General features: G+C 71.7%; 52 protein-coding genes (1 of these 52 cut by a window edge). 16 read left to right on the forward strand and 36 right to left on the reverse strand.

Annotated elements, in window-relative coordinates:
- The first annotated feature begins 821 nt into the window (after positions 1-821).
- Both AB5G72_RS15090 and AB5G72_RS15095 read left to right on the forward strand, forming a co-directional pair.
- Positions 822-1,250: a hypothetical protein gene (locus tag AB5G72_RS15090; RefSeq protein ID WP_440220276.1), complete on the forward strand. Its 429-nt coding sequence runs from the start codon at positions 822-824 to the stop codon at positions 1,248-1,250.
- Between the two features lie 204 nt (positions 1,251-1,454).
- Positions 1,455-2,084: a hypothetical protein gene (locus tag AB5G72_RS15095; protein ID WP_440220277.1), complete on the forward strand. Its 630-nt coding sequence runs from the start codon at positions 1,455-1,457 to the stop codon at positions 2,082-2,084.
- Positions 2,085-2,162: 78 nt separating this feature from the next.
- Here the strand turns inward: AB5G72_RS15095 and AB5G72_RS15100 are convergent, their stop codons facing one another.
- Genes AB5G72_RS15100 through AB5G72_RS15110 form a run of 3 tightly spaced genes read right to left on the reverse strand, consistent with a single transcriptional unit; the run spans position 2,163 to position 5,040 of the window.
- On the reverse strand, positions 2,163-3,314 hold the full coding sequence (locus tag AB5G72_RS15100) for a hypothetical protein (protein ID WP_440220278.1): 1,152 nt from the start codon (positions 3,312-3,314) through the stop codon (positions 2,163-2,165).
- 17 nt (positions 3,315-3,331) lie between these two features.
- A complete protein-coding gene (locus AB5G72_RS15105; protein WP_440220279.1) occupies positions 3,332-4,660 on the reverse strand; it encodes an O-succinylhomoserine sulfhydrylase in 1,329 nt (442 codons plus the stop codon).
- Positions 4,624-5,040: a rhodanese-like domain-containing protein gene (locus AB5G72_RS15110; RefSeq protein WP_067719351.1), complete on the reverse strand. Its 417-nt coding sequence runs from the start codon at positions 5,038-5,040 to the stop codon at positions 4,624-4,626. Before AB5G72_RS15110 ends, AB5G72_RS15105 begins: the two co-directional genes overlap by 37 nt.
- Before the next feature lie 80 nt (positions 5,041-5,120).
- On the opposite strand from AB5G72_RS15110, the gene AB5G72_RS15115 reads away from it, so the two are divergent.
- Positions 5,121-6,647: an FAD-dependent oxidoreductase gene (locus AB5G72_RS15115; protein ID WP_440220280.1), complete on the forward strand. Its 1,527-nt coding sequence runs from the start codon at positions 5,121-5,123 to the stop codon at positions 6,645-6,647.
- Positions 6,648-6,761: 114 nt separating this feature from the next.
- Here the strand turns inward: AB5G72_RS15115 and AB5G72_RS15120 are convergent, their stop codons facing one another.
- The 5 genes from AB5G72_RS15120 to AB5G72_RS15140 all read right to left on the reverse strand — a co-directional run bounded on the left by AB5G72_RS15120 (position 6,762) and on the right by AB5G72_RS15140 (position 11,673).
- Positions 6,762-8,285, reverse strand: coding sequence for an alpha/beta hydrolase (locus tag AB5G72_RS15120; protein ID WP_440220281.1), 1,524 nt, complete (start codon positions 8,283-8,285; stop codon positions 6,762-6,764).
- A complete protein-coding gene (locus tag AB5G72_RS15125) occupies positions 8,263-8,664 on the reverse strand; it encodes a hypothetical protein (RefSeq protein ID WP_132062461.1) in 402 nt (133 codons plus the stop codon). Before AB5G72_RS15125 ends, AB5G72_RS15120 begins: the two co-directional genes overlap by 23 nt.
- A gap of 143 nt (positions 8,665-8,807) precedes the next feature.
- A complete protein-coding gene (locus AB5G72_RS15130; protein WP_440220282.1) occupies positions 8,808-9,374 on the reverse strand; it encodes a DUF1648 domain-containing protein in 567 nt (188 codons plus the stop codon).
- A 38-nt stretch (positions 9,375-9,412) separates the two neighbouring features.
- Positions 9,413-10,681, reverse strand: a complete 1,269-nt coding sequence (purT, locus tag AB5G72_RS15135) for a formate-dependent phosphoribosylglycinamide formyltransferase (RefSeq protein ID WP_440220283.1) — start codon at positions 10,679-10,681, stop codon at positions 9,413-9,415.
- A gap of 113 nt (positions 10,682-10,794) precedes the next feature.
- Complete coding sequence (locus AB5G72_RS15140; RefSeq protein ID WP_440220284.1) at positions 10,795-11,673, reverse strand: hypothetical protein; 879 nt, start codon at positions 11,671-11,673, stop codon at positions 10,795-10,797.
- 265 nt (positions 11,674-11,938) lie between these two features.
- Between AB5G72_RS15140 and AB5G72_RS15145 the strand changes: the two genes are divergently transcribed.
- Positions 11,939-13,036, forward strand: a complete 1,098-nt coding sequence (locus AB5G72_RS15145; protein WP_440220285.1) for a CaiB/BaiF CoA transferase family protein — start codon at positions 11,939-11,941, stop codon at positions 13,034-13,036.
- Between the two features lie 65 nt (positions 13,037-13,101).
- The gene (locus AB5G72_RS15150) at positions 13,102-13,470 is read left to right on the forward strand and encodes a GntR family transcriptional regulator (protein WP_440220286.1); all 369 of its coding nucleotides are present in this window, start codon (positions 13,102-13,104) and stop codon (positions 13,468-13,470) included.
- Between the two features lie 80 nt (positions 13,471-13,550).
- On the opposite strand, the gene AB5G72_RS15155 is transcribed toward AB5G72_RS15150, so the two are convergent.
- The 6 genes from AB5G72_RS15155 to AB5G72_RS15180 form a co-directional block, all read right to left on the reverse strand.
- Positions 13,551-14,066, reverse strand: coding sequence for a hypothetical protein (locus tag AB5G72_RS15155; protein WP_120286410.1), 516 nt, complete (start codon positions 14,064-14,066; stop codon positions 13,551-13,553).
- Positions 14,067-14,456: 390 nt separating this feature from the next.
- Positions 14,457-15,140: a hypothetical protein gene (locus AB5G72_RS15160; RefSeq protein WP_440220287.1), complete on the reverse strand. Its 684-nt coding sequence runs from the start codon at positions 15,138-15,140 to the stop codon at positions 14,457-14,459.
- A gap of 205 nt (positions 15,141-15,345) precedes the next feature.
- On the reverse strand, positions 15,346-16,632 hold the full coding sequence (locus AB5G72_RS15165; RefSeq protein WP_440220288.1) for an adenylosuccinate synthase: 1,287 nt from the start codon (positions 16,630-16,632) through the stop codon (positions 15,346-15,348).
- A gap of 107 nt (positions 16,633-16,739) precedes the next feature.
- Positions 16,740-17,657 carry a biotin-dependent carboxyltransferase family protein gene (locus tag AB5G72_RS15170; protein WP_440220289.1) on the reverse strand — a complete coding sequence of 306 codons (918 nt, stop codon included), beginning with the start codon at positions 17,655-17,657 and terminating at the stop codon, positions 16,740-16,742.
- Positions 17,654-18,595 (reverse strand): 5-oxoprolinase subunit B family protein, encoded by a 942-nt coding sequence (locus AB5G72_RS15175; RefSeq protein ID WP_440221513.1) that lies wholly within the window; start codon positions 18,593-18,595, stop codon positions 17,654-17,656. Before AB5G72_RS15175 ends, AB5G72_RS15170 begins: the two co-directional genes overlap by 4 nt.
- 38 nt (positions 18,596-18,633) lie before the next feature.
- A complete protein-coding gene (locus tag AB5G72_RS15180; protein ID WP_440220290.1) occupies positions 18,634-19,545 on the reverse strand; it encodes a LamB/YcsF family protein in 912 nt (303 codons plus the stop codon).
- A gap of 56 nt (positions 19,546-19,601) precedes the next feature.
- Between AB5G72_RS15180 and AB5G72_RS15185 the strand changes: the two genes are divergently transcribed.
- Positions 19,602-20,258, forward strand: a complete 657-nt coding sequence (locus AB5G72_RS15185) for a hypothetical protein (protein WP_440220291.1) — start codon at positions 19,602-19,604, stop codon at positions 20,256-20,258.
- Here AB5G72_RS15185 and AB5G72_RS15190 read toward each other — a convergent pair.
- Both AB5G72_RS15190 and AB5G72_RS15195 read right to left on the reverse strand, forming a co-directional pair.
- A complete protein-coding gene (locus AB5G72_RS15190) occupies positions 20,203-21,492 on the reverse strand; it encodes an FUSC family protein (protein WP_067719391.1) in 1,290 nt (429 codons plus the stop codon). The two genes, AB5G72_RS15185 and AB5G72_RS15190, sit on opposite strands and share 56 nt — an antisense overlap.
- Complete coding sequence (locus AB5G72_RS15195; RefSeq protein WP_067719394.1) at positions 21,449-21,865, reverse strand: DUF3151 domain-containing protein; 417 nt, start codon at positions 21,863-21,865, stop codon at positions 21,449-21,451. Before AB5G72_RS15195 ends, AB5G72_RS15190 begins: the two co-directional genes overlap by 44 nt.
- A 249-nt stretch (positions 21,866-22,114) precedes the next feature.
- On the opposite strand from AB5G72_RS15195, the gene AB5G72_RS15200 reads away from it, so the two are divergent.
- The 3 genes from AB5G72_RS15200 to AB5G72_RS15210 all read left to right on the forward strand — a co-directional run bounded on the left by AB5G72_RS15200 (position 22,115) and on the right by AB5G72_RS15210 (position 26,101).
- Positions 22,115-23,536 carry an NAD(P)-binding domain-containing protein gene (locus tag AB5G72_RS15200; protein ID WP_440220292.1) on the forward strand — a complete coding sequence of 474 codons (1,422 nt, stop codon included), beginning with the start codon at positions 22,115-22,117 and terminating at the stop codon, positions 23,534-23,536.
- A gap of 112 nt (positions 23,537-23,648) precedes the next feature.
- Positions 23,649-25,367 carry an alkaline phosphatase D family protein gene (locus tag AB5G72_RS15205; protein WP_440221514.1) on the forward strand — a complete coding sequence of 573 codons (1,719 nt, stop codon included), beginning with the start codon at positions 23,649-23,651 and terminating at the stop codon, positions 25,365-25,367.
- 140 nt (positions 25,368-25,507) lie between these two features.
- Positions 25,508-26,101: an Rv0361 family membrane protein gene (locus AB5G72_RS15210; protein ID WP_440220293.1), complete on the forward strand. Its 594-nt coding sequence runs from the start codon at positions 25,508-25,510 to the stop codon at positions 26,099-26,101.
- A 63-nt stretch (positions 26,102-26,164) separates the two neighbouring features.
- Here the strand turns inward: AB5G72_RS15210 and AB5G72_RS15215 are convergent, their stop codons facing one another.
- The 15 genes from AB5G72_RS15215 to clpB all read right to left on the reverse strand — a co-directional run bounded on the left by AB5G72_RS15215 (position 26,165) and on the right by clpB (position 42,197).
- Positions 26,165-27,724, reverse strand: coding sequence for a DUF222 domain-containing protein (locus AB5G72_RS15215; RefSeq protein WP_440220294.1), 1,560 nt, complete (start codon positions 27,722-27,724; stop codon positions 26,165-26,167).
- A 277-nt stretch (positions 27,725-28,001) separates the two neighbouring features.
- A complete protein-coding gene (gene fbaA / locus AB5G72_RS15220) occupies positions 28,002-29,045 on the reverse strand; it encodes a class II fructose-bisphosphate aldolase (RefSeq protein ID WP_440220295.1) in 1,044 nt (347 codons plus the stop codon).
- Between the two features lie 130 nt (positions 29,046-29,175).
- Positions 29,176-30,171, reverse strand: a complete 996-nt coding sequence (locus tag AB5G72_RS15225; protein ID WP_206472904.1) for an MsnO8 family LLM class oxidoreductase — start codon at positions 30,169-30,171, stop codon at positions 29,176-29,178.
- A 58-nt stretch (positions 30,172-30,229) separates the two neighbouring features.
- Positions 30,230-30,406 (reverse strand): hypothetical protein, encoded by a 177-nt coding sequence (locus AB5G72_RS15230; protein WP_440220296.1) that lies wholly within the window; start codon positions 30,404-30,406, stop codon positions 30,230-30,232.
- Positions 30,403-30,609 (reverse strand): helix-turn-helix domain-containing protein, encoded by a 207-nt coding sequence (locus AB5G72_RS15235; protein ID WP_440220297.1) that lies wholly within the window; start codon positions 30,607-30,609, stop codon positions 30,403-30,405. Before AB5G72_RS15235 ends, AB5G72_RS15230 begins: the two co-directional genes overlap by 4 nt.
- Positions 30,609-31,088 carry a DUF2975 domain-containing protein gene (locus AB5G72_RS15240; RefSeq protein WP_440220298.1) on the reverse strand — a complete coding sequence of 160 codons (480 nt, stop codon included), beginning with the start codon at positions 31,086-31,088 and terminating at the stop codon, positions 30,609-30,611. The genes AB5G72_RS15235 and AB5G72_RS15240 overlap by 1 nt, the downstream gene beginning before the upstream one ends.
- A gap of 84 nt (positions 31,089-31,172) precedes the next feature.
- The gene (locus AB5G72_RS15245) at positions 31,173-31,823 is read right to left on the reverse strand and encodes a TrmH family RNA methyltransferase (protein ID WP_440220299.1); all 651 of its coding nucleotides are present in this window, start codon (positions 31,821-31,823) and stop codon (positions 31,173-31,175) included.
- The gene (locus AB5G72_RS15250; RefSeq protein WP_440220300.1) at positions 31,820-32,662 is read right to left on the reverse strand and encodes an SDR family oxidoreductase; all 843 of its coding nucleotides are present in this window, start codon (positions 32,660-32,662) and stop codon (positions 31,820-31,822) included. Before AB5G72_RS15250 ends, AB5G72_RS15245 begins: the two co-directional genes overlap by 4 nt.
- Entirely contained in the window at positions 32,659-33,432 is a 774-nt protein-coding gene (locus AB5G72_RS15255) for a lysoplasmalogenase family protein (protein ID WP_440220301.1), read from the reverse strand. Before AB5G72_RS15255 ends, AB5G72_RS15250 begins: the two co-directional genes overlap by 4 nt.
- Positions 33,433-33,437: 5 nt before the next feature.
- A complete protein-coding gene (gene pyrE / locus AB5G72_RS15260) occupies positions 33,438-33,995 on the reverse strand; it encodes an orotate phosphoribosyltransferase (RefSeq protein ID WP_440220302.1) in 558 nt (185 codons plus the stop codon).
- A 134-nt stretch (positions 33,996-34,129) separates the two neighbouring features.
- Positions 34,130-36,382, reverse strand: coding sequence for a hypothetical protein (locus AB5G72_RS15265; protein WP_440220303.1), 2,253 nt, complete (start codon positions 36,380-36,382; stop codon positions 34,130-34,132).
- A gap of 103 nt (positions 36,383-36,485) precedes the next feature.
- Positions 36,486-37,364, reverse strand: coding sequence for a sulfurtransferase (locus tag AB5G72_RS15270; protein WP_268098735.1), 879 nt, complete (start codon positions 37,362-37,364; stop codon positions 36,486-36,488).
- A gap of 129 nt (positions 37,365-37,493) precedes the next feature.
- Positions 37,494-38,435 (reverse strand): hypothetical protein, encoded by a 942-nt coding sequence (locus AB5G72_RS15275; protein ID WP_120286423.1) that lies wholly within the window; start codon positions 38,433-38,435, stop codon positions 37,494-37,496.
- Between the two features lies 1 nt (position 38,436).
- Complete coding sequence (locus AB5G72_RS15280) at positions 38,437-39,117, reverse strand: hypothetical protein (RefSeq protein ID WP_163376299.1); 681 nt, start codon at positions 39,115-39,117, stop codon at positions 38,437-38,439.
- A gap of 527 nt (positions 39,118-39,644) precedes the next feature.
- On the reverse strand, positions 39,645-42,197 hold the full coding sequence (gene clpB, locus AB5G72_RS15285) for an ATP-dependent chaperone ClpB (protein ID WP_440220304.1): 2,553 nt from the start codon (positions 42,195-42,197) through the stop codon (positions 39,645-39,647).
- A gap of 273 nt (positions 42,198-42,470) precedes the next feature.
- Between clpB and AB5G72_RS15290 the strand changes: the two genes are divergently transcribed.
- The 3 genes from AB5G72_RS15290 to AB5G72_RS15300 all read left to right on the forward strand — a co-directional run bounded on the left by AB5G72_RS15290 (position 42,471) and on the right by AB5G72_RS15300 (position 44,586).
- Positions 42,471-43,304 (forward strand): hypothetical protein, encoded by an 834-nt coding sequence (locus tag AB5G72_RS15290; protein ID WP_440220305.1) that lies wholly within the window; start codon positions 42,471-42,473, stop codon positions 43,302-43,304.
- Between the two features lie 86 nt (positions 43,305-43,390).
- Positions 43,391-43,681: a hypothetical protein gene (locus tag AB5G72_RS15295; RefSeq protein WP_154829744.1), complete on the forward strand. Its 291-nt coding sequence runs from the start codon at positions 43,391-43,393 to the stop codon at positions 43,679-43,681.
- Between the two features lie 113 nt (positions 43,682-43,794).
- Positions 43,795-44,586 carry an ROK family protein gene (locus AB5G72_RS15300; RefSeq protein WP_067719438.1) on the forward strand — a complete coding sequence of 264 codons (792 nt, stop codon included), beginning with the start codon at positions 43,795-43,797 and terminating at the stop codon, positions 44,584-44,586.
- 42 nt (positions 44,587-44,628) lie between these two features.
- Here the strand turns inward: AB5G72_RS15300 and AB5G72_RS15305 are convergent, their stop codons facing one another.
- Complete coding sequence (locus tag AB5G72_RS15305; RefSeq protein ID WP_440220306.1) at positions 44,629-48,048, reverse strand: SNF2-related protein; 3,420 nt, start codon at positions 48,046-48,048, stop codon at positions 44,629-44,631.
- Between the two features lie 94 nt (positions 48,049-48,142).
- On the opposite strand from AB5G72_RS15305, the gene AB5G72_RS15310 reads away from it, so the two are divergent.
- Both AB5G72_RS15310 and AB5G72_RS15315 read left to right on the forward strand, forming a co-directional pair.
- Positions 48,143-48,451: an ArsR/SmtB family transcription factor gene (locus AB5G72_RS15310; RefSeq protein WP_185950953.1), complete on the forward strand. Its 309-nt coding sequence runs from the start codon at positions 48,143-48,145 to the stop codon at positions 48,449-48,451.
- Positions 48,452-48,490: 39 nt separating this feature from the next.
- Positions 48,491-49,354 carry an SRPBCC family protein gene (locus tag AB5G72_RS15315; protein ID WP_440220307.1) on the forward strand — a complete coding sequence of 288 codons (864 nt, stop codon included), beginning with the start codon at positions 48,491-48,493 and terminating at the stop codon, positions 49,352-49,354.
- Positions 49,355-49,406: 52 nt separating this feature from the next.
- Here AB5G72_RS15315 and AB5G72_RS15320 read toward each other — a convergent pair whose 3' ends face one another.
- Positions 49,407-50,480, reverse strand: coding sequence for a DUF368 domain-containing protein (locus AB5G72_RS15320; protein WP_253002508.1), 1,074 nt, complete (start codon positions 50,478-50,480; stop codon positions 49,407-49,409).
- Between the two features lie 132 nt (positions 50,481-50,612).
- Here AB5G72_RS15320 and AB5G72_RS15325 point away from each other — a divergent pair, with 132 nt between their 5' ends.
- Together AB5G72_RS15325 and AB5G72_RS15330 are read left to right on the forward strand one after the other, a co-directional pair.
- Positions 50,613-51,308, forward strand: coding sequence for a hypothetical protein (locus tag AB5G72_RS15325; RefSeq protein ID WP_096906707.1), 696 nt, complete (start codon positions 50,613-50,615; stop codon positions 51,306-51,308).
- A gap of 177 nt (positions 51,309-51,485) precedes the next feature.
- Positions 51,486-52,790: an FAD-binding oxidoreductase gene (locus AB5G72_RS15330; protein WP_440220308.1), complete on the forward strand. Its 1,305-nt coding sequence runs from the start codon at positions 51,486-51,488 to the stop codon at positions 52,788-52,790.
- A gap of 174 nt (positions 52,791-52,964) precedes the next feature.
- On the opposite strand, the gene AB5G72_RS15335 is transcribed toward AB5G72_RS15330, so the two are convergent.
- The 3 genes from AB5G72_RS15335 to AB5G72_RS15345 form a co-directional block, all read right to left on the reverse strand.
- Complete coding sequence (locus AB5G72_RS15335) at positions 52,965-54,086, reverse strand: hypothetical protein (protein ID WP_440220309.1); 1,122 nt, start codon at positions 54,084-54,086, stop codon at positions 52,965-52,967.
- Positions 54,083-54,937, reverse strand: a complete 855-nt coding sequence (locus tag AB5G72_RS15340; RefSeq protein ID WP_440220310.1) for a nitrilase-related carbon-nitrogen hydrolase — start codon at positions 54,935-54,937, stop codon at positions 54,083-54,085. Before AB5G72_RS15340 ends, AB5G72_RS15335 begins: the two co-directional genes overlap by 4 nt.
- 63 nt (positions 54,938-55,000) lie before the next feature.
- Positions 55,001-57,292: the 3' portion of an AMP-binding protein gene (locus AB5G72_RS15345; RefSeq protein ID WP_440220311.1), read on the reverse strand. The gene runs 348 nt beyond the window's last position; 2,292 of the gene's 2,640 nt are visible here — the last part of the coding sequence; the start codon falls outside the window, past its right edge — the gene reads right to left on this strand; it ends in the stop codon at positions 55,001-55,003.

The following is a 57,292-nucleotide window of genomic DNA, read 5'->3' on the forward strand; positions in this document are numbered from 1 at the left end:
ATTGCATAGATGACCCAAATTCATACAGCCCACTCGCTACGAACTGCGTCGGTGGCACATCGAACGCATTCATTGAATCGGCCCAGAAGCTGGCCAATTTCTCACTCTCCATCTCCACTGCGGGCGCTAAGAACGGTCGACTTAACGCAAACGGGGTCAGCACCAGTGTGCGCTGCTACCCCGGTTCTCAGAAGCCTGAAGCTGAGTCTTTTGTTCCCGCACCTACCACGCTTCCCGGCAAGAGCGGCGAACGAGTATCGGTTGCAGAGGAACTTGGGATCTTGCCAGACTCTTACGGTAGCGAACGCCTTCTTCCTCTACCGATGGCCGATGACCCAGGAATTTTGAACGACGGACAGGGGCCGTGGTTCCGAGCGAATATCCAAAATATGGACGGCACAAGCGATTCGTCCAGCCGTCTGGTCTGGATTATGCGAATTACCGCAGACCGTTACGTGACCAGCTCGCCCGCTGCCTATGCAAAAAGCGAGGTTTCAGTTGAAATACAAACCTACTCCGACTCAGCAGCGGGGTTTTCGCGCGGCAAGTTCGTCGGCAGTGTTCACGTAGTACTGTCGCGCTCCGAATGTGGAATTGGAAGAGTCCCCACCCGAGATTTTTACTACAACGGGATTGATCAGGTCGGCAGAGTTCAAGACCAACCGAGATTCACAAAACCATTCTTCTATCCCGGGCAGATCGATAGAGGGGAGACCGGAAGATTCACACCCGTAGCGACAGTCAACGGCAACAAAGTCGCCGCACTCAATGAATCAGAAACAAGTGCGCAAGCGGGACGCTACCTTCCCCCCACCACCACCGTGACCTCACCGCTCGAGAATTCGACCGCGTCCGAGACCACCACCTCGGCGCCGCCCCTCCCGTCCGGGGAGGACGAGTCGACAACCGCGCGCACGAGCATCACCACCCCGCCGGCGACGAAGACGGTCACCTCGACGTCGGCCGCCCCCGCGACCGTTATCCCCGACGAGCCCGCGCCACTCTCGTCTGCGGCCCGACTCGAAGACGTGGGCACCGCGACCGTGGACGGGGAAGACTTCGTCGTCGTCACCCCCGGTGACACCGTTCCCTCCGACGCGCGGGAGGGCGTGGCGGCACTGGAGATCTGGCTGAACGGCGGCGACCCCGGCGACACCTGGTCGACGTTCACGTCCACCGACCCCGACGCGGACGGCTGGCGCTGGGCCGCCATCAACCAGGAGACCGGGACCGTGGTCTACATCCGCTGACATGCGCCCGGGCCGCCCGGCGGGTCCACAAGGCGCCCGACACGCCGATGGCCGCCGTGAGATTCGCCACGCGCCGGGGCCGAATGTAACGACTCGACGTCATCAACCAATAACCTTGGTGAACACGGCGATCACTGCGGCCCCGCCCGCACCAGAGCCCCCTCCTCTGGACCGATCTCCACCAGACGGCCCCTCGGAGGAGTCATGCGCATCCGGCACGCGGCGACCACACTGGTCGCACTCGCTGCCGCCTCCGTCTGCGCACTCGGCGCGACGGTGATCGTCCAGGACCGCGAAGAGCAGACCCGCGAGTCCGAACTGCGCAGCTCGGCGTGGTCCGTCCAGGCGTCCACCGACTTCGGTACGACCTGGACCGCGCCCATCTCCTCCTACGGCGGCCACTTCCCCGTCCGCGTGGACACGGCCGGCCTGCGCAACCGCTCCGCCTACCAGCCCCTGACACTACGCACCACCGTCGACTCCCGGTCCGACGCCCACGTCGACATCGGCGAGGGCGCCCTCGTCGATGGAGACCCCGAGACCGCGTCCCATGTACGGGTCCGGGCCGTCTCGGCCCGCGGCGGAGCATGCGCCGCGCCGGCGTTCGACCTCGACTCACCGAGCATCCTCGCCGGCGACAGTGACCGGCCGGTGCCACTCGACGCGCCCACCGTCGACGAACCGCTGGTCCTGCCCGGCGCCACCCGCACCACGCCCGGATCCCCGGTCACCGTGTGTCTCGAGCTCAGTATGGACGCGGCCGCCCCGGCCACCGACTCGATGCTCACGCTGGCCTGGCCCGTCGACATCGCCCGCGGCGACGCCGACTCCTAGCCGGACCGGCGCAGCCCCCAGCCCGGCCCGGCCGAGCGCAGCCACCACCCCACCGCGCCCCGGCCCGACCCCGGACGCTCAGCGGCGCCCCGCGGCCTCGTCGTAGATCCGCGCATGAGCCGCGATGACGCTCGTCGGATCAGCGCCCTCGACCCGCGGCGGGACGGCCCGGGGATTCTCCAACGCCGCCCGCACCGCCACCGCCACCGCGGACGGATCGCGGGGATCGTAGACCTCCCCGGAGTGATCGCCCGGATCGCAACGGTCGAACCACTGCTCCCGCAGGCACCCCACCGCCGGGAACACCGGCGACACGCCCAGGTCGCGGCACAACTCCAACCAGGTGGAATGGGTGGCGAAGCGGTACGGCAACACACACACGTCGAGCGCGGCGAACTCGGGCAGCAACGGCGCCAGGTCCAGCGACTCGTACCGCACCAACCGCACCGACTCCCAGCCGCCCTCGGCCGCCAGCTCCGCCACCAGATGGTGCCCGCCGGCCTCGCGGTCCTCGCCGCACGCGTCGCGCCACGCCTGCGCCTCCACGACGATCCGCAGGTGCGCGCCCCGCCGCCCGTGGGCGACGGGCGCCAGCTGGTCCAGCAGCTCCGGGCCGTCGATGTTCTCGCCCAGCCGCTCCAGCAACACCCCCACCACCACCGGATCGCCGGGACCGCGCAGGTGCTTGCCGGCGCGGATGGCGGAGGAGACCTCGTCCTCGTCCAGCAGCCGCGGGTGCGGCACGACCACCGGTTCGACGCCCCACCGCACCCACAGTTCGTGCGCCGCCACCTCGGTCAGCGTGACCACGGCAGCGGCGGCCTCGACCAGTGTGCCGGTGTGGTCGCGGTGCGGGAGTTCGTCTTCGTGGGACGGGTAGACGATGTCGTGGACGGTGAGAACCATCGGCACCTCGGCCCGCGACAGGTGCTCCACCACCCCGTCCACGCTCTCGGGCTCCAGGTAGTCGTAACCGAAGTGCACGTGCGCCAGGTCGACAGTGCGCAGCGGGTCGCCGTCGCGATGAATCTCGCCCGACGCCTCGTGGCCGGGATCGAACTCCGCGGGAGTCACCGCCTCGGGCGGGGTCTGCCCGTTCACCACCCCGGGCCGGACGGGCACCAGCTCTACGTGCTCAGCGCCATCCAGGCCGGTGATACGGCGAACCGCGGGATGGGCGGCCGGCAGCACCGCCACCCGGACCCGGGAATGTTCACCCCGATCAGACATACGATCAATCTAGACCGTCACCCCAGACCGCGACGCAGGTCCTCTATGAGGTCGCCCGCGTGTTCCAGCCCCACGGACAGGCGGACCACGTTGTCGCCGATGCCCACCGCGGCGCGGGCCTCGGGCTCCATGGACGCATGCGTCGTCGTCGCGGGATGGGTCACCAGCGTCTTGGCGTCGCCGAGGTTGTTGGAGATGTCGATGACCTCCAACGAGTTCAGCAGAGAGAAGCACTCCTTCTTCCCGCGGCCGCCCTCGTCGTCGTCGTACTTCAACCCGAACGTCACCACCGACCCGCCGCCCGACATCTGCGCCCGCGCCAACTCGTACTGGGGGTGCGACTCGAGCATCGGGTATGTCACCCGCTCCACGGCCGGGTGCGACTCCAGGAACCGCGCCACCTCCAGCGCGTTGGCACTCATCCGCTCGACGCGCAGGCTCATGGTCTCCAGGCCCTTGAGCAGGACCCACGCGTTGAACGCGCTCATCCCGAACCCGGCGTGGCGCATGAGGTTCTGCACAGGGCCGGAGATGTACTCCTCGGTGCCCAGCACGGCGCCGCCCAGGACGCGGCCCTGGCCGTCGATGTGCTTGGTGGTGGAATACACGACGATGTCCGCGCCCAGCTTGAGCGGCTTCTGGTGCAGGACGGTGGCGAAGACGTTGTCCACCACCACCTGCGCGCCGGCGGCGTGCGCGAGGTCGCACACCGCGCGCACGTCGACCAGCTCCTGCATGGGGTTGGAGGGAGTCTCGAAGAAGACGGCGTCGGTGGGCTCGCTGAGCGCCTCGCGCCACTGGTCGAGGTCGGCGCCGTCGACGAACACCGTCTCCACACCCCAGCGTGGCAGGATCTCCGCGCAGATCACGTAACAGGAGCCGAACAGCGCGCGCGAGGCCACCAGGCGCGACCCGTTCCCGCACAGCGCGGCCAGGGCCACGAACACCGCGGACATGCCGGAGCTGGTCGCGAAGCACGCCTCGGCGCCCTCGATCTGCCGCAGACGCTCCTGGAACATCGCGACCGTCGGGTTGCCGTAGCGGGAGTAGACGAACCGCTGCTTCTCGCCGTTGAACGACGCCTCGGCCGCCTCCGCGGACTCGTAGACGTAGCCGGAGTTGAGGAACATCGGCTCTGTGGTCTCCTCGAAGCCGGTGCGCATCTGCCCGGCCCGCACGCCCAGGGTGTCGGGGTGGAGACCGTCGGGGAGCTCGTTGTTTCTCATCGCTGCTTTCTTGTGTGTGGTGCGTGGGTGATGCGGCGGGGCGAGGGGCGTACGGGCGTGGCGGGCTGGCCGTGGTGGCCCGGTCAGGACTGGCGCCAGGCCAGGCCCGCGACCTTCCACCCGTTGACGGTGCCGCGGTGTCCGGCGGCGTCCGGGTCGCCCTCGAACCCCTCGGCCACGTTGTAGGCGGTGCGGTATCCGGCGGCGGTGGCCAGGCTCGCGGCGGCGGCGGACCGGCCACCACTGCGGCACAGGAACAACACCGGTGTCTCCGCGGCGACACCGGCCTCGCCGAGGTGCTCGACGAACCGCTCGTTGGGCTGGCCCGCCGAGGTCATCCACTCGATGCCCAGGGTGCGCTTGCCCAGCTCGGACAGATCGGCGCCGCCGACCCACTGCCACTCGGCGCTGGTACGGACGTCCACCAGGACCGCGTCGGGATCGGAGGCGAGCAGATCCCAGGCCTGGCGGGGCGATAGGTCCCCGGCGTAGTCGCTCATGGGTGTCGATTATGCTCCCCCGACGGCAGATCGACTGGGTCGAGGTACCCCGCTCGCCTTTCTGTGCGACGATCGCGGACATGACGCCTGTCACAGATTCCCCGTTCCGGGTGGCCGTAGTGGGGTCCGGCCCGGCGGGGGTGTACGCCAGCGAGGCCCTGCTGGACTGGAGTGACAACCGGGATCCCTCCGGACGCGGGATCGTGGTGGACCTCATCGACCGGCTCCCGGTCCCCTACGGTCTGCTGCGGCACGGCGTGGCCCCCGACCACCCCCGCATCAAGGGCATCGCCCGCACGCTGGAGGGGATCGCCGCCGACCCGCGCATCCGGTTCCTCGGCAACGTCGAGTTCGGCCGCGACCTCACCCTGGACGACGTGCACCGCTTCTATCACGCGGTCGTCTTCTCCACCGGCGCGCTCGCGGACCGTCGGCTCGGCATCCCGGGCGAGGACCTCGAGGGGTCGTACGGGGCCGCCGAGTTCGTGACCTGGTACGACGGCCACCCGGATGCGCACCCCGAGTGGGCGCTGACCGCCGAGCGCGCGGCCGTGGTGGGCGTCGGCAACGTCGCCCTGGACGTGGCACGCATGCTGGTGCGCAGCCCCGAGCAGTTGGAGCCCACCGACATCCCCGAGCACGTCCGCGCCGGGTTCGGCACCAACACGACCCGGGTGGTGTCGGTGATCGGCCGCCGCGGCCCCGTCCACGCCAAGTTCACGCCCCTGGAGTTGCGGGAGATGGCCAAGGTGGAGGGCGTCACGATCGTGGTGGACCCGGCCGACCTGGAGTACGACGACGACGAGGCGCGCACCCTCCGCGACAGCGATCGCCGGGTCGGGCAGGTGTGCACGCAACTCGAGAAATGGGCCGGGGCACAGCGTGAGGCCGGTCTGGGGACGGCGGATGAGGCCGAGGCCGCCGCCCTCGCGGCCGGCGAACGGGTGGTGCGGTTCCGCTTTCACCGGTCCCCGGTCGAGATCCTGGGTTCCGACGGCCGGGTGTCCGGGCTGCGCCTGGCGGTGACCGAGCCGGCCGGTGCCGGCGGGCGGGTCCGCAGCAGCGGCCGGACGGAGGACCTGCAGGTCGAGGCGGTCTATCGCGCGGTCGGCTACCGCTCGTCCGCCCTGGAGGGAGTGCCCTTCGACCACGACTCGGCGACCATCCCCAACGACTCCGGCCGGATTCTCGACTCGCCGGGCGGGGAGCACCTGCCGGGTCTGTTCACCGCGGGCTGGGTCAAGCGCGGGCCCTCCGGGGTGATCGGCACCAACCGTTCCTGCGCGGTGGAGACCGTGGGGCAGCTGGCCACCGAGCTCGAGTCCGGCGTCCTACCCGAGCCCGCCGAGCCGGACCCGCAGGCCGTGCGCGACCTGCTCACCGACCGCGGCGTGGACCTCGTCGACGGCGACGCCTGGCTGGAGATCGACGCCCACGAGCGTGGGCTCGGCGAGGCGGCGGGCCGCGAACGCACCAAGCTGCCGGGCCGCGCGGAGATGCTGGAGGTCGCTCGCGCCTCCCGTTCCACCGCCAGCCTCGGAGAAATCCGCTACTCGGATTCCCGATCCGCTACCCGAATCCGGGTAGCGGATCCGGAAACGGGGTAGCGGATTGTGCCGGGTTGGTTTTTCCGGCCGGGGCGGTCGATGCGGGGCGCTGTCGGTGTCGGGGATGCGGGGCGCTGTCGGTGTTGGGGATGCGGGGCGCTATCGCTACCGGGATCAGTCCGTCTCCGCGACGAGCCGGCCGATCTCGTCCAGTGACACCGTGCCCGGGTCGAAGTAGCGGGAGTGCGCGCTGCGCACAGAGTCGGCGCCCGAGCCAGGCTCGGTGACGTCCACCGCGAGCCCGCCGAACTCCCCGGTGCCCGGCCGTCCGCCGAGCACGCCGGTGACCGACCACCACGGCACCGGATCCCAGCGCGAGGCGACTCCCACCACCTCGTCCTGTCCCGCCCCACGCGCGACGCCGGCCTCGTCGACCCGTTGCACGGCGATCGAGTCGACACCCGCGCCGGGACTGCCGATGTGGATCATCCGGTCGGCTGCCAGCCCCAGCGGGTCCGCGGCGGTCACCCCCAGGACCACGGACCCGTAGCTGTACCCCACCGCGGCGTGGGGGGCATCGTCGCCGTCCACGCGCTCCACCGCGTCCAGGCCCGCCGCGAACGTCCGCAGGTCCGCGACATGCGCTCGCGCGGGTGCCGTCGAGGAGCCGGCGGCCGTGACGTCGGCGGGCGCGTCGTAGCCCTGCCACGACACCGCAACGCAGGACTCGACAGCCGCACCGGGTGCGGAGTCGGCGGCACCGGGATTCGAGCCGGCCCCGTCGAGGCCCGAGGCGGCCGCCTCGCACACCGCCTCCGCCCGGCCGGCGGTACGAGCGAGCGTCTCCAGCGACGACCCCGTTCCCGGGATGAGCGTGACCACCCGGTCGGCGGTGTCGGGATCGGCGCTCGCGACCACCGCGCGACCGTCCGGGTGCAGGTCGAGCAGATGCCGTCGCGGGTCGGCCTCGAGATGCGCGGCCAACGCCGACAGGGCCGGCGCGACACCGTCGAGCCCGTCTCCGCCGGCGCCGGTATCGGCCGCGTCGAGCAGTCGGCGCAATCGGGTCCGGTTGATCGCATCCCGCGTGACCGACGACAGGCCGTCCACCGAGCCCAGCTCAGGGTGGTCTCGGGCCAGCCTGGCCCGGTCGGCAGGCCCCAGCCCGTGCCACACTTCGGCGACCGCCCGGGGATCGTCGTCGGTCGATCCCGACAGGTCGATGCACGGGCGCGTCGCCGGATCCGTGTGCCCGGTGAGATGGTCGGCAGCTTCGCGCAGCCGCTTCGCCAGGCCGCGATCCGCCTCCCCCACCGCCATGGTGTCCCCGGTGCCGGGCGCGGCGAGTTCGTCGTCGCTCCAGCTGATCACCGCCCGCGCCAGCCGCGCCCCCTCGGCCCGCAGGACGTCGGCCACATAGAGGCAGTTGCCGGAGACCATCCTGGCCTCGGCGGCAGCGTCAGCAGCGCGGCTGCGCGCCCGGGCCCCCGCGTGGCCGGACCACCCGCCCTCGTCGGCCATTCCACCGACCGCCGCGCCGCTGCCTATCCCGTCACCGGCCACCGCGCCGCCCAGTCGGCGGGCGACCATGTCGAGGTCCTCGGCCGACTCGGCGATCCGCCGACCCACCGCCGCCGCCCGCGATTCGGCGTGGTCGATCGCCACCACCAGCGCCTCAGCCCGCTGTCCCGGTGACACCGCGGGCCACCTCCTCATCCGCCTCCGCCAGCAGTCCGGCGGCCCGGGCCATCGCCTCCGCGATCCGCCGGCTCTGCGACTCGTGCTCCCGGGCCCGCCGGGCGAGCAGGTCCGCGCACTCGGCGAGCGCGGGACCGGTGAGCAGCGCCCCCGCACCTCCGGCCGCCATGCCGGCAGCCGCCGCTGACGCCTCCTCCAGCGCCGCGACCAGATCCGCCGCACTGGCGGCCGTGTCCACGCCCGCGTCGCGGACCCGGGCCGCCTCGGCCGTCACCGCCGTCTGCTCGAACGCCAGGAGCACGGCCCCCAGCGGGCCCGCCTCGGCCGTGGCGCCCGGCGCGGCGACCCCGCCACCGGCTCGCTCCCCCTGCTCCGCCATCGTCCCCACTCCCCTCCGGCCCGGGCATCCGGGCCGTTCGAGAGGTCACGCTATGGGCGGAGTACGACGCACAGGGCCCGCCAGCGGGGGCCTGTGGATGAGGTCGACGACCATTCACAGGCCCGGGCGAGCCGGTCCGTCTCTCAGCGCAGGTCGGGCTGTTCGGCGTACCGCCCGCCGACAAACATGCGAGCGAGCACCGCTCCCAGCCCGACGATGAAGACCACCAGGGCACCCGGAAGCGCCCACCCCGGCATCTGATCGGTCCCGGACCGGGCAGCCATCACGATGCCCACCTGTCCCGCCACCAGCAGCGCGAGCGTCAACGCGGTGATGAGCCACAGGTCCTCACGCAGCAACCTCTCGAACCTGCGCAGTCGGGCTCCGGAGGCAGTCCACCACTGCTTGTTGGGGGCGTTGATGAACTCGGGAGCCGACACCACCAGCCTCGACATGAGCGGCATCGGCAGGACGACCAACAGCGGCAGTAGCGCGGAGAACGCCAACGCGCCGTTCCTGGTCGACCAACCGTCGGCCTCGCCGCCCGCGCCGAAGTGCGTCGGCACCCGATCCGGCAGGACGGCCACCTGCCAGGCCAGCACGCCGAGCCACACCAGGATCACTGCCACGGACAGCGTCAGGATCCACGGCGCCGTCGGCTCCTTCGGCAGATCGCGTGCGTCGTCTGCCGCGGACCTCGTCGTCGTCATCTCGCGGCGCCCTCCCAACCCACGATCACCGGCCGCACCTACCTCACCACCGTCACACGCGAGGCGGCCTCACGCGCGCGCTCACGGGCGATCTCGACATCCTCGCCGGTCGCGACGGCCACGCCCATCCGGCGGAACTCGCTGGCCGACGGCTTGCCGAACAGGCGGACATCGGACTCCGGCACGGCGAGCGCGCGGGCGACACCGGCGAAGCCGACGCCCTCGACGGTCCCGTCGCCCTCGGTGCCGTCCTCCGCGATCCCCGTGCCGCCGTAGATCACCGCGGACGCGCCCGGACTGGCCATGGTGGTGACCACCGGCAGACCGAGGACGGCGCGCGCGTGCATCTCGAACTCACTGAGCACCTGGCTGCGCAACGTCACGAGTCCGGTGTCGTGGGGACGGGGGCTGACCTCGGAGAAGTAGACGTCGACGCCCTTGACGAACAGCTCCACGCCGAACACGCCGACCCCGCCGAGCGCGCCCGTCACCCGCGCCGCGACCGACCGCGCCGAGTCGTAGGCGTCCTGGGTCATGGCCTGCGGTTGCCACGACTCCACGTAGTCGCCGCGCTCCTGGCGGTGGCCGATCGGCTCGCAGAAGTCGGTGCGGATCTGCCCCGTCTCCGGGTCGACGCTCCGCACGGTGAGCAGGGTGATCTCGTACTCGAAGTCGACGAACGACTCCACGATTACGCGCGCCCCCGCGACGCGGGCGCCGGACTGCGCGTAGTCCCACGCCGTTTCCACGTCCTCGGGACCGTGGAGGGACGACTGTCCCTTGCCCGACGACGACATGGTGGGCTTGACCAGGCACGGGAACCCGATCCGGGAGCACGCCTCCTGCAGTTCCTCCAGTGAGGACGCGAACGCGAAGCGGCTCGTGGGCAGGCCCAGCTCCTCGGCGGCGAGGCGGCGGATGCCCTCGCGGTCCATCGTCAGGTGCACGGCGCGGGCGGTGGGCGCGACGCGGGCGAGGCCGTCCTGTTCGATCTGCGCGAGCGAGGCGGTGGCGATGGCCTCGATCTCCGGCAGGATCACCTCGGGCTTCTCCAGCTCGACGACCCGGCGCACCTCGTCGGCGTCGGTCATGTCGATGGTGTGCGAGCGGTGCGCGACCTGGTGCGCCGGGGCACCGTCGTAGCGGTCGACCGCGATGACCTCGACGCCCAGACGCTGCAGCGCGATGGTCACCTCCTTGCCCAGCTCCCCCGAGCCGAGCAGCATCACGCGGGTCGCGGTCGGCGTGCCCGGCGTGCCGAAGCGGTCCACGGTGGGCGGGGCGAGGGGATCGTGGGGGTCGGTCATGTCGACCACGCTAGTAGACCTGCGACGACGGCCGAAGTGCGGCTGAACAGACTATCGGGCCCGGCACCGTGAGGTGCCGGGCCCGACCGGTCGAACATTGTGGTGCGTTGCGATCACTCCGCCGGTTCAAGCGGGGGGAGGTCGTCGGTGTCGTCTCCACCGCTGCCGGCCTCGCTGAACCCGGAACTCATGAACGAGCTGCCCTCGCCCTCTCCGTCCTCCGAGCTGGCCGCAGCGAGCGAACCGAGGACGTTAGCGCCCATCTCGACGCTGCCGCCGGAGATGGATCCCGCGGAGACGGGCTCCACGGAACCGCCGGGGACACGACCGTTAATCTGGTCCGCGACCACTTGCGGATCGATACCGAAGTTGGTTATCAAACCGCCCAGCGTGCCGTCCTCGTTCACGGGGACACAGAGGACGATGCCGACGGCCGGCGTCTCCGGGGACAGCGCGGTCCACGTGACATCCGTCCCGGCCTCGACCAGGACAGAGCGGCCCGGCTGACCGAACACGAACGGGAAAACGTTCTGAACGACGTTGTTCTCGACCACGGGATCATCGAGCTCCACGGTCGGAGCTCCCTCCGCGTCTGCGAGAAGGTGGGTCAGTCCGCCGCCCGCCTCGATGGCAGTGATGAGCGCGATCCCGGCCGCGAGGTCGCCCTCCGGGTAGTCGGTCTCGAGGTTGTTGTCTTCGATCGTCGAGTACGGGGCGGTGGCCCCCAGGCAGCGCTGGTCGGCATCCGACTCGTTGGTATAGGTGACAGTCGGGCCACCCTCCTCATTCGGCGCGACCGTGACGGGGCCGCTGAGAGCCTCGCCGGCGGTCTCGAGATCCCCGGCGATCTCGCCGAGGTTGATCGAGCTACTGCCGAGCGAACCCGTCGACTCGTCATCCTGGGCGGAGGCGATGCCGGCACCCGCGAAGGTGGTTCCGGCAGCGAGGGCGACGGCCGATGCTCCGGCCAGGAATCGGTTACGAACGAACATGAATGCTCCTTGCAGTGAGGGAAAGTCACCACATCGAGGACCGCGGTGACACTCGCAGACGCTCCGGTGAACGCCTACGTTGAGCGTGGCATAGATCACACCGACAGGGGTCGTAAGCGGCGCAAACTTTAGGGTTCTATAACTAAATGTTAATTTTCTTATCATCGCTGGCCACAGGCGCAACAGCAGTACCGGCCACCTGCCTCTAACCCGCTCGACGGTTAGGCGATAATGTGTGTTCAAAGCCACACGAAAGGGCACACCTGTGACCAGTTCCTCTTCCGGCCCCCTTGCCAGCATCCGCGTCGTCGAACTCAATGGCATCGGCCCCGGCCCCCACGCTTGCATGATGCTGGCGGACCTGGGCGCCGACGTCGTCACGGTCATGCGCCCCGGAGAGCTCGCCACCCAGGTCGGCGGCTGGGCGCACATCACCCGCCGCGGCCGGACCGTGGTGGAGGCCAATCTCAAGAGCGACGAGGGGCTGGCGCAGGTTCGCGACCTCATCGGCAGAGCCGACGTGCTGGTCGAGGGATTCCGCCCCGGGGTCACCGAGCGCATGGGGCTGGGCCCCGACGAGTGCCTCGAGTTTAATCCGCGCCTGGTCTACGCCCGTATGACCGGCTGGGGCCAGCACGGCCCGCTCGCCCACACCGCCGGCCACGACCTCAACTACATCTCGCTCACCGGCCACCTCAATGCGATCGCCCGTAAGGGCGAGCGCCCCGTGCCGCCGCTCAACCTCGTCGGCGACTTCGGCGGCGGCTCGATGTTCCTCATCCAGGGCATCCTCGCCGCGATCATCGAGCGCGCCACCTCCGGCCAGGGGCAGGTCATCGACGCCGCCATGACTGACGGCGCATCGGTGTTGGGCCAGTTCCAGTGGGCGATGCGTGCCCGCGGCCAGTGGTCGGACGTCGCCGGGACCAACATGCTCGACACCGGGTACCCGTTCTACGACGTCTACACCTGCTCGGACGGCAAGTACATGGCGGTTGGTTGCCTTGAGCCGCAGTTCTACGCCGAGTTCGCCCGGCTGTTGGGCATCAACGGCGAGGGGATGCCCGGCCAGTTCGACATGGACCGTTGGGAGGAACTGCGCGAGATCATCGCCGGGAAGTTCGCCGAGAAGCCCCGTGACGAGTGGGCCGAGTTGTTCTACGGCACCGACGCCTGCACCACGCCGGTGCTGACCTACACCGAGGCGCTCGACCATCCGCACAACGTGGCGCGCGAGACCTTCGTCGAGGTCGCCGGCGATGCCGGGCCCGCGCCCGCGCCGCGCTTCTCTCGCACTCCGGCCCCCGCGGTGCCGGTCGCGCCCCCGACCGAGGCCGCCGCGATCGACCAGGTGTGGGCCTGAGCATGACCGATCCGGGGGCCGCGCCTCGATCGGCGAACGATAGCCCTCCGGCTGGTGGTTCCCGCGTGGCCGGGGTCGTCCTGATCGTCGATCCCGCATCGTCCGACCCGCCGTTCCGTCAGCTCAAGGGCCAAATCGTCGAGGCGGTCTCACGCGGGAAACTCACGGCGGGAACCCGCATGCCCGCTGTGAGGAAGCTGGCCGAAGAGGTGGGTGTCTCCACCGCCACCGCTGCCAAGGTGTACCGCGAACTCGAGGAGGCCGGCGTGCTCGAGGGGCGCGGTCGCTCGGGCACGTTCGTGGCGGCCGCCGACATGGCCAACGCAGCGCTGACGCGGGCGGCAGAGGAGTTCGTCGAGCGCTCGTCGGGCGCCGGCTTCGGCCTCGAGGATGCCTTGGAGGCCGTCCGCAACGCGTTCAAGAACCTGGACTGACGGCCCACTCCAGCAAGTGAACGCAAAACGCCCCGCCACCTCGTGTGGTGGCGGGGCGTCGCGCTCAGGTGCTCCGCTTATCAGCTACCGAGCGAACCCATGTCGAGCGAGCCGAAGAGCCCGCCGGGCTCGTAGGCGAAGGCGACCTCGTCACCGCAGGTCGCGACCGCGCCCGAGCGGTAGTCCGCCTCGGGATCGTAGCTGCCGACGCCGGTCCAGTCGACGCTTGCGCCGGCCGCAACGGTCGCCGAGGCGAGGGCGTTCTTGCCCTCGGCATTGGCGGCCTGGATCTCGTCGTCGTACTGGGCCCATGCCTCGGTGAAGGTCGTGTCCTCATCGATGGCGTTCTCGACGTCCGACACAACGTCCGCGTCAGTGACGCGGATAACGCAGGTGAGATCCGCCTCCGTGTTGTTGGTGATCTCACCGCCCACGACCTCGGTGTCGCCCGCGACTGTCAGCGTGACAGCGTCGGGCGCCGACGACCCCAGCGAACCGAGCGACTGGGCCTGGGCGACCCCGGCACCGCCCAGAACTGCAGCGGCACCGAGAGCCGCAGTGGAGATGGAAGCACCAAGCTTGGTGGTAAGACGCATGGATTAGGCCCCCTTGCGTTGCGAAACAGCGGCCGAATCTCGGCCACGCTGACCGATGCTAACCGCATTAACACATGGCGTGAATCACCTTGACACCTTAAAAATCTGAATCCTTCCTTATCGAGGGGCGCTGGCAACGACTGTGTTGCGTGACGTCTCAGGTCGCCGTCCCGATCTCCGGCACCGATAAGTGGCCGACCGCAGTGCGCCGAAGCCCAGCGACGCGCCGGGCTCCGGGAGCGCTGACGGCGGTTCGCTGGAGTTGCCAGCACCGCTTTCGAACTGCCTCAGATTCCCGGCCCGCCGCCCTGATCCACGACCAGATCCCGGAATACAGACCTCACCCCCCGGCGAAGCTCGGGCGCCGGGGGTGAGGTGGATCCGGGCTCGTCAGCTCCCGAGCGAACCGGTCAGGCTACCGAGCGAGCCCCCGACGTCGAGCGATCCGAGAATACCCCGCCCCTGGGTCGTGGAGACGTACTCAGCATAAGAGAACGGCATCGCATCCTGCCCCTCGACGGCCTCGTAGTCGAACTCTTCGTTGGGTTCGACACACAGGACCAACGCCTCGGCCTGGTAGCCGGTCGGGGCGGGCACGTCCCACGTCATGGACTCATCGCGGTCGATGAACACGTCGGGGAGCTCAGGGTCGAAGCCGACTCCGCCGCCGGTGGCACCGACGACCGTACCGTCGAAGAGTAGCCCAAAGATCCGCGCGGCCATCTCTTCAGTCTCGTACTTCTCGAGCGTGTCGCTCATCGCCTCGCTGGCGTCCGCGGTCAGGCTGTTAACCCCGTACCGATCGACGTGCGCGTCGAACGCCTTGATGACCTCTGCCGGCGCGGAGTACCCCATGCATGCGACGGACCGGTCGGTCTTGTTCGTGTACGTCACCTCGACCCCGTCATCGGTTCGGTCGGAGACCAGGATGGAAGGCGACTTCGTGGTGAAGTCGCCCGCAGCGACACTGCCCGTGTCTCCGCCGATCTGGGCACTGGCCGCGCCCGACAAGGCGGTGACCGAGGCAATGGCGGCAGCCGCGGCGACGACTCCGAGGCGGGTGGAGGAACGCATGTGATGCTCCGTTCTCGAGGGGGTCGGCCGGTTCCGGCCGCTCGCCTCCCATCTCACCCCGGCGATCCGGGGCGCGTTGTCACCCGTTCTGACGACATGTGTCGTACGTTCACACCAAGTCCGCCCCCACTAGCCACATGAGCCTCACCTGCCCCAGCGCGGGCGATCGGGGGACGCGGTCGGCCTGAGCGGACCGGTGCCCGCCCTACCCCAGGATGTCGCGCCGCACCACGTTCTGGTCGCGCCCCGGGCCCACGCCGATGTACGACATGTGGCAACCGGCGAGCTCCTCGAGCCGCAGCACGTAGTCGCGGGCGGCGGGCGGCAGGTCGCTGAACTCGCGCGCCCCGGTGATGTCCTCGTCCCAGCCGGGCATGGTCTCGTAGATCGGCGTGGCGTGGTGGAAGTCGGTCTGCGTCATGGGCATCTCGTCGTGCCGCACGCCGTCCACGTCGTAGGCCACGCAGATGGGGATCTCGCCGATGCCGGTGAGGACGTCGAGCTTGGTGAGGAAGTAGTCGGTGAAACCGTTGACGCGGGCTGCGTAGCGGGCGATCACGGCGTCGTACCAGCCACAGCGGCGGGTGCGGCCGGTGTTGACGCCCACCTCACCGCCGGTGACCTGCAGGTACTCGCCCCACTTGTCGAACAGTTCCGTGGGGAACGGCCCGGCGCCCACGCGGGTGGTGTACGCCTTGACGATGCCCAGCGAGTGCGTGATCCGGGTGGGGCCGACGCCCGCGCCCACGCAGGCGCCGCCGGCAGTGGGGTTGGACGAGGTGACGAACGGATAGGTGCCGTGGTCCACATCGAGCATGGTGGCCTGCCCGCCCTCCATGAGGACGGACTCGCCGCGGTCCAGCGCCTGGTTGAGCATCAGGGCGGAGTCGCAGACCATGGGCCGCAGCCGGTCGGCGTAGCCGAGGAAGTACTCGACCATCTCCTCGACCTCGACCGCTCGACGGTTGTAGATCTTCACCAGGATCTGGTTCTTGAGGTGCAGTGAGCCCTCGATCTTCTGGCGCAGGATCGACTCGTCGAAGATGTCCTGCACGCGGATGCCCACCCGCGAGACCTTGTCCGCGTAGGTGGGGCCGATGCCGCGGCCCGTGGTGCCGATGGCCTTCTTGCCCAGGAATCGCTCGGTGACCTTGTCCAGCGCCTGGTGGTACGGGGCCACGAGGTGGGCGTCGGCGGAGATGCGCAGCCGGGAGGTGTCGGCGCCGCGGGCCTCGAGGCCGTCGATCTCCTCGAACAGGGCCTCGAGGTTGACCACCACGCCGTTGCCGATCACCGGGGTGGCCGTGGGCGACAGGATGCCGGCGGGCAGGAGCTTGAGCTCGTACTTCTCGCCTCTCACCACCACGGTGTGGCCCGCGTTGTTCCCGCCGTTGGGCTTGACCACGTACTCGACGCGGCCGCCCAGGATGTCGGTGGCCTTACCCTTGCCCTCGTCGCCCCACTGGGCGCCGATCAGAACGATCGCTGGCATGGTTCGCTTTCACCTCGAAAAGAGTCGTCTACACGGTGAGGGACGGGCACATTGTCGTGATTCCGCGCACACCAGCGCTCCAGAGTAGTCGCATCCGCGCTCTCACCCTAGTCGCCGACCCCCCGCAGCCTGCGCAGTCGCACGGGCGTTCCGGGCAGGAGCTGCGAGATCCTGTCCGCCGAGCGGGCGGTGAGCACCCCGATCACCGGGTAGCCGCCGGTGACGGGGTGGTCGGGGCCGAACACGACGGGTGAGCCGTCAGCGGGGATCTGCACCGCGCCGCGCACCATGCCCTCGCTGGGGATCTCGCGCGTGTCGAGGCGCGGGACGGGCCGGGCGGGGTCGATGCGGACGCCCACCCTGTCGGCGTGCCCGCTGACGTGCCCGGTCGCGGCGAGCACGTCCCACGCGGCGGGCGGGAACAGGTCGTCGCGCGGCCCGGGGATGACGTCCAGCTCCACGGATTCCCTGGCGCCGGTGACCGCGCCCCCGCCGACCACACCCCGGCCGGCGGCGACCTGCCAGCCGTCTGCCCACGGCCCCACCACGGCGTCGCCGACGTCCAGCACGTCGCCGGCCACGACGGGCGGTGGACCCAGCCCTGCCAGGGTGTCGCGCGATCGACTGCCCAGCACCGCCGGGACGTCGATTCCCCCGCGCACGCCAACGTAGCTGCGCACCCCGGCGACGGGCCGCCCGATCTCCAGCGTCGACCCGGCGTCCAGTCGGAGGACCTCGCCGGTGGCGACGGTGCGTCGGGAACCGTCGGGGGTGACGACGACGACGACGAGGGCCTCCGCTCCCGTGACCGCCACGACCACGGGCTCATCCGTCCTGACCGCCAGCCCGCCGAGCAACACCTCGAGCACGGCGGCCGCCGGGTCGGTGCCGACGGCCCGCAGGGCGGTGGCCGCGGCGGCGCGGTCGGCGGCCCCGGAGGCGGTCACCCCGACCGAGGCGTGGCCGGGGCGGCCGAGGTCCTGCACGAGCGCGGACGGTCCGGCCCGCAGCACGAGCAGGCTCATCGGGTTGCGTCCGGGCTCGAGGCGCCGCCTGCCGTCCGTCCGCCCATCTCGCGGAACCCGCGCCCGCCCACCTCGCGGAACCGGACGGCCATCCCGGGGGAGAGCAGGGCCGGGTCGGGCCGGTCGAGGTCCCACAGTCGGGCGTCGGTGGTACCGAGCAGTTGCCACCCGCCGGGTGAGGCCCCGGGGTAGACGGCGCAGAAGCGGTCCGCCAGGCCGACAGACCCGGCCCGGACCCGCGCCCTCGGCGAGTCCAGCCGTGGCACCGCAGGCAAAGCGGGTTTCGCCGACGGCCCTGGGGCCGCCTCGGTCACACCCGCCCCGCCCGCATCCGCCCCGCCCGCATCCGCCCCGCCCGCGTCCAGCTCCCGCGCGTCGACGAGGTAGAAGAAGCCCGGCGCAAACCCGCCGAACGCGGCCCGCCACGTGATCGAGGAGTGCGTGCGGACCAGCGCTTCGGTGGACATCCCGGCGAGGTCGGCGACCGCGGCAAGGTCGGGCCCGTCGTAGCGGACGTCGATCGTCACGACGCCCCCTCCCGCGCCCGAGCTGCCCATCGACGCCGCACCCGCCTCCGCGCCCGCGTCCCCGCCCGCATTCGCGCCCGCATCCCCGACATCCGCTACTCCCCCTCCGGATCCGCTATTCGGATCAGAAGCGCCGATCCGGAATCCGGATAGCCGATCTCGGGAGGGCCGATTTGAGGAGGGCCGATTTCGGGAGGGCAGATTGCCGGAGGGCGGCGGAGCGACGGGGTGATCAGCGGGGTCCGCGAGCAGGGCCTCCAGTCGCCGCCGCAGTCGGGGTAACGCAGAGGAGTCGCGCACGGTCACCAGCACCGTGCGGGCCGCCGCCACCACGTCGAGGGCGTCCGGTCGCCACTGCTCGATCCTCGCGGCCAACGAGACCGCCTCGGCCAGATCGGCACAGTCGAGCAACAGTGCGGTCTCCCCGCAGCGGCGGATCCTCGTCGTCGTCATCCCGGGCCGGACTCCCCCGCCGGCCCGTCCCCCACCGCATCACGCCCGGTCCCGCGCGCCACGGGGCCGCGCGGCGGGACGTGAGGCGCGGCGAACGGCGCCACCTCCACGCCGGCCTCCTCGAGCGAGGCGCGCACGCGGCGCGCCAGGTCGACGGCGCCGGGGGTGTCCCCGTGCACACACACCGAGGCGGCGGCCACCACGACCCGCGCTCCCTCGGCGGTGGTGATCGACTCCCCCGTCGCCATGGCCACGACGCGCTCGGCGACCTCGTCGACACCGGAGATCACCGCACCCGGCTCGCCGCGGGGCACGAGCGTGCCGTCGGGCCGGTACCCGCGGTCGGCGAACGCCTCCGTCACCGTGGGAACGCCGACGGCCGCGGCGTGGGACAGCACCACAGCACCCGGCAGGCCGAGGATCGGCACCGGCTCCTCCGAGGCGAGTTCGGCGTACCGCACCACGGCGTCCACGACACCCGCGGCCTGCTCCGGATCGCGGACGATACGGTTGTAGAGCGCGCCGTGTGGCTTGAGGTACCGCACCCGCGTCCCGTGCCGTCGCGCGGCCATGTCGAGCTCGACGAGCTGGAACTCCACGAGACGGGCGACCTCCTCGCGGTCGAGGTCGTGCTCGATACGCCCGAAGTTGGCGCCGTCCCGGTACGAGGGGTGGGCCCCCAGGGCGACGCCGCGCTCGGCGGCCGCGACGGCCGTGGCGATCATGGTGGGCCGGTTGCCGGCGTGGAAGCCGCACGCGACGTTGGCGGATGTCACCACGTCCAACAGCGCGGCGTCGTCGGGATCCGGCCCGGCGCCGGGCGCGAGTGACGCGGGCCACCGCGGCGTCCCCCGGCGGGCCTCGCCGAGGTCGCAGTTCAGATCGATCCTGCGCGCCTGTCCAACCACGCTTCCATCCTGCCCCAGGTTCGCCCCCGCCATCAGCTGCGGTCATGATGGAGGTCATGATCGTCATCCGCTGCGGCTCGGCCCCGGTCCCGACGGTTCTCGCTGAGCGCCCCCGCATCCAGGTCAGCGAGGTGCCGACCAAGGACGAGGTCAACCGCGCGTTGGCCGAGGTGGGCCCGGGGCGTCGACTGGTCCTCTGCGGCACCGACGCCGCGTTGGCCGCCGTGCTCACCCGCCTGCTGCGGACCGAGAACCTCGACGCGGAGATCGCCTACGTCGCCGACGAGCCCACCCCCGCCACCCGCGCGTACGGGCTACCGACAGGATCGGAGGCGGCCAAGCTCGGCATCCGGGGCACGTCGCGTGAGGTGCCGCTCGTCCGCGACGAGACCGGGACCGCCCTCGTCGGCGAGGCCCTCGTACGCGGCCCCGAGGGCGACCGACTCGTGGGTGAGGCCTACGCCGACGACACCGTGGTCTTCTCCGGCGAGACGGACACCCTCACCGTCCGGCCCACACCCGAGCTGCCCGGTGTCCGGGCCACCGCCGCGCGGCCCCGCAGGTTGCGTCGCCGGCAGTGGGTGGCGGCCCGGGCGGTGCAACTGGGCACCGAGGCCGGCCTGCTCACCCGGGACGGACTCACCGGTCGGCGGGCCATCAAGAGGACGACTTTCTATCGTCATACCGAGCCATGGAGGCTCGTGTCGCCCTGAGCGGCGGCATCACCGGCGCCGGTCGGTCCGGCGCGTCCGGCCACTCCTCCGTCAGTTCCGGTTCGACGGCGGGATTGCGGACGGTCGGCGGCAGCGTGGCGAGGGCCGAGATCTTGCTCAGCCCCGCGACCTGCATCATGTCCACGAGGATCGAGCGCAGCTGGGCCAGCATGACGGTCTCGGTCAGGCCCGACCCCGTGATCAGCTCCCGCTTGGCGCGCGACGCGACCGCCCGCAACTCGCGGTGGACCTCGGCGTCCGTGGGTGCATCGGAGTCCGCGGCCACCCGCCGTGTGAGCACCTCCAGAGCGCCGGCCAGCGCCGCGATCAACGAACTCAGCGCGGGCGGTACGTCCACCTGATCGTCCGCCGCCACGATCGCCCGGCGCGCGAGGACACGGATGTTGCGGATGCCGTTGTCCAGCGGGTTGAGCATCGCCGTGAGGACGATCTCCTCCGGACGCCGCCGCCGGTAGAACGGGGAGATCCGCACCAGTTCCCGCGCCCCCGCGAGCTGCTCGGAGATCGCGTCGACGGCCGGCTGGGTGTCGCGGGCGTCCTGCAGGGCGGAGCGGATGAGTTCCGAGTCGCGCCGTTCCAACCCGTCCGCGACCTCGGCGAGCACCGACGACGCCACGCCCAGCAGCGACGCCGCCTCCCGGCGGGCGCGGCGCAGGGGATGGACGGGCATGAGTGCCATCGCGGCCAGCGCGACCACCCCACCCACCGCCGCGTCGAGCATCCGCTCGTAGCCGCCCGCGCTGCCCGGCGGCAGGATCGTCGCCACGAGGATCGCCGAGGAGGCCGCCTGGGTGCCGGTGATCGCCCCCCGGTCGACGAACACCGCCGCTGACATCGCCAGGATCACCACCAGAGCGATCTGCCACGCCCCGGAGCCGATCTCCCGGATCAGCAGGTCACCGAACCCGACGCCGACGATGACGCCGAGCACCAGCTCGACACCCCTCCGGACGCGACGCCCCATACCGGTGCCGAGGGCGATGGCGGCCGCGATGGGAGCGAAGAAGGGTGCCGAGTGGTGCAGCACGTCGTGCGCGAGGAACCAGGCCAGTCCCGCGGCGAGACCGCACTGCAGGATCGGCAGGAACGCGTAACCGAGTCGCCGGGCGCGCGCCCTCAGCGGGCCCGGCAGCGCGGCGTAGACGCCCAGCGCGCGGGCGTCCAGTCGGTCACGCCAGGCCGAGAGACGCGGCGGCGTGCGGGTCTGACTCATTGACCAGGTCCAGACAACGGATGTACTCGTCCTCCTCACCGATCGACTGCGCGGCGCGGGCCAGCGCGGCGACGCAACGGAGGAAGCCGCGGTTGGGTTCGTGGTCGTACGGCACCGGCCCGAAGCCCTTCCAGCCGTGGCGCCGCAGCTGGTCCAGTCCGCGGTGATACCCGGTGCGGGCGAAGGCGTAGGCGCTGATCACCTCGCCGGAGTCGAGTGCGCGCTCCGCGAGTTCGGCCCACGCGATCGAGGCGGTGGGGTGGGAGGCCGCCACGGTACGGGGATCCTCCCCCGCGGCGACGGCGGCCTCCGCCTCCGGGTCACCGGTGAGACGGGTGGGCGGGGGGCCGAGGAGATCTCCGAACTGGGTCATGCCCCCATTGTCCACTAATCCGCCGCATCGCCTCCCCTGCCCCCATTTGTTAAGGTCGGGGGCATGCGGCGCCCCGGACGTGGCGCCGTGCGCTCGTCGCGGGCAGTGGTTTCACGCCCCTTCGGAGCGATCGTGGTCCCGGTGTCGAGGCCCCGTTACGCGGACTCATCCAGTCCCCGCGTCGGACGAGCTTCCACCGGCACCAGTCGGAGCGAACGAACAGGCCGAACGTGGGCCGGAAGGAAAAGCGTGTCTAGACAGCGTATTGCGATCATCGGAGCCGGGCCGAGCGGAATGGCCGCCCTGAGGGCGTTCGAATCGGCCCAGCGATCCGGGGCCAAGATCCCCGAGATCGTGGCCTACGAGAAGCAGGACGACTGGGGCGGCCAGTGGAACTACAACTGGCGGTCCGGCACCGACAAGTACGGCGAGCCGGTCCACTCCTCCATGTACCGCAACCTGTGGTCGAACGGCCCCAAGGAGGCGCTCGAGTTCGCCGAGTACACGTTCGACGAGCACTTCGGCAGGCCCATCTCGTCGTATCCGCCGCGTGAGGTCCTGTGGGACTACATCGACGGCCGGGTCCAGGGGTCCGACGTCAAGGACAAGGTGCAGTTCTCCACGGCCGTCCGTTGGGTGGAGTACGACCGCGATCTGGACACCTTCACCGTCACCGTGGAGAACCTCAGGTCCGGCAAGACCACCTCGTCGGAGTTCGACCGGATCATCGTCGCCACCGGCCACTTCTCCTACCCCAACCTCCCGGACTTCAAGGGCATCGAGACGTTCCCCGGGTCTGTCCGCCATGCCCACGACTTCCGCGGGGCCGAGAAGCTGGCGGACAAGCGCGTCCTGCTGATCGGCGCCTCCTACTCCGCGGAGGACATCGGCGTGCAGGCCTTCAAGATGGGCGCCCGGTCGGTGACGATCTCCTACCGCACCGCCCCCATGGGCTACGACTGGCCGGACGGGATGGAGGAACTACCGCTCGTCCAGCGGTTCGACGGCGAGACGGTCCACTTCACCGGCGGCGAGACCCGCGAGTTCGACGCCGTGATCCTGTGCACCGGCTACCTCCACAAGTACCCGTTCCTACCGGCGGACCTGTCGCTGCAGTCGCCCAACAACATCTACCCCGCCGGCCTCTACCGCGGCGTGGTGTGGCAGAAGAACCCCAAGGTCTACTACCTCGGCGCCCAGGACCAGTGGTTCACCTTCAACATGTTCGACGCCCAGGCCTGGTATGTCCGCGACCTCATCCTGGGCCGGGCCAAGCTGCCGTCCGCCGAGGAGCGGGTCGCCCACATGCGGGCCTGGCGGAACCGGTTCCAGGAGCTGGAGGGCGACGCCGACGACGTGCGCTTCCAGGCCGACTACGTCCGCGACCTCATCGAGGCCACGGACTACCCGATGTTCGACCTCGACGAGGTGGTCGAGATCTTCCTCGCCTGGAAGAAGGACAAGAAGAAGAACATCCTGACCTACCGGGACAAGCCGTACCGCTCCGTCCTCACCGGCACCATGGCGACCGTCCACCACACCCCGTGGCTCCAGGAGCTGGACGATTCGCGCGAGCGGTACCTCTCGACGCCGGAGAAGACCGAGATCGAGGAGCTCGTGGTGGGCGCCGACACCACGCCGGGACAGGACGCGCAGGTCGCCGGCGAGTGAACCGTCGGTGACGTCTGGGGCGAATCCGCTCCCGGACGTCACCCGAGGGGACAGACTTGAACGCGTGACCGCGTCTCCCGCCCCCTCGCCCGAGTCTCCCGGGTCGGCCCACATCGCCGGAACCGCCCGCATCGCCGATTCCCATCCCACAGGTGGCATCGGCCGGCGCTCCCTCCTCCGGGCCGGAGCGCTGGCCGGTGCCGCCGTCGGGACCGGTGCCCTGGCCGGACGCACCGCCGTCGCCGGGGCCGCGGCTGCCGGGGGCAAAGGAGGTGGCGGGGCCCCGGCCGGAGCCGTCTTCCGGCACGGCGTCGCCTCGGGCGACCCCATGGCGGACCGCGTCATCCTGTGGACGCGCGTGACGCCCACCCCGCAGGCGAGCCCCGGTTCCGGGATCGGTGACCCCGTCGTCGTCGCCTGGGAGGTCGCCACCGACCCGGGGTTCACCTCCCTCGTCCGCACGGGGTCCGTCGTCACCGACTCCGGCCGCGACCACACGGTCAAGCTCGACTGCACCGGACTGGCGCCGGACCGCTGGTACCACTACCGCTTCCGCGCGCTCGGTCAGGTCTCGCGGACCGGGCGCACCCGCACCGCTCCCGCCGACGGCGCCATGCCCGCCACCGGCCGCTGGCGCGTCGGCGTGGTGTCGTGTTCCAACTGGGAGGCCGGCTTCTTCTCCGGTTACCGCCACCTCGAGGCGCGCGGGGACCTGGACGCGATCATCGAGCTCGGTGACTACATCTACGAGTACGGCCGCGGCGAGTACACCGCCGCCATCGGGGCGATACGCCCGCACGAACCACCGCACGAGATCGTCACCCTGGCCGACTATCGGATCCGGCTGGCGCAGTACCACACCGATCCCGACCTGCAGTCCCTGCACGCGCACGTCCCCTGGATCTGCACGTGGGACGACCACGAGCTGGCCAACGACTCGTGGGAGCACGGTGCCGAGAACCACCAGCCGCACGAGGGCCCGTTCTCAGACCGCAAGGCCGCGTCCTCGCAGGCGTACTTCGAGTGGATGCCGGTCCGGCCGGAGTCGCTGCGCGACGGCGGGCACCTCTACCGGCGCCTGCGCTGGGGGTCGTTGGCCGAGATCAGCATGCTGGACCTGCGCTCGTACCGTTCCGAGAGCCCCGATCGGTTCAACGGCCTGGCGATCGACCAGACCAACACGATGACCGGCGCCGAGCAGTTCGACTGGCTGGCCCGCGGGCTGCGGTCGTCGACCGCCCGCTGGAACGTCATCGGCAACTCGGTCATGGTCTCGCCCGTGCTCATCCCGCCGTTGGACGCACGCACGACCGGCGCGCTCACCGAACTCCTGGGGGTCCCGCGGGAGGGCATCACCTACAACTCGGACCAGTGGGACGGGTACGCCGGTGAGCGCCGCCGCCTGTTCGAGGTCATCCGCGCCACCGGCAACCGCAACCACGTCTTCCTCACCGGCGACATCCACACGTCCTGGGCCAACGAGGTGCCGTTCGACCCGGCCGACTACCCGGGGGCCGGCACCGGGGCGGTCGAGTTCGTCACCCCGTCCATCACGAGCAACAACATCAACGACATGGTGGGCGGACTACCCGAGGGCAACCCGCTCTCACAGGCCGCCCAGGGCGCCCTGACCGCCGCGAACCGGCACGTCCGCTGGGCCGATCTCGACCGCCACGGCTTCACGGTGGTCGAGTTCACCAGCGACTACGCCCACGCCGACTACTGGGCGCTCGTGGCCCGCGAGGACCCGAACAGTGGTGCGTACCCGATGGCGAGTTGGCGCGCCCGGCACGGCACCGACCGCCTGGAGCCCGCGGGCCCGCTCCCCTGATCGGGCGGACTGTCGCGGCGGCAACGCACCCGCATCCCCGGAGTCAGCGCCCCTGCACCCCCGGAATCACAGGTCGGTCCGCTACGGTGGCGGGTCGACGCGGCCCGTCCGGGGCCGGCGACGCGCACCGGGAGTAGTAAATGACGACGACGAGCCAGCAGCCGGCCGCCGGGGATCCGAACCCCGCGGGACAGCCGGGCGGGGGCCCGGAGTGTGGGGCACGTCCGGACAGCGGCCGGGAAGGCGGTCGCGGCTGGCGGGGCGGTGTGGCCGTCGCGGCGGCCGTCGTCGTGGCGCTCCTCGTGATCGCCGCGCTCGCGTGGCTTTTCCTCGCGGGCCCGCTGTCGTCGTCCGCGCGGGCCGAGCGGGACGTCGAGCAGACGCTGGAGAGCATGAGTTCGGCGGAGTCGTTCGCCGAGTTCAACGGGCACATGTGCGCGGAGAACCGCGTGCCGCAGGAGCTCGTCGACACCATCACCGCGTCGAGCGAGGCGACGGGCTCGGACCTCGACTCGATGTTCCGCGAATCGATCGCGGGTTCGTTCCCCCAGGATCTCGAGGTGCTCGGGGTCGAGATCAGTGACAACGGCGCCGAGGCGACCGCGACCGTGGAGTCGGCGTCCGACGGGACGGGCCCGGAGCAGATTCACATGCGCGACGAGGATGGCGCCTGGAAGATGTGCCAGCCCGGAGTCGGGATGGGCGCGGTCCCGCAGGACCAGCAGCCGGGCTGACCCGACCCGTCGAGGGCGACCCGACCCGCCAACGGTCAGGCGGGCCGGGTCTGCCGCTGGCAGTCAGGCTGGCCGGGAACCGTCTCGGCCGGCGCGGTAGTCCCGCTCGATGCCGGGCGGATTGGTGAGGTGGCCGTCGTCGGCGATGAGACGGTCGACGTGTTGTCGCCATCGGTGGTCGAGAATCCGGTCGCGCGCCTGGGCCAGCGGCCCGTGTGGTGTGGTGCGGTGTTCGTGACCGGTCTCGGTGATGATGGTCAGCTCGCCGAGCGGTCCGGGCCGGTAGGCACAGTGCCCGAAGGTCTTCTCCCGATGGTGCTTGCGACACAGGCACACGAGGTTCCACTCGGCGGTGGGTCCGCCCAGGTCAGGTCGCTGATGATCGAAGGCGATGACATGGTCGATCTCACAGTCGTGGGCGTCGACCGTACACCCCGGGTGGCGGCACGTGCCGTCGCGGAGCCGGATTCGCTCGGCCAGCGCCGGAGTGATGAAGTACTTGAGCACCGCGTCCGGTGTGTCCTGGACACCCGGCTGCGGGTCGAGCATCTCGAACCTGACCCTGGAGTCGCCGCCGGACAGGAGCTCCTCACACAGCCAGTCGAAGCTCGAATAGGCGCCGTGCACGAACTGCACGCGGTTGGGCAGACCCTGGGCGATGCTGTCGATGATCGAGATCCGGATGGGCTGTTCGGTGCCCCACGACGCTCCCAGCGGGGGCCTGTCGGCGCCTGCGCCGGCGCGGGTGCCAGCAGTGGCATCGCCCGCGCCCGCCGACTCTTCCGCGTCGTACAGGCTCGTGCCGATGTCGTTGGTCGTGGGGTCCCCGAGTGCGCACAGGGCGTCGGCGCGCAGTTGGTCGCGCGTGCGGGGGTGGCCCGACTCCGAGGCAGCGCGGGCGGCGGAGTCGATCCGGCGGCGGAGCTTCTCGGCGTCCCCGCTGGGCAGCGAGGCCCACATGCTGGTCATGCCGTCGCGTGCCGGGCGGAACCGCACTGTTCGCTGCTCGACCGCGGCGTCCACGGCGTCGCCGGCGGCCTGTGGGTCATGACGCTCCCGGGACCCGTCGACCGCGGAGTCCAGGTCGGGGCGACTGGGGCGGTGGCCCCCGTCGAGGTCTCGGGTCAGGGCGCCGACGACGTCCGATTCCACCGCGCCGATGATCGTGTCGGGCACCTCTGCCAGACGGCAGGCGGCGTCGATCGCCAACTGTTCGGGGAACAGTCCGCGTTCTACAGCCTTGCGCAGACGCGGCAGGCGAGTGTGGATCTGCACACCGGCAGTGACCAGGCGGGCAGCGTGCCACCCGGTCAGCGACATGGCCGCGGCCAGGTGGTTGCGCGCACGCTCAGTGGGTTCGAGCCGGGAGTAGGCGGGACGGGAGTCCCCGAACGGCGGCGTATCGGCTGGCCCCGGGGAGCCCCTGTCGACACTCCCCATCGCCTGGACCAACAGGTGGGCCGCCTGCAGCCGGGTCGCCGCCGCCAGGTTCTGCGCCAGCGTCGCCGAGCGCGCCACCTCGCTCAGGGCCTCGGCGCCCAGGGTGTCGAGGGGCTCCGGCACCGCGCGGAGCGCCCCGGCGAAAGCCGACCTCGTCGTCGTCGTCCCCGTTTCCTCGCTCACCACCGCACCCCCTTCAGCGTCGCGCCCGACTCGAACATACAGGCGATCTTACCGGTCCCCTCCGCGTAGCACAAGAGTTCGATTCCGCGGCGAGTGGTCCACACACGACAGCGGCGCCCCTCCGGGTGGAGGAGCGCCGCTGATGGGGCGGTGTCCGGCCGCGATGAGATCCGACCGTCAGGCAGGCTGACCAGCCCGGCTGATCAGGCCGTGCTCGGTCAGGCCCATTCGATCAAGCAGCGTTCACTCAAGCAGCGTTCACTCAAACAGCGTTCGATCAAGCAGCGGCACCCTTGGACTTGCCGGCCGACTTCAGGTCGTTGCACGCCTCGACGACGCGCTCGGACATGGCCTGCTCGGCCTTCTTCAGGTAGGAACGCGGGTCGTAGACCTTCTTGTTGCCGACCTCGCCGTCGACCTTGAGGACGCCGTCGTAGTTGCCGAACATGTGCGCGGCGATCGGCCGGGTGAACGCGTACTGGGTGTCGGTGTCGACGTTCATCTTGATAACGCCGTAGGACAGCGCCTCCTCGATCTCGCTCTTGGCCGAGCCCGAGCCGCCGTGGAAGACGAAGTCGAACGGCAGATCACCGGCGTTGAGGCGCAGCTTCTCGACCGCGACGTCCTGGCCCATCTTCAGCACCTCGGGCTTGAGCTTGACGTTGCCCGGCTTGTACACGCCGTGAACGTTGCCGAAGGTCGCGGCCAGCAGGTAGCGCTGCCCGGTGTTGCCGGCACCGAGCGCGTCGATGGTGGCCTCGAAGTCCTCACGGGAGGTGTAGAGCTTCTCGTTGATCTCGTTCTCGACACCGTCCTCCTCGCCGCCGACGACGCCGATCTCGATCTCGAGGATCTGCTTGGCGTTTGCCGTCTTCTCGAGCAGCTCCTTGGCGATCTCCAGGTTGCGGTCGAGCGGGGTAGCCGAGCCGTCCCACATGTGGGACTGGAAGAGCGGATTCTCGCCGCGGTCGACGCGCTCCTGCGAGATCTCGATGAGCGGCCGCACGAAGCCGTCGAGCTTGTCCTCGGGGCAGTGGTCGGTGTGCAGCGCGACGAGGACGTCGTACTTCGCCGCCACCACGTGCGCGAACTCGGCGAGCGCGACCGCGCCGGTGACCATGTCCTTGACGTTCAGGCCGGAGCCGAACTCGGAACCGCCGGTGGAGAACTGGATGATGCCATCGGACCCGGCATCGGCGAAGCCCTTGATGGCCGCGTTGATGGTCTCCGAGGACGTGCAGTTGATCGCCGGGTAGGCGAAGCCCTCGTTACGGGCCCGGTCGAGCATGTCCTTGTACTGTTCGGGAGTTGCGATGGGCATGTGGTCTCCTCCAGGGTTCTCGGCTGTGCGACGTGCGCATCTCGGGGCGCCGCACCCCTGTGGAGGTGGGCGCACACCCTCCAGCCTAGGCCAGCGTGACGACGCGCACCCGCGAGCCGTGCGGTACCGGTCAGCCGGGGAGCAGTTCGGCCAGCGCCGCGTCGGCCCGGGCGAGGTCGTCGCGGTCGAAAGTCGAGGTGGACGCCATGATCTCGTCGGCCCCGGTCCGCTCGACGAGCACGGCGAGTTCGCGTGCGACCTTCTCCGCGTCCCCCTGGACGGCCCCCGCCATCCAGTCCTCCACCCGGCGCAGCTGCTGCGGACGGAATCTGCGGTCCAGGATCTCCGCCGGGGACCGCAGCGGGCCGAACTCCCCGGTCTCCCGGGATTCCGCCATCGCCCACGCCTCCGGGAGGAGCAGCTGTCGCGCGGTCCCGACCGAGTCGGCGACCATCACCTCCAGGCTCACCACCACGTAGGGCTCCGGCGTGGCCTCGCTCGGCCGGAACGTCTCGCGGTAGCGATCCAGGGGCGACGGGTCGGCGAGCAGCCTCGGTCCCCCGACCACGACGGGCAGTCCGGCCCGTGCGGCGACCTCCAGGCCCCGACCGGTCGCGAGCACGAACAACGGGGGCGGGACCTCGAGGACCGGCAGCGCGGTGACGGGCCCCCGACCGTGGAGGAAGTCCTGCACCGCCGTGATGTCGCGGGCGAACGCGTCGGTGTCGTACTCGGCGACGCCGAGCGCCGCACGGACCGGTGCGGTGAACCCGAGCGAACGTCCCACCCCGAGGTCGATACGGCCCGGGTGCATCGCCTCGAGCATGGCGAACTGCTCGGCGACTATCAGCGGACGGTGGTTGGGCAGCATCACGCCCCCGGAGCCGAGGCGGATGCGGTCGGTGCGCGCGGCGGCGGCCGCGATCAGCAGCGGCGGGCTCCCGCTCGCGATCCCGGGCACGGCGTGGTGCTCGGCCGTCCAGTAGCGGTGGAAGCCCAGGGCGTCGGCCCGCTCCGCGCGGGCCAGGGTGCCCTCGATCGCGGCGGCATGGGACTCGCCGACGCGGGTCCGGGACCTGTCCAGGAGGCTGAGGCGGAGGGTGTCCGGCAGGTCGGTGGGGGCCACGACCACACCGTAGCGCCGGGAGTGGCGTCGATCGCGGACGCGGCCGGTCGTGCGCCGATCAGCGTGGCCCGCGCCAGCGCAGCGCGACGACCGCGGCACCGATCACCACGAGCACCCCGATCCCCTGCAGACCCGGGGAGTCGTCGGCCTCACCGAGGACGACCGCCGTCGCCCCCAGCGCGATTATGGCCAGCACTGCGGCCAGGACCAGCAGGAAGTGCACCCGGTGCTTCATTCCTCGACCCATTCGAGCAGGTCGCCGGGCTGGCAGTCGAGCACCCGGCACATCGCCTCGAGCGTGCTGAACCGCACGGCCTTGGCCCGACCGTTCTTCAGCACCGAGACATTGGCGGGCGTCAATCCCACCCGCTCCGCGAACTCTCCGACGCTCATCTTGCGCCTGGCGAGTTCGACGTCGATCCGCACGATGATCGGCATCAGACCACCATGTCCATCTCGGAGCGCAGGGAGGTCGCCTGCCGGAGGAGCGCGCGCATGACGACCATGAGCAGCGCGGCGACCGTGATGATGACGACGACGAGGAAGAGCAGTAGCGGCAGGCCGGGATCAGTCGCGTTGATGCCGACCAGCACGAGCACCACCACGAGCATCGCCCAGGCGGCGACGATCGCCCCCAGGATCACATCGACCCAGACCAGGGACCCGTCCGTGAAGATGCGGTCGGCCCTGACCATCGAGAGCAGCTTCCAGGTGGCCACCACCACGACCTGGATGCACACCACCCAGTAGATGGATACGGCCGTCAGCGGCCACCGCAGATGCGCGTCGCCCGGTGACGTCTCGGCCATGTGCGCGAACTGCCCGGGCAGGGACATGGTCTGCAGCAGGACCAGTATCGCGAACAGCACCACCAGGCACGCCCGCAGCGGCAGGACCGCTCGTTTTTCGATCTTCATGTACTGACTATGGACCTGTACCTATCGAAAATCAATAGGCGTGAGTTTCGGGCAGGTGGGCGCGGTGGGCGGGCGAGATGGCGATCAGGCCGGGGCGGCGTGTTCGCGGATCCAGGCGTGCATGGCGATCCCGGCGGCCACGCCGGCGTTGATCGAGCGGGTCGAGCCGAACTGGGCGATCGAGACGGTCTTCGCGGACCGCAGGCGCGCGCCCTCGCTCACCCCGGGCCCCTCCTGTCCGAAGAGCAGGACGCAGTCGCGCGGCAGGCTCGCGGACTCGAGCGGCTCGGCACCGGGGAGGTTGTCGACGGCGACGACCGGCAGCCCCTCGGAGCGGGCCCACTCCATGAGGGCGCCGACGTCGGCGTGGTGGCGCAGGTGCTGGTAGCGGTCGGTGACCATGGCCCCGCGCCTGTTCCAGCGGCGGCGGCCCACGATGTGCACCTCGGCGGCCAGGAAGGCGTTGGCGGTGCGCACGACGGTGCCGATGTTGGCGTCGTGGCCGAAGTTCTCGATGGCCACGTGAAAGGGGTGCCGACGGGTGTCGAGGTCGGCGACGATCGCCTCGCGGCGCCAGTATCGGTAGCGGTCGACCACGTTGCGGCGGTCGCCGGCGTCCAGGAGGTCGGGATCCCACCGGTCGCCGACCGGGCGCGGCTCCCCGGGATGCTCGGTCTCCCACGGGCCGACGCCGACCGCGCCCTCGCCCCACTCGGTCGGGCCCGCCGCCGTCACGAGGTCAGGCGCTGATTGGACAGCTTGACGAGTCGGCTGGGGGCGACCTGCGAGGCCAGGTACATGGCGGTGGCCTGCTTCCCGACCGGCCGGTGGACCTCGCGGCCCAGCGCCCGGCGGATCCTGCCGAACACCCCGGAGGGCTCACGCGCCGTCTGCTCGGCCAGGTCGACGATCTCGCCGGCGACGTCGCCCTCCGTGAGGCGCACGCCCATCGTGCGCATCCCGGTGGTGTTCACGCCCTCGAGCATTCCGGTGCCCACGTACAGCGGCCACACCGAGCACACCCGGATGCCGTGGCGGGCCCACTCCAGGTCCAGTGCCTCAGTGATCCCGCGGACCGCGAACTTGGTCGCCGAGTACGTCGCCATCTCGGCCTGGCCGTAGATCGCCGACGCCGAGCAGAGGTTCACCACGGTCGGGGTGGCGGACTTCTCCAGGAACGGGAACGCGACGCGACAGCCGTAGAGCACCCCCTTGACGTTGACGTCCACCAGCGCGGCGTCCTGCTCGAAACTCGCGTCCATGAACGGAGTGCCGTAGAGCAGGCCGGCGTTGTTGACCAGCACGTCCAGCGCACCACCGCTACGGGCGGTGAGCTCGGTGAGAGCGGCCTCCCACGCGGCGGGATCGGTGACGTCGAGCGAACCGGTGACGATCCGCTCGTCTCCCTCGGCCCACGCACAGGGCTGGAGGTCGTACGCGCCCACGAGGTAGCCGGCGTCGGCGAACCGGCGCGCGGTGGCCTCGCCGATCCCGCGGCCGGCGCCGGTGACGAGGACCGTGCGGACGGTGCCGGTGGACAGCGTGCCGGGACCCGGTGCGCCCGCGGCGGTCACGACGTGCTCCCGGCGGTACGCGCCGCGGCGGCGGTACCGGTGAGCAGCAGGAGCGCCGCGGTGGCATAGGTGTCGATCACTCCGACGTCCAGCGCCCGGGCGAGTGCGGTCCCGCCCGCGGTCGTACGCCGGGCCAGGATCAACGCGTCGCTGAGCAGGAAGACCGGCCCGGCGACCGCCAGGACCGAGGCCGCCGGTCCGTGCGACCGGTCGACGGACGTGGCCAACGCGGACAGCGTGGCGAGCAGCCCGCCGTACGCGGCGAGCGGGGCGTTGCCCCTATCCTCCGTGAGCAGCACGGCGCCCGCGACGCCGGCGACGACCCCGTGCACCGCGGACTGCACCGGCTTGAACCGCAGCCCCGACCGGAGCATGAGTCCGCCCAGGGCCAGGTGCCCCGCCCCGAACGCCGCCGCACCCGCGACGAGCCTCGACTTGGACCGGCTCGCGTGGCCGCCACCGAGCATGAGGATCACGTCGCCGGCGGTGTACGCCGCTCCGGTGGCCGACAGCAGCGCGGTGTCGACCGCGGAGAGCCGACCGTCGCGCAGCGCGATCGCCAGCGCCGCCGGCACGATCACCGGCTTGCACAGCTTCTCCAGCGCGCCGACCCCGGTGGCCTTGGCGATCTCCGTCCCCACCGCGGCCGCGAGGAACGCGGGCCCCTCCGGGCGGGACGTGTCGCCGAGTGCGCCCACCCGCTCCGTCAGCGCCTGCACCAGGCGATCGCGGAATGCCCTCGTCGTCGTCGTTGTCGTCGTGGTCCCCATCCTCGTCACTCCAGCCCTAGGTCGGTCAGGCCCAGCAACGCGCGGTACTCCACGTCCTCGGCCCGGATCACGTCGTCGGCGCCGGTCGCGCGGTCCACCACGGTGGCCACGCCCACGACCTCGGCGCCCGCCTCGCGCAGGGCGGCCACGGCCGTGAGCGGCGAGTTCCCGGTGGTCGTGGTGTCCTCGACGACCAGGACACGGCGACCGACGATGTCGGGGCCCTCGATGCGGCGCTGCATCCCGTGCTTCTTGGCCTCCTTGCGCACCACGAACGCATCGATCGGCCGGCCGGGCGCGTGCATGATCGCGGTGGCCACCGGATCGGCGCCCAGCGTCAACCCGCCGACGGCGTCGAATTCCCAGTCCGCGGTGAGCTCGCGCAGAAGTCGCCCGATCAACGGCGAGGCCTCGTGGTGCAGCGTGGCGCGGCGCAGGTCGACGTAGTAGTCGGCCTCGCGCCCCGAGGAGAGGGTGACGCGACCGTGGACGACGGCCAGCTCGGCGACCAGCTCGGACAGTCGCGTGCGGGCCTGGGCGCCGACGGTGACGGGATCGGTCATGGGACTCCTCGCGGGGACACGGTGTTCATTGACACGGTTGTGTGGTGACACGGTTTGTGGTGACACGGTGGGCGGAACGGCTGCCCCCGACTCTAGTCCGCCCCGGAAAAGCGCCGACCCGCTGCGGCGTCGGGTCAGTCCCTGATGTCGGGCGGGAGCCGAAGCTTCGCGGTCTGCTCCACGTCCGGGTCGATGCCGGGACGCTCGCGGCCGGAGGCATCGTCCGCCTGCTCGCCGGCCTCGTCGCTGGGTCGCCCGTCGGCCTGCTCATCGGACTCCGCGTCCGGCTCCGCGTCCGGCTCCGCGCGCCGATGATGACGTCGCCCGCTCGACGGCGTCGCCCCCACCTTGGCCGCGAGGTCCGCGACCGTCAGCCGGCCCGACTCGCCCTCCGGATCCTCCTCGGTGGTCTCGGCCCCGTGCCGGCCACCCGACGTGCGGTCGAGGTCGGAGCCACCGTCGATGCGGGCGGCGTCGAACCGCTCGACCTCGTCGCGGATCTCGTCCTCGTCGTCCTCCGAGCCGAGCGGCTTGATGCCGGCGGCGCCGGTCGCCGCGCCCGCGGCGAGCGGAGGGACCGACGCGTCCTCGGGGTAGGCCTGCCCGACACCGCGAGTCGGACGTGACAGCGGGGGCCTCGGCGCCAGGTGGTCGGCCGCCACGTCGCCGCGGGCCGGGATCGGCCCCGACGGCTCCATGATCTCGGCGAACGGGTCGGGTTCTTCGGCGGCGGGCTCCGCGGTCTGTGCTGGCTCGGCGGCGACAGCGGTGACGGGTTCATCTGCGGCCTGGTCGCCCGCAGCGCCGTGCTCGGTGTCGTCCGCGGTGTCGTCGGCGGGGTCTCCCCGGTCGGCCACGACGGGCACGTCGGTCAGGTCGCGCGCCCCCCTGCGGTCGGGGACCAGGCGGAGGTGACCGGCCCGCCGGGGCTCGGGCGCCGGAGGCGACGTGCCCTCATCGGGGGTGACGGCGGTGGCCACGCCGGCGACCCGGCCGGTGTCCGTGTCCGTGTCCGTGTCCGTGTCGGTGTCCGTGTCGGTGTCCTCGTCGTCGACGACGGCGAAGTCCTCCGGGTCGGGCAGCGCCGCCGTCGCCGGGGCGCCGTTCGTGCCGGTGCCGACCTCGCCGTCCATCCCGACGGTGGGGTCGGCCTCAGGGCCCGCCGCCGCGCCGGGCGCTCCGGGATCGATCTCGGAGGGCAACGCGCGGGCCCGCCCCCCGATCGGCGGGAACGGAGCCAGAACATCGGCAGCCCCGTGCAGTGCCATCACCACGTCATCCCAGGTGGAGGGGTCGTCGACGCCGTCGACCGTCGCCGCCACCCACTCGCCCTCGGCCCAGATGCGACGCACCCCGGCGGGCACCTCCCGAACGGCGTCGACCAGCCGATCGCGGTCGATGAGATCGAGACGGCCGTAGTCCGAGGTCCGGGCCTCCAGGACGCCGACCTCGCCGGCGTCGTGGAAGCCGGGCTCGGCCTCGACGTCCGGGCGGCTCAGGTCGAGGACCACATCGGAGGCGGTGCCGCGGCGCAGCGCGAGGACGGTGCGTCCGCCGGTGACGCCCATGATCGCCCGGCGACCACGGAAGATCCCGTGGGACACGGTGCCCAGTGCGCTGAGTCCACCAGAGAAGTCCCCGTGCATGAACTCCGGCGCCGGAGTGGGGGTCGGGGCGAACTCCCGGTCCTCCAGCCAGCGCACGACCGGCGAATCCGCCAGCGGATCGGCGGGCGACTCCTCGACCGGCTCGAGCGCGGACGTACGCTGCCGACGCGCCGGCAGCAGTGCCCGGACCCGGTCCAGCAGCCGCGGCGACGACTCCGCCGTGGGCTCGGCCGGATCGAGCGGGGCGGGATCGGCGGGGCCATCGTCGGCGACGGGGCCCGTCGTGGCGACGGCGTCCGCGCTCGCGTCCGTGTCCGCGTCGGAGCGGTCACCGAAATCGGCCACCGCGTCCGGCCCTGCCTCGGCGTCGGCGTCCGAACCGTCGGCGCCATACGCCGCCGCGGTTGTCTCCACGACATCGCGCGGCGCGTCCCCCGTCGCCGGCTGCGCGCCCACCTCCGGCTCCGGGCCGCCCTCGGCCACCTCGCGCTCGATGTCGGACGCCTCGGACCGCTGGAACGGCGCGAGACGGGGCTCGCCCGCACGCTCGGCCGAACCGGGATCCTGTCCCACCTCATCCGCAGGCGAGTCGTGGAGCGGGACCTCGTCGTCGTCCTCGTCGTCCGGGGACTCCCCCTCCGGCGGCGAGTCGACAGCCGTCCGCCTCTCGCGACGGGCGCCGCCACCCGCGCCGCCTCCCCGCTGCTTGGCGTCCAGGCGCAGCAGGACGAGCGCCGCGGCGAGCAGCACGAGGGCTACGAGGAACCAGATCCAGACCATGCCCCCAAGGGTAGTCAGGGGCGGCGGTGTGCCCGGCCAGGCGCAGCGGCGCGTGGGGGCGCGGCCGGATGAGAGACGGGCGTGGGCGAGGCGCCGAGGGCGGTCAGCGGGGCTGCTCGCCGATCGAGACCGGCCGCTTCCGGTCCGCCGACCACGCTGACCACGAGCCCGGGAACAACCGACCCGCCTCAATCCCGGCGACCTCCATCGCCGCCAACGCGTGGCAGGCGTGGATGCCCGAACCGCAGTACACGACCGCGTCGGACCCACTGGTCACGCCCACCTCGGCGAACATGCGGCGGATCTGGTCGGCCGGCAGGAAGCGGCCGCGCTCGTCGAGGAAGTCCCCGGTGGGCATGTTCACCGCGCCCGGGATGTGTCCGGCGCGCGAGTCCATCGGCTCGGTGCGGCCCTCGTAGCGCTCCGGGGTGCGGGCGTCGATGAGCACGCCCCGCTCGGGCCACGTCGCGGTGTCCTCGATCCCGACGGTGAGCATGTGGTCCAGATCGAAGGTGAAGTCGCCGCGCGAGACCGGGTTCCCGGGCCCCACGGCGAGGTCCTCACCCTCCGCGATCCACGCCTTGAGCCCACCGTCGAGCAGGTAGACGTCCTTCTTGCCGGCCCAGCGCATGAGCCACCAGGCGCGGGCGGCCGACGTGTTGCCGCAGTCGTCGTAGATCACCACGCGACTGTCGTCGTCGATCCCGACCCGGCGCATCGCGTCCTCGAAGTCCTCGGGCGACGGGAGCGGATGACGCCCCTCGCGGACATTGCGTTGCCCCGCGAGGTCGCCGGGCAGGTCCAGGTACTGCGCGCCGGGGATGTGGCCGGACCAGTAGTGCTCCCGACCGTTCGCGTCCCCGAGCTGCCAGCGCACATCGAGGATCACCGGGGGCGGCAGCGTGACGACGTCCTCGATCAGCTCACGAGCCGTGACGAGGAGGGGGCTGACCTGGGTATCGGTGGCGGGGTCTGGGGTCACGTGTTAAGAGTAGTCCTTCCGCCGACGAGGTGGCGGGTCCCGATCGACCCGCCGTGAGCGGTCTCACGTGAACACCCGGCGGTGGGCGGCGCGCCCCGGCGCGGCCCCGCCGCCACAGGGAACCGCGGTTCAGGCGGCCGCAGGCCCGTCGCTGCGCGGGGCGAAGACCTCCAGCGGCCCCGGCGTCAGCTGCCACATGATGTCTGCGGCCTCCTGTGCCGTGTCGGCGAGACGCTCCAGCTCGCGCTGGCCGGCCGCGGGGCCGTACTCGCGGAGGAGTTCCGAGGCCTCGTCGAGCAGCCTGGCCACGTAGGTCCCGTAGGCCATCCGGTCCACGAGTGTCCGGGGGGCCGGGTCGTCGATCACCGATCCGCACTGCATGGCGGTCGCCGAGAGCAGCTGAAGAGGGACCAGCTCGAGCGGGGTCAGGGGCCGCGGGTCGGGGATCACCCCGACGCCGTCTCCCATGTCCACCACCTCCCTCGCGTGGTCGGGCCGCGGGGCCAGGTCCCGCTCGAGGAAGAACTCGAGGACGTCGTCGATCATCGTCGTCTCGTCGTCGGGCAGCGCGTCGTCGGGCAGGCCGGCGTCGGCATCGGCCGGGCCGCGGGCGACGTCCCCCTCCGCCCGGGCGATCGACCGGGCGAGAGCCCCGGCGGTACTGGCCGCCCAGCCGAGCTGCTGGCGGGCCTGTTCGAGTAGGACCCAGGCGGTGGTGGGGTCACCCAGCTCGCGGCGCTGGCGCAAGGACAGCTCGACCAGCGTGCTCATGGTGCAGAGCTGGTCCACCATCCTGCCCAGGTGGCGGGCCCGCTCAGAGGCCTCCTGACCGCGGCCGGAACCGTCCGGGGCGATGTCCGTGAGCCAGGTGGCCAGGTCCACGGTGAGGTACTCCACCACGTCGAGCGTGTAGTCCATGCCCCGGTCATGCTCCTTGCACAGGTGGGCAGTCGTGTACAGGACCGGGGACCCTCCCGTCAGGTCACCGTCGGTCGGGCCCCCGACCGTGGGCGGCGGGGCGGGCGGGGTGGGGTCGGTCGGGTCGGGGTCGGTCGGGTCGGGGTCGGTCATCTCAGGCCACCTTTCGGGGGTCGCGGTCTGTGGTGACGGAGTCGAGGAGGTCGGGAGCCAGGTGGTGCACCCAGAGGCCGGGTTGCCAGAGCCTCGAGGCCTGCCACTCCCAGCGGGCGACCTCCACGTGGGTCCGTCGCCTCCTGCGAATGTCGGCGACGCAGTCGGCGTGGTCCGCGTCCGCACTGACGAGGATCGCCGCGTCGGTGAGGCCGTCATCCGTCCACTGCGTCAGCAACTCCTGGACCGCCGCGTCCCCGTTCTCCTCGCGATGTCGACGGATCGGAACCACGGTGTCGTGCGGCGTCCGGTCTCCCGCGCGGGCCTCCTCGGCCGCGGCCCTGACCGAGACCATCCCGGGGTCGATCAGGGTGACCCGGGGGTCGCGGGCCCACTGTCGCGCGGCGGCGTCCTGGGCGGCGCGGGCCGCCGGGTTGGCGGCTCTCTCGTGCCTACCCAGGATGATCCCGATCCGCACCGCCCCGCCCGGCCGTCGGCGCCGGGCGACAACGCCGTCCGCGAGGCGGGGCATGTCGAGTGTGAATGTCGAGAGGGGGCGTCGCGAGTAGCCGAAGCCGTCCGCGGCTCCGAGTAGGACATTCCATCCGTCCACGATCACCGAGACGGATTCGGTGCGGGTGTGGAGGAAGGGCACGATGTTCGAATGGTGGTCGTTGTTCACGAGGGCTCCTGTGGCTTCGGGTCGGCGGGCCGGGCGCCCGTCGACCACAAGATGATCACACCGAACAGTGCAGGTCAAGTGCTATTTTGTTCGGCAAAGACCGAGGAAAACATCGAACTTAAACTGCGCCGTCCCCCATAGATCTCCGCCCCTTACCGGACCGGAAAGGCCCTGGAATGTTCGAATAAGTGGTGCGGCGCAAAAGTCCGGACGAATCGATAAATCGGCAGATTTTCTACCAGCGGCGATGTGCCTGCCCGCCTCCGCCACCACGGCCCGCGGCAGATACTCAGACCTCGGCCACCCGCCCCGGAAGCCCGTCCCCGGGCCACGATCACCGTCCTCGACCGAGCCTGAGCGCCGCCCCCGGAGCACCCCGGCCGCCGCCCGCCCACCCCTCGAAACGAGGATGTGATATGTATCACACCAGCGCGGCAACACCGTGCGGACGCCCTGACACGACGAGAGACGGGCCCGACCACCATCCCCGGTGGTCGGGCCCGTCCGCGCCGAGCGCGTCAGCCGCGTCAGCTGAGGCTGAGCGACTCGCCGTCCTCTGCCAGCGAGACCGTGACGGTGTCGCCGTCGCGGATGTCGCCCCCGAGTAGCGCCCGGGCGAGCTTGTCGCCGATCGCCTGCTGCACCAGCCTGCGTAGCGGGCGGGCGCCGTAGGCCGGGTCGTAACCCCGGCGGGCGAGCCAGCCCTTGGCGGCGTCGTCGACCTCCAGGACCAGTCGCCGACCCTTGAGGCGCCGCGCGAGCTCGTCGATCTGGATGTCGACGATCGACTCGAGCTGCTCCTCGCTGAGTGCGTCGAAGGTCACGACGTCGTCGAGGCGGTTGATGAACTCCGGCTTGAACGCGCGTTTGACCGCGTCCATCATCTGCTCCCGCGATCCGCCCGCGCCCAGGTTGGAGGTGAGTACGAGGATCGTGTTGCGGAAGTCGACCGTGCGCCCCTGCCCGTCGGTGAGGCGACCGTCGTCGAGCACCTGCAGGAGGATGTCGAAGACATCCGGGTGCGCCTTCTCGACCTCGTCGAGCAGGACGATCGTGTACGGCCTGCGCCGCACCGCCTCGGTGAGCTGCCCGCCGGACTCGTAGCCGACGTAACCCGGAGGGGCACCGACGAGCCGCGAGACGCTGTGCTTCTCGGAGTACTCGCTCATGTCGATGCGGACCATGGCCCGCTCGTCGTCGAACAGGAACTCCGCGAGCGCCTTGGCCAGCTCGGTCTTGCCCACGCCCGTCGGGCCGAGGAACAGGAACGACCCGGTCGGCCGGTCGGGATCGGCGACCCCGGCGCGCGCCCGGCGGACCGCGTCGGACACGGCCCGGACGGCCTCGTCCTGGCCGACGACCCGGCGGCCGATCTCGTCCTCCATGCGCAGCAGCTTCTCGGTCTCGCCCTCGAGCATCTTGCCCACGGGGATACCGGTCCAGGCGGAGACGACCTCGGCAACGTCCTCCGGACCGACCTCCTCCTTGAGCATCGCGCCGGCCGCGGCCTCGGACTCTTCAGCGTCTGCGAGTTGCTTCTCCAGCTCCGGCAGCCGGCCATAGCGGATCTCGGCCACCCGGGCGTAGTCGCCGTCGCGCTCGGCCTTCTCGGACTCGGTGCGCAGGGCGTCGAGCTCCTCCTTGATGAGCTGCACACCCTGGATGGCGGTCTTCTCGTTCTGCCAGCGGGCGGTGAGCTCGGCGAGCTTCTCCTTGGCGTCGGCCAACTCGGCCTGCAGGGCCACCAGTCGATCCTTGGACGCCGCGTCGGTCTCCTTCTGCAGCGCCACCTCCTCGATCTCGAGTCGACGGACGATCCGCTCGGCGGCGTCGATCTCCTCGGGCCGCGAGTCGATCTCCATCTTGAGCCGGCTCGCGGACTCGTCGACCAGATCGATGGCCTTGTCCGGCAGGAACCGCTGGGTGATGTACCGATCCGAGAGCGTCGCCGCGGCGACCAGCGCCGAGTCGGTGATGCGCACGCCGTGGTGCACCTCGTACCGCTCCTTGAGTCCGCGCAGGATGCCGACGGTGTCCTCGACGCTCGGCTCCCCCACGTAGACCTGCTGGAAGCGGCGCTCCAGCGCGGCGTCCTTCTCGATGTACTTGCGGTACTCGTCGAGCGTGGTGGCGCCGACCAGTCGCAGCTCGCCACGGGCGAGCATGGGCTTGATCATGTTGCCCGCGTCCATCGACCCCTCGCCGGTCGCGCCGGCGCCGACGATGGTGTGGACCTCGTCGATGAAGGTGATGATCTGGCCCTCGGACGCCGTGATCTCGTCGAGCACCGCCTTGAGGCGCTCCTCGAACTCGCCGCGGTACTTCGCGCCGGCGACCATCGAGCCCAGGTCGAGCGAGAGCAGGGTCTTACCCTTGAGGGACTCGGGGACGTCACCCGCGATGATGCGGCGGGCGAGCCCCTCGACGATGGCGGTCTTGCCGACGCCGGGCTCCCCGATGAGCACGGGGTTGTTCTTCGTGCGTCGCGAGAGGACCTGGACGACTCGCCGGATCTCGGAGTCACGCCCGATCACCGGGTCGATCTTGCCCTCGCGGGCACGGGCGGTGAGGTCCGTGGCGTACTTCTCGAGAGCCTGGTACTGGTCCTCGGGGTTCTCCGTGGTCACACGCGTGTTCCCGCGGACCGCCGTGAACGCCGCCTTGAGGGCGTCCTCGGTGGCACCGAGCTCGGAGAGGAGCTTGGCCGCGTCGCCACCGGTGTGACCGGCCGCGATCCCGACGAGGACGTGTTCGGTGGAGACGTAGTCGTCGCCCATCTCCGCCGCGAGGGTCTGGGAGTAGTTGATGACGGCGAGGGCGTCCCGGTTGAAGTTGGGGGCGGCGAGCCCCGAGCCGGACGCCTTGGGGTAGCCGCCGACGAGGCCCTTCGCCTGGGTCAGGGCGAGCTGCGGGTCCACCCCGCAGGCCTGGAGGAGGGGACCCGCGATCCCGTCCTGTTGTTCGAGCAGGGCCACGAGCAGGTGGCCCGGACGCACATCCGGGTTACCCGCCGCGGAGGCGGCTTGGACTGCGGCCGACAGAGCCGCCTGGGTCTTGGTCGTGGGGTTGAACTGGCTCATCGACCGGTCCTTTCTTCGACGTATTGTTGAGCGTACTGGAATCAATACCGGTTCCGTTTCGGCCGGACGCCTCGTACAACCTCCGCCTCCTTGAGTCTATTCCGCTCAAGTAAAACGCCCGGATGTGAACGCCGTCACTATATAAGTACAGTCTTAGACCTCTGGCGGCCCCCCCCTCGACCGTCGCCCCCTCAATCCCCCAGGTAGAACTCGTGACCGACGTGCCCTTCCCCTCCCCTGTCCTGTCGATTGCGGATAGCAACCGGTAGCGCCATGGATCACTACAGTCCCCTGGCCCGCGCGACCAGGATCGCCATCTACGTCCTGGCGGTCACCGTCCCGGTGGTGATCGCCCTCGCGGTGGTCGGCACGACCCCGTACCTACTGGACAAGGTCCCAGAACGGCACCGCAACACGGTCGCGGCGATCGGAGAGGGCGCGGTCCGGCTCTCCGGTGGCAACGGCGGGATCTTCCGCGCCGGCGACGCCCGCGCCGTCGACACCACGATCCCCGGTGCCCCGGTGCCGCTGCGCGGGGAATGGTCGCCGCGACGCCCGGAGGATTTCCCGCCGCCGGCCGGGCTCGTCGAGGGCGTCGACTACGCCGTCGAGACCACCGACGACGGGTACCTGGCCCACTGGCCGTGTGAGCACGAGATCCCGGTGCGGTCCTTCGATGCCCCACCGGGGAGCGAGACCGATCTGGCCTGGGCGGTGGATACGCTCGCCTTCTCCAGCGGGCTACCGCTGCGCTACACCGGACCGGGCGCTCCCGACCAGAAGGACGTGGAGGGTGCCCTGTCGGTGACGTACGGCGACCATCCGATGTTCCACACCCACGGCGCGGCGGGGGTCGGCGGCGGCGCGGTCTGGCCCCGGGGCCTCATCCTGCAGGGGACCGTCGTGATCCAACCCGGCCAGGTCAGTCCCGTCCCCGGAGACCCCTGGTCCCGAAGTCTGACCCTGCACGAACTGATGCACGCCGTCGGGATCGACCACGCCGGACCCCACCGTCCCGAGATCATGACGGAGGAGCGGATCGGCGAGATCCAGACGATCCTCGGCTACGGCGACCGGTTCGCGCTGCACATGGTCGGGTGCCACTGAGCCCGGGCATCGCCCGAACGAGGAATGCCGCCGACCCCGCGGGCCTACGCTCGCCTCATCTGACGACACCATCCCCGGAGGTTCCCATGTCCACCCGTCCCCGCCCCGCGGCACTGGCCGCCGCCACCGCCCTCGCCCTCGCCGCGCTGACCGGCTGCGGTGCGATGGACCCGAACAAGGGAGGAGACACCACCTGTGGCGACTACATGGAGATGGCGCCCGAGGACCAGCGCGAGGTGATCACCACCTTCCTCGACGAGAAGGGGCAGTCCGATCCCGCCGGCATGGAGGTCACGCTCAACCAGGAGGCGGCCAAGCTTTACTGCAGCACCGTGGGTCAGACCAGCGATCCGATCCGCAACGCCGAGACCGGGTGACCCCTGAGCATCTCACCCCGTACCCCCACCCGACCGGAGTCGACACCCAGCCCGCTGCTCGACCGCTACGAATGAGTGGTGAGAATAGCGGCGGGTGAACCGGAGGTGCAGCGATGAGGAACGGCGTCGTCGTCGACATCGGCGGCAGTGGTACGCGGATCGGCGCCGTGGTCGACGGCCACGTGGTGGGCGTCCACGGGGCCGAGGTCGCGACGGCCGAGGACCTCGCCGCAGCGGTCCTCGCCGTCGACGACTCCCCCGCCGGTGTGGGCGTCTCCCTCCACGGACACGTCGACGCGGACCGGGGACGAGTGGTGTCCTCGCGCGCCGCCGCCTGGGCGGAGGGCGACCTGCGTACCGAACTCGTGTCGCTGATCGACGCGCCCGTCTCCGTCATCGGCGACGGTGACGCCCATGCCCTGGCACTGACGCGACTGCCCGACGTGGAGTTCGGCGGGATCGCCATCTCGCTCGGCTCCTCCCTGGCGTTCGGTGCGCTCAATCACCACGGCGCGCTCATCCACCCGTGCGGCCACACCGGATGGGACCTCGGGCACTGGCGCATCGTCGGCGACGGCACCAACACCGAGGCCTGGTGGGGGCTCGGCGGTCACGGGCTGTACGACCTCGAGCGCGAGCACGGCGACGGCGCCGCCGAGATCTACGCCTACCGGCTCGGCTCGTTCCTCGTGGACGCCGTCCAGCTCTTCCGCCCTCAGACCGTCCTGCTCACGGGGGGCATCGTGGTCGGTCTGGGCAAGGCCCTGCACGGCCCGGTCGCCGAACAGCTCCAGTCCCTGCCGATCTCGGTGTCCACCCCTCGGGTGGTCTTCTCGCCGTCGCGGGACACCGCGCTGTTCGGGGCGGCCGTCGCCGCGGGGCTGGCCTTCCCCGAGCGACGCTGAGCCGACGCTCGTGGCCTGGCCCCGACACCCGGCCCGCACGTTCTAGTCGAGCAGCCCCCGCAGGTCGTCGGCGGTGAGCGCGGCCGAGAAGTGCTCACCGCTGTCCAGGACGGACGCGAACAGCTCGGCCTTGCGCCGCTGCAGCTCGACCACCCGTTCCTCGATCGTGTCCCGGGCGACCATCCGGTACACCAGCACCGGTCGAGTCTGGCCGATGCGGTGCGCGCGGTCGACGGCCTGGGCCTCGGTCGCCGGGTTCCACCACGGGTCCAGCAGGAAGACGTAGTCGGCGCCCACGAGGTTCAGCCCGACGCCGCCGGCCTTGAGGCTGAGGCAGAACACCTGCGCGCCGCCCTCGGTGAACTCACCCACGGCCCCCGCCCGGTCGGTGGTCCGGCCGTCGAGGTGCGCCACCGTGATCCCCTCTGCGCGCAGGCGGTCCACGACCGTGTCGAGGTAGGTGGTGAACTGGCTGAACACCAGCGCGCGGTGCCCCTCGGCCACCACCTCCCGCAGCGCGGCGATGAGCTCGTCGGTCTTGGCCGAGGCGACCCCGGCGTGGGCCGGGTCGATCAGCGAGGCGTCCAGGCAGAGGCGCCGGAGCACGGTCAGCCCCGCGAGGATGCTGATGCGGTTGGCCTCGAAGTCGTCGAGCAGCGCCAGCAGGGACGCGCGTTGCCGCGCCAGTTCCCGCTCATAGAGCCGGCGGTGCGTGGCCGAGAGTTCGATCTCCATCACCGCGTCCGTGCGCGGGGGCAGCTCGCCGGCCACGAGCTCCTTGCGCCGCCGGAGCAGGAAGGGCCGCAGACGCCGCCGCAGCCGTTCCAGCGCGGCCGTGTCACCGTTCTTCTCGATGGGCGTGCGGTACTGGGCACGGAAGTCCTTGGCGTCGGGCAGGACACCGCGGCACGACAGCGCCGCGACCGCCCACAGCTCGGTGAGGTTGTTCTCCATCGGTGTGCCGGTGACCGCCAGTAGGAAGTCGGCCCGCAGCCCGGCCAGCGCTGCGAAGAGCTTGGAGGTGGGGTTCTTGGCCTGCTGGGCCTCGTCGAGGATCACGCCGGCCCACTCGATGCCGGCGTAGGACTCGGCGTCCAGCCGCAGGACCGTCGCCGAGGTCACCACGATGTCGTGCGCACCGGCGTCCTCGGCGACCGTGGTGCCGGACTTGGCCTCGGTCGCCGACCGCCGCGCCACGCGCAGCGAGGGCACGAACCGGCGGGCCTCGGCCTCCCAGTTGGGGACGACCGACGACGGTGCCACCACCAGGAACGGGCCGGGCGCCCCGGGGCCCGCCGCGTTGCCCCCCGGCCCGACCTCCCCGGTGTCGGCCGTCTCGTGGGCGTGGGCGATCAGGGCGAGCGCCTGCACGGTCTTGCCGAGGCCCATGTCGTCGGCGAGGATGCCGCCGATCCGGTGGCGCCACAGCATGGCGAGCCAGTCCAACCCGTGCTGCTGATAGGGCCGCAGGTCGGCGTCGAGCATGGCGGGGACGGGCACGGGTGCGGGCGTGTCGGAGGCCAGTTCGAGCAGCGCTCTGGCGCGGCCGGAGGGCGGGGCCAGGTCGTCGGCCAACTCGGCGAGGTCGGCGAGGAGACCCGCCTGCCCGAGGCCGATCCGCACGCCCGTGGAGTCCGGCTCCCTGCCCACGCGGTCGGCGGAGGCCGCCATCGCCTCGTCGAGCAGTACGCGCAGCTCCCCGAATCGCTCGAGGTCCACGGGGACCAGCAGACCGTCGGCGGTGATGAACTCCTCCTGGCCGGTGACCACAGCCCGGAACACCTCCGCGAACGGGACGGGGCGGCCCTCCACCGTCACCGAGACCGTCAGGCCCAGCCAGTCGATGCCGGACCTGTCGTCCTCGGTGGCGACGTGGATCCGCGGCCCCTCGCTCGCACGGCGGATCTGCGGCACGCCGTCGAGGACCGTCACGCGGATGCCGTCGAGGGCGCCGAGTTGCTCGATCCCGTCGGTGAGCACCAGGCCGGCGTCACGGCCGGAGATCCGGACAGAACCGTCCGCGATGATCCAGGGCCAGCCGGCCCCCGCGACCGCGGCCGCCAGGGCCACGACGTCCGGGTCGCCGTGGACGGGCCCCCGCTGGCCCAGGTCCTCCGCGGTCAGCGGGCGGCGGCGCTCGGCCTCGGTGCCGTCGGACATGCGCATCACGTCGACGCGCCGCCACTGCAGGACCAACTCCAGGCCCTGCCCGGCAGCAGACCCGGCAGCAGACCCGGCACCCGAGCCGCCGCGTGCACCGGCTCCCGCTCCCGCTCCCGCGAGGGGGCGGATCGTCAGTTCGAGCTCGACGCGGTCCCACTCGGGCAGTTCGAGCCGCCCGACGCGGTCGACCACCGGGAACCGGTCGGCGAGGTCGGGCAGGAAGTCGGCGCAGAACTCCGCGACGGCCTCGTCCGGGACGCTGAGCGCCCGCCAGTCGCGCAGTCGCCGGGCCACGCCGGGGTCGAGCCGCCCGACCGGGGAGAGCTCCAGCACCCGGCCCCGGACCAGCGCGACCATGTCCCCGTGCTCCCCCACGAGGGCGCCGGGCAGGGGGCGGTCGACCTCCTCGTCGTCGTCGGATAGAGGCCGGGTACCGTCCGGTCCCGGTTCCACCTCGGCCGCGGCGACCAGCACCAGCTCCGAACCGTCGGGGCTCCACGCGGTCAATCCCACACGGCGGGGTGGCCCGGGCACGACCTCGCGCAGGCCGTCGCCGGGGACGATCTCGATCTCCGCCTCGGCCGCGGTCGCGATGAGCGGCCACAGCGCGGGGACCTCGGCGTCGCACAGGTCCAGCCACACGCGTGCCTGCCGGTGGCTGCGGGCGAGGGAGTCCACGGCGCGCAGCCACCCGGCCTGGGCCATCGACAGCGCGCCGTCCCAGCCGTAGCGGAGGCGGTCCCACTCCACCCCGGCCGACTTCCACCGTCCGCCACTGCCGGGGACGACGATCCGGGCCTTGAGGCGGTTGCCCAATCCGGGACGTAGGCCGCCCGGGCCGTCGTCCGGCGCCAGTTCGTCCGGGACCACCGAGAATTGCAGTCCCACCACCGGGGCCTCGGGTTGCCACCGCGGGGTGTCAAGCGCGCGCAGGGAGTCCTCGGCCTGCCGTCGCCAGGCGGGGATCGACTCGTCCTGGCTCGCCTGCTCGCTGACGAACAGCATGAGGGCGGCGGCGTGTTTGCAGTTCAGCCCGACGGGGCACGAGCACATGCTGCGCAGCGGGCGGCTGGACCCGTCCGCGGCCGGCACGGTGAGGTGAACGGCCGTGGAGTACCAGCGCCCGCTGCCCGCGGCGCCGCTGCCCTTGATGTTCGCGGTGAGCCGGTGGGTGGCGGCGTCGTACGCCACGTCGCGGATCCGCGTCGCATTGGCGTAGCCGCGGGCGCGCCCCAGCGCCGCCGAGCCCACGAAGGACTCGACGTCGGACTCGGGAACCCGGACGGTCGATGTCAGCACGCCGCCAGGCTAGAGGACGACGACGACGAGGTACCCGGACACCGGAGCCGGTGAGCCCACTCCTGTGGAGGCGGAACGGGCTGTGGAGAACCGGATGCCGGTGGACCGGATCTTCCGGGCCCTGGCCGACGCGACCAGGCGGGACATCCTCCGGCGCACCCTGGCCGGCGAATCCACCGTCTCCGAGCTCGCGGACCGCTACGACATGTCGTTCGCTGCCGTCCGCAAACACGTCAACGTACTGGAGGAGGCAGGACTGATCACCGGCCATCGGATCGGCCGAGAACGCAGGATCCGGGGAGACCTCCGGGCGATCCGGGGAGCCCAGCGGCTCCTCGACGCCTACGAGGACATCTGGCGGGCACGCGTCGACAGGCTCGACGCCCTCCTCGCCGAGGACTGACCCGTCACCGCAGGACACACAAGAGGAAAGAGGCAGGCCATGCCTGTGACATCAGTAGACAGAGACCTCGACCGGCTTACCCTGACCATCACCGCGGAGTTCCCGGTGCCGGTCCGTCGGCTGTGGGACGCGTACGTCGATCCGCGCCAGCTCGAGAAGTTCTGGGGACCGCCCACGTGGCCGGCCACCTTCACCCGGCACGACGTGTTCCCCGGCGGCCGCTCGGACTACTACATGACCGGACCGGACGGCAGCCGCGCGTGCGGATACTGGGAGTACCTGTCGGTGGACGAGTGCCGGTCGTTCGAGGTGCTCGACGGCTTCAGCCACGACGACGGCCGGCCCAACACCGACCTGCCCACCCGCGAGGCGATGTGCCAGATCGAGGCCGTGGTCACCGACGACTCCACCTTCGCCGCCGACACCGGCACGCAGTCGCAACTCCTCGACGAGCGGACCGTGCGCGTCACCCGGATCCTGCACGGCACGCCCCGGCAGGTCTGGGACGCCCACCACGAGCCGGAGCTGCTGAACCGGTGGTTCCACGGACCCGACGGCTGGGCGCTGGTCGACTGCCGGGTCGCCCCGGCGCCCGGCGAGACCACCCGCTTCGAGTGGGCCCCCGACGACGGGGTCGAGGGCGAGGCGTTCGCCCTCACCGGGCAGCTCCTGGAGACCGACCCACCCCGCCGGGAGGTCTTCACCGAGACGATGGAGGGCGTCGACGCACCGCCGACACACAACGAGCAGACCCTCACGGCCGTCGAGGACGGGACCCTCATGACGCTCGTCATCACCTACGACAGCGCCGACCTGCGCGAGACGATCCTCGGCACCGGCATGGTCGACGGGATGGAGGCCGGCTACCGCCGGCTGGAGGCGGAGGTGCTGACCAGCCCCTGACCACGGCTGCGCAGATCACGGCCGCGCCGCCCGCCGCCCGACCGGCTCCGGCCTACCCGCGGTCCTCGAGTGCGGAGGTCCGCGGGTCGGGGTCGGTGGTGGCGGTCTTGTCCGCGAACACCCGCTCGACGGCCAGCACGATCAGCACCACGACGATGCCGGCGGCCACGGCGGCCAGGACCGTCGGCCAGTTTGCGCCGGGGGCCAGGACCTCGGCCTCCTCGGTCTGCCACGGCCAAAGCGCGCGCAGTGACCCCAGCATGAGCCCGGCCATGGCCACCAGGGTGGGCTTGCGGAAGTCCTCGAGCAGGCGGTCGAGGACCTTGACGAACAGGGAGATCCCGACGAGCGCGCCCAGGGCGAACACGCCGAGGTAGGCGAAGTTCCGGTCGTCGACGGCACCGAGGGTCGGGGCGTAGAGCCCCATCGCCAGCAACAGGTAGGACCCCGAGACGCCGGGCAGGACCAGGGCGCAGATCGCCACCGCCGCCGCGACGAACACCAGCAGGTAGGAGGGGTCACTGATCGAGCCGCTCGGCAGCCCGGACAGGACGAACGCGAACGCGGCACCGAGGACGAAGATCAGGCCCAGCACCCAGTTGCGCCCACCCGGGGTGGACCGCGCCATCCCCAGCGGCACGGCGATGCTGGCGGCGACCATGCCGAGGAACAGCCCGCGGGCGATCTCGGGACTGCCCTCGACGAAGCCCTTGAGCACACCGGCCATGGTGAAGACCATGACGAGCATGCCCAGCGCCAGCGGCAGCAGCAGCCACCAGTCGACGTGCCGGAACGCCGCGCGGGTGCGGGCCCGACGCTCCGGCCCGAGGGCGGCCGAGCGCAGGCCGTCCACGACGTGCGCCCCGGAGTCCAACAGGCGCGGATAGACGCCGGTCACCAGCGCCACCGTTCCGCCGGAGACGCCGGGCACGAGCTCGGCCATCCCGATGAGCGCGCCGCGGACGACGTTGCCGGCCATCCCCAGCGGTCCGGGCCGGACCGGCACCGGCGTGCCGGGGTCGAGATCGGCGTCGTCGACCGGGTCGTGGACGGACCGGACCGGATCGTGGACGGACCCGGCCGGGCCGTGGGGGTCGCGGGAGGGCCTCGACGAATCGGCAGTCATCGTTACAGCTTCCCCGAACCACGCCCCTCGATCCAAGCGACGCACCCGGGGCGCGGGGGGATGACTAGGCTCGACAGTCCAGCGGCACGTCATCCGGCGACGTGCCCCCGGGCCGGCGTGGGAGGTCGGGACATGCCGATGCACTACCCCCCGCTGCCCGACGGCACCTACCGGTACGGCGACCCGCCGCAGCCGTTGCCCTCCCCCGTCCCCGGGCCGGATCCGAGCTCTCCTGCCCCTGATCCGGGCTCCGCGTACCCGCCCCCGGCCCCCGATGGCCGCCCCGGCGACGGCCCACCGCCCGCCTGGGCCCCCGCGGAGGGCCGCCCTCCCGGCACCGCGGCGGCCGCGGCGATCATCGGGGTGGCGGCCCTCGTCGTCGTCGTGGTCCTGGGCGTGGTCTTCCTCGGCCCCGGATCCGACCCCGGCCGCGGTACCGACCCGTCGCGCGGCCCCTTCCCGCAGGTCCTCCCCCCGGCCGAGCGGGCACCGGGGTCCGGATCGTTCACGGTCGACGGCACGTTCACCGTCGTCTCGACCCCCGCGGAACCGGTCTCCGGCGACCGCACCGGCTGCGATCTGCCCATCACCCTGTCCGACATCGGCGAGGGCACCACCATCACGCTCATCGACAGCGGCGCCGCGCAGATCGGCACCGCCATGCTCGTCTACTCCGGCGGCGACCTGTCCTCGTGCACCTTCACCTTCGAGTTCCCCGACGTCCCCGCCGGCGGCTCGTTCTACATGGTCGAGCTGCCCGGCCGCGGCCAGCTGACCTACACCGAGGGCGAACTGCGCGCGGGCGTCGACATCACCCTCGGTCGGTGAGCCGGGCCGGTCGGTGAGCAGCCCCGGTCGGTGAGCAGCGTCGGGCGGGGAGGGCGCCAAGCGCGAAGGCGGGCCGGGGTCGAAGGCGGGCCGGGGTCGCGCGCACTCCCGGCGGGGGTGCCGGGCGCGCGGATAGGGTGGGGACAGCGACGACGACGAGACGGGAGGCGTGCAACGGTGAGCAACGGCCCCGGACCGGACCATGGTGACGAACCGTTCCGCGCCTCCGAGGTGGAGCGCCTCGTGGAGGACATCGACCTCGACCCGTTCCTCGGTACGCCTGTCGACCCGTTGGCTGAGCCGCTCGAGCAGCCTGTGCCCGTCGAGGCGCAGACCCCGCCGCTGCTGGTCCTGAGGGACCTCTTGGTCGACGAGCGGTTCCCGGAGCTGTTCGCCCGGGCGCTGCGCGCGGCCGACCCCGACTTCCGTGAACTGTTCCCCCGCGACGCCACGCCGGTACTCCGGGACTTCGCGCGGGCGATGCGGTGGGCGTTCGAGACCACCGAGTACGCGCGCGGCGACCGCGCCAAGGTCGATGAGGTCGTCGAGTTCGCCCGCCACCTGGGCGCCGATCACCGCAAACTCGAACTGACGCCCGGGCATCACCGGCGCTTCGGGGAGGCGCTGGCCCACACCCTGCGCCACCTCGCCGGCCGCGCCTGGGACGACCGGCTGGAGACCACCCTGGGCACCGCCTACCGGGTGCTCTCGACCGCCCTGCAACAGGGCGCCGCCGTCGACGAGGGCCCCGCACGCGTAGGCGCGACCGTGGTGGAGATCCTGCGACCCACCCGCGATGTGGTGGTGGTGCGGCTCATCAGCGACGTGATGGTCGACTACCACCCGGGGCAGTACCTCAGCGTGCTCACGCCCTACGCGCCCGGCGTGTGGCGGCGGCTCAGCCCGTCGATCCCGTCCAACCCGGCCGGGCAGATCGAGTTCCACGTCCGCGACGTGCCCGGCGGCGCGCTCAGCGGCTCACTGGTCCGCAGCGTCGGCGTCGGTGACCGTTGGGTGCTCGCCCGCCCCCTGGGGATGCTCGAAGTGGACCGGTCCGAGCCGACCCGGGACGTGCTCATGATCGCCGGCGGCACCGGGATCGCGCCCCTGCGGTGTCTGCTGCTGGACATGATGCGCCACGCCGACAACCCGCGCGTCCACCTGTTCTACGGGGCCCGCTTCCCTGGCGATCTCTACGACCTGCCGACGTTGGTCGACCTCGCCGCCACCGCCCCGTGGTTGACGATCCAGCCCGTCGCCGAGGAGGACGAGGACCCCTGGTGGGCCGGCCCCCGGCAGGACCTGCCCCGCACCCTGCACCGTCGGCAGACCGGCACCCTGGTCCGGGCGGTCACGCAGTGGGGGTCGTGGGCCGACCGGCAGGTCATCGTCTCGGGCTCACCCGAGATGCTGCGCGCGACGGTCCGCGGTCTCGTCGCGGCGGGCACCCCGCGGGAGAACATCAGCTACGACCGCCCCTGAGCGGCGCGGCCACCCACGTCGAGACGAGTCCCCGCGCGCAGAGAGGCAGCACACCGCCGCCGCCGGCACGGCCTCATCGAATTGCGCACGCGGAATGCACGCTTTTCCCGAGGCTGTGCTGCCTCTGTGGACCAAAGACGACGCGTAAGTCAGCGACTCCACGATGACGACGGTTCAGGCCTCGGTCTCGTCCGCCTCGGTCTCTGTATCGTCCGTCTCCGTGTCGTCTGCCGCCGTGCCGCCATCAGCGGTAGCGCCGTCCCCGCCGACGCCGGCGGCGGCGCCCTCGCCCTCTCCCTCGCCGTCGCCGGCCGCCTGGGGGTCGCCCGCCGGCGGGGTCGGGGTCGCGACGCTGGTCTGCGGAGTGGTGGAGGTGCCCGTCGTGGTGGTGGGACTCGTCGGGCTGGTCTGCGAGGTGTTGCTGCTGGTGCTGGTGCGGGTGCTGGTCGTCTCGCAGGACTGGAACACGCGGCGGAACCGGTCGGGGACGCCCAGCTGCTCGAGTTGCTCGCGGCACACGTCCGAGGTGGGCTCGGCCAGGAACTCCCAGTCGTCGTCGCGCCACGAGAGCAGCTCGATCTCCCCGTCGTCGCGGGTGACCAGCAGGAACCGCTCGTCGCATTCCCGCACGGTCGTGCCGCTGCCCAGCTCATCGGCCACGACACCCGGGCTACAGCGTTCGGCCGGACTCGGCGGGCCGGTCGTCGTGGGCTGCGTCGTCGGCGGCGTGGTCCGCGTGCTCTGCGAGGTGGTGGTCTGCGTCGTCGTGGTGGGGGTGGCGACCGGGTCCTCGTCGCCGCCGGTCGCGGAGACCAGCCACACCACCAGCGCCGCCACCAATGCGACCGCGAGCAGGATGGCGGCGATCATCCACGGCGTGGACCCGCCGTCACCGCCACCGTCGTCCCAGGCGTCGCCGTCGTCCGGAGGCGGGACGTCCCCAGGAGGCGGCACGTCCCCGGCGGGGTGGCCGGAGGCGGGGACGCCCGCGGCGGTCGGATAGCCGGACGTGCCGGGACCGGCCCCGGAGGCCCCGGCACCTTCTGCCGCGCCGAACGCCCCGGCCCCGGCGGCCGCGGCTCCGCCGTCCGCCGGGTACTGCGACCACGCCGTGCTGCCCTCCCCCGAGCCGACCGGCGGGAGGTGTTCGGTCGGCGGGTCGGTGGGCGGGAGGTGCTGCGTCGGCGGGTCGGCACCCGGCTCGACCGCCGGGTTCGGCTCGGTGACGGCGTCGTCGCCCGGCTGCTCCGGATCAGCGGGTCGGCCGCCCCGGTCCGGGCCGTCCGGCCCGGTCACCGCGGGACCTGCCCGCCGGAGGGCTCCGTGACCCGTCCGTTGGCGAGCACCGGGATCACCTTCCGGATACCGGTGACCTCGTCGTCGTCGACATCCACCACCAGTAGCTCCGATCCGGCGCCGGCCTCGGCGCGCACGGTCCCGTCCGGGCCGACGAGCAGCGAGTGACCGACGCCGGTGGGGGCGCCGGGCTTGACCTCCACGCCCTCCACCTCCGGGTCGGCCTGCCCGACGGCGAACAGGAACGCGGTCGAGTCGAGCGCGCGGGCGCGGGCGAGCAGTCGCCACTGGTCGACCTTCCCCTCGCCCGCACCCCACGAGGCGCTGCACAGGGTGATCCGGGCGCCGGCGGTGGCGAGCGCCGTGTACTGGCCCGGGAAGCGGATGTCGTAGCAGACGCTCAGACCCACGCCCACGCCGTCGACCGTCACCACGTGCGTGGCGTCGCCCGGCTCGACGGTGTCGGACTCGGCGAACCCGAACGCGTCGAACAGGTGGATCTTGTCGTAGCCCAGGTGGAGGTCGCGGTCCGGCCCGCCGCCGGCGTCGTCGGCCGGGCCGGTCACCAGGAGGGTGTTGCGGACGCGGCCGCCCTGCCCGGGCGTGAACATGCCTACGACGATGAGGACACCGTGCTCACGAGCCGATTCAGCCACCGAGGTCGCCCACGGGCCGTCAAGGGGTTCGGCGATCTCGTCCAGCCGGCCCGCACCGAACGCCCGCATGGTGGCCTCGGGGAACACCACGATCCGGGCCCCCTGCGCGGCGGCCTCGGCGACCGACTCGCGGACCAGCCGAAGGTTGTCCTGCGGGTCGCGTCCGGTCAGGATCTGGGCGGCGGCGATGCGCACGGGTCGTCCTCCTCGTCGGCGGCGGGCTGTCGTCTCAGCCGGCTGGGGCGTCTCCCCCCGACGCTACCCGCGTGCGGGGTCGGCGTCCCCGCCCCGGGCGGCGACCCGCCGCGCGATCCCGGCACCGCGCTCCCACAGCCACCACACGCACACCCCCACCGCGAGCGAGGCGACCAGGGCCGGCCACGGGTGGCCCGCGTCCCGGATCGGCGGATACACGAGGAAGTGGGTGAGATAGATGAACAGCGAGGCCGCTGCTAGGGGGGTCACCACCCGGACCACCGGGCGGGGCAGCCGGACGGCGGGGATCCAGATCAGGGCGAGGATCCCTCCCACGATCACCACCTCCCGCCCGGGGTCGCCGAACCAGCCCGGCACGCACACGAGCGCGACCGCGGAGCAGGCGAGCCGCGCCCACATCGCGGTGAGCGCTGCCCGGTGCCCTCCCGATCCGCCCGGTCCGGACCCCCCGGGTTCGGCCCGCGCCACGGCCCAGCCGAGCGCGAACAGCCACAGCACCGCCGGCGCCGAGTACCACACGAGGGGCCCGCCGCCGAGGTCGATGACGGCGTAGCGCACGAGCAATCCGAGCCCGACCAGCGTGGCCGGCAGCGCGTACGGCCACCGCCGGTCGAGCCTGCTGACCGCGGGGACGGCCATGAGCGCGGCCACGCCGAGCAACAGGTAGACCGTCGCCTCGACGAACCACATCTGCCACGGATTCCACCAGCGGTCGTCGGACCAGGAGCGGGGACCCAGGAAGTGGGTGGCCAGCAGCGGCGAGTACCAGTGGTAGCGGCTGGTCAGCGGGGTGACGAGCAGCAGCCACACCACGGCGGGGACCGCGATCCTCCCGACCGTCGTGAGCACGCCCCGGGCCCGCTCGCGGGCGCTGGCGGAGTGCAGCCGGAAGCGGGCGAGGGAGTAGCCGGTCAGAGCCACCAGGACGTGGGCGCCGCCGTAGACCGCGAACGCCCGGGTGTGCCCGCCCACGATCGTGAGGATGAACAGGGCGCGCAGCACCACCGAGGTGTCGACGCGGGCCCACGCCCGCCAGGGGGTCCAGCGGGAGGCCGCCGGGGGACGCGGTCCGGCCGCGCGGGTGTCGAGCTCCCCCAGTGGGCGCAGGTGCCAGTCGCGGGGTAGGCCGGGCACCCGCTCCTCGAGCCGGGTCGAGAGCACCACGTAGGTCAGGGAGTCCCCGCCGAGGTCGACGAACGTGGCGTCCGGCGGGCAGGAGTCCAGGCCGAGCGCATGGGCCACGAGCGTACTGGGCGCGTCGGCGTCCGCCCCGGCGCCCGTCCGCGCGCGGTCGGCGACGAGTGCACGGAGTGCGGCCTGGTCGACCTTGCCGGCGGGAGTGCGGGGAGGGTCGACGACGACGACCTGCTCGACCGCCGAGGTGGGCAGTCCCGAGGCCGTCGCGGCGGCGGTGGCGAGGGCCTGCGAGCGCTCGCGGGTGACCACGACCAACCGGTCGGGCTCCCCGACGCACCAGGCGTCGAACCCGCCGTCCGCCAGGGTCGATTCCACCCGACCCAGGTCGATCCGGTGCCCGAAGATCTTGGTCTCGCGCCCCATCCGCCCGACGATCTCCACGAGGCCGTCGTCGGCGATGCGGGCGAGGTCCCCGGTCCGCAGCTCGTCGAGCTCGGGCCCGCGGGCGAGGTCGGCCGAGGTGCGGGCGTACCCCATCATCACGTTGGGGCCGCGGTACACCAGCTCACCGGGGGCGTGCGGATCGGTTCCCCGCGGACGGTCGACGCGGAAGGAGCCGCCGGGGATCGCGATCCCGATGGCCCCCGCACGGGTCCGCGCGAGGTGAGGGGGGAGGTACGCCATACGCGCGGTCGCCTCGGTCTGGCCGTACATCACGACCAGTTCTGCCCCGCGTGCTTCCAGGTGCGCGGCCAGGCGACGCACCGCCTCCGGCGCGAGGCGCCCGCCCGCCTGGGTGAGGTAGCGCAGGCGGGTGAGGCGGTCCAGCCGGTCGAGACCGACGCGCTCGAGGAGTTCGACCGTGTGCGGGACGGCGGCGAACGTCGTCACCTGCCCGGCCTCCGCCCGGTCCCAGAACGCCGGTGCGGAGACGGAGTCGGAGTTGAGCACCACGGACGCGCCGGCCAGCAGGTGACTGTGCAGGACGGACAGGCCGTAGCAGTAGTGCGGCGGCAGGGTGGTGATCGCCCGGTCCCCCGGCACGATGCCCAGGTAGTCCACGATCGACCGCGCGTTGGCCAGCACCGCCCGCCGGGACTGCCGGACGAGCTTGGGTGCGCCCGTGGACCCGGAGGTGCTCAGGAGCAGTGCGAGGTCGGGATGCAGGTCGTGCCGCGGCGGCGCCGTGAGCACCCC

The sequence above is a fragment of the Dietzia sp. MNB45 genome, assembly GCF_051994785.1.
In the GTDB taxonomy this organism is placed as follows: domain Bacteria; phylum Actinomycetota; class Actinomycetes; order Mycobacteriales; family Mycobacteriaceae; genus Dietzia; species Dietzia kunjamensis.

Bases quoted from the DNA above. Each gene is read 5' to 3' on its own strand.
- pyrE (WP_440220302.1), bottom strand. From the start codon at position 33,995: ATGACCGATCCCGTCACCGTCGGCGCCCAGGCCCGCACGCGACTGTCC.
- AB5G72_RS15235 (WP_440220297.1), bottom strand. From the start codon at position 30,609: ATGCCGATCATCGTGCGGATCGACGTCGAACTCGCCAGGCGCAAGATG.
- AB5G72_RS15165 (WP_440220288.1), bottom strand. From the start codon at position 16,632: ATGCCAGCGATCGTTCTGATCGGCGCCCAGTGGGGCGACGAGGGCAAG.
- AB5G72_RS15290 (WP_440220305.1), top strand. From the start codon at position 42,471: ATGGATCACTACAGTCCCCTGGCCCGCGCGACCAGGATCGCCATCTAC.
- AB5G72_RS15155 (WP_120286410.1), bottom strand. From the start codon at position 14,066: ATGCGTCTTACCACCAAGCTTGGTGCTTCCATCTCCACTGCGGCTCTC.
- AB5G72_RS15125 (WP_132062461.1), bottom strand. From the start codon at position 8,664: ATGGCGGAGCAGGGGGAGCGAGCCGGTGGCGGGGTCGCCGCGCCGGGC.
- AB5G72_RS15265 (WP_440220303.1), bottom strand. From the start codon at position 36,382: ATGGTCTGGATCTGGTTCCTCGTAGCCCTCGTGCTGCTCGCCGCGGCG.
- AB5G72_RS15170 (WP_440220289.1), bottom strand. From the start codon at position 17,657: ATGAGCCTGCTCGTGCTGCGGGCCGGACCGTCCGCGCTCGTGCAGGAC.
- AB5G72_RS15310 (WP_185950953.1), top strand. From the start codon at position 48,143: ATGCCGGTGGACCGGATCTTCCGGGCCCTGGCCGACGCGACCAGGCGG.
- AB5G72_RS15230 (WP_440220296.1), bottom strand. From the start codon at position 30,406: ATGAAGCACCGGGTGCACTTCCTGCTGGTCCTGGCCGCAGTGCTGGCC.
- AB5G72_RS15185 (WP_440220291.1), top strand. From the start codon at position 19,602: ATGATCGTCATCCGCTGCGGCTCGGCCCCGGTCCCGACGGTTCTCGCT.
- AB5G72_RS15240 (WP_440220298.1), bottom strand. From the start codon at position 31,088: ATGAAGATCGAAAAACGAGCGGTCCTGCCGCTGCGGGCGTGCCTGGTG.
- AB5G72_RS15275 (WP_120286423.1), bottom strand. From the start codon at position 38,435: ATGACCGACCCCGACCCGACCGACCCCGACCCGACCGACCCCACCCCG.
- AB5G72_RS15255 (WP_440220301.1), bottom strand. From the start codon at position 33,432: ATGGGGACCACGACGACAACGACGACGACGAGGGCATTCCGCGATCGC.
- AB5G72_RS15210 (WP_440220293.1), top strand. From the start codon at position 25,508: ATGACGACGACGAGCCAGCAGCCGGCCGCCGGGGATCCGAACCCCGCG.
- AB5G72_RS15320 (WP_253002508.1), bottom strand. From the start codon at position 50,480: ATGACTGCCGATTCGTCGAGGCCCTCCCGCGACCCCCACGGCCCGGCC.
- AB5G72_RS15160 (WP_440220287.1), bottom strand. From the start codon at position 15,140: ATGCGTTCCTCCACCCGCCTCGGAGTCGTCGCCGCGGCTGCCGCCATT.
- AB5G72_RS15300 (WP_067719438.1), top strand. From the start codon at position 43,795: ATGAGGAACGGCGTCGTCGTCGACATCGGCGGCAGTGGTACGCGGATC.
- AB5G72_RS15100 (WP_440220278.1), bottom strand. From the start codon at position 3,314: ATGTCTGATCGGGGTGAACATTCCCGGGTCCGGGTGGCGGTGCTGCCG.
- AB5G72_RS15195 (WP_067719394.1), bottom strand. From the start codon at position 21,865: ATGACCCAGTTCGGAGATCTCCTCGGCCCCCCGCCCACCCGTCTCACC.
- AB5G72_RS15315 (WP_440220307.1), top strand. From the start codon at position 48,491: ATGCCTGTGACATCAGTAGACAGAGACCTCGACCGGCTTACCCTGACC.
- AB5G72_RS15110 (WP_067719351.1), bottom strand. From the start codon at position 5,040: ATGAGCGACTACGCCGGGGACCTATCGCCCCGCCAGGCCTGGGATCTG.
- AB5G72_RS15190 (WP_067719391.1), bottom strand. From the start codon at position 21,492: ATGAGTCAGACCCGCACGCCGCCGCGTCTCTCGGCCTGGCGTGACCGA.
- AB5G72_RS15325 (WP_096906707.1), top strand. From the start codon at position 50,613: ATGCCGATGCACTACCCCCCGCTGCCCGACGGCACCTACCGGTACGGC.
- AB5G72_RS15295 (WP_154829744.1), top strand. From the start codon at position 43,391: ATGTCCACCCGTCCCCGCCCCGCGGCACTGGCCGCCGCCACCGCCCTC.
- clpB (WP_440220304.1), bottom strand. From the start codon at position 42,197: ATGAGCCAGTTCAACCCCACGACCAAGACCCAGGCGGCTCTGTCGGCC.
- AB5G72_RS15115 (WP_440220280.1), top strand. From the start codon at position 5,121: ATGACGCCTGTCACAGATTCCCCGTTCCGGGTGGCCGTAGTGGGGTCC.
- AB5G72_RS15130 (WP_440220282.1), bottom strand. From the start codon at position 9,374: ATGACGACGACGAGGTCCGCGGCAGACGACGCACGCGATCTGCCGAAG.
- fbaA (WP_440220295.1), bottom strand. From the start codon at position 29,045: ATGCCCATCGCAACTCCCGAACAGTACAAGGACATGCTCGACCGGGCC.
- purT (WP_440220283.1), bottom strand. From the start codon at position 10,681: ATGACCGACCCCCACGATCCCCTCGCCCCGCCCACCGTGGACCGCTTC.
- AB5G72_RS15095 (WP_440220277.1), top strand. From the start codon at position 1,455: ATGCGCATCCGGCACGCGGCGACCACACTGGTCGCACTCGCTGCCGCC.
- AB5G72_RS15140 (WP_440220284.1), bottom strand. From the start codon at position 11,673: ATGTTCGTTCGTAACCGATTCCTGGCCGGAGCATCGGCCGTCGCCCTC.